34 protein-coding genes (1 of these 34 running past the window's edge) are annotated in these 50,152 nt (G+C 61.2%); 16 read left to right on the top strand and 18 right to left on the bottom strand.

The genetic code is table 11. The annotated features are described in order from the left end of the window. Window positions 1–308: 308 nt before the first annotated feature. The 3 genes from OQE62_RS10410 to OQE62_RS10400 all read left to right on the top strand — a co-directional run bounded on the left by OQE62_RS10410 (window position 309) and on the right by OQE62_RS10400 (window position 12,487). Window positions 309–1,766 (top strand): outer membrane protein assembly factor BamB family protein, encoded by a 1,458-nt coding sequence (locus tag OQE62_RS10410; RefSeq protein WP_265721968.1) that lies wholly within the window; start codon window positions 309–311, stop codon window positions 1,764–1,766. Between the two features lie 95 nt (window positions 1,767–1,861). Continuing rightward, window positions 1,862–11,977, top strand: coding sequence for an Ig-like domain-containing protein (locus OQE62_RS10405; protein ID WP_265721967.1), 10,116 nt, complete (start codon window positions 1,862–1,864; stop codon window positions 11,975–11,977). 15 nt (window positions 11,978–11,992) lie between these two features. Further along, a complete protein-coding gene (locus OQE62_RS10400; protein ID WP_265721966.1) occupies window positions 11,993–12,487 on the top strand; it encodes a hypothetical protein in 495 nt (164 codons plus the stop codon). Window positions 12,488–12,604: 117 nt separating this feature from the next. Here OQE62_RS10400 and OQE62_RS10395 read toward each other — a convergent pair whose 3' ends face one another. Beyond that, window positions 12,605–14,038 carry a transglutaminase-like domain-containing protein gene (locus OQE62_RS10395; RefSeq protein ID WP_265721965.1) on the bottom strand — a complete coding sequence of 478 codons (1,434 nt, stop codon included), beginning with the start codon at window positions 14,036–14,038 and terminating at the stop codon, window positions 12,605–12,607. A gap of 174 nt (window positions 14,039–14,212) precedes the next feature. On the opposite strand from OQE62_RS10395, the gene OQE62_RS10390 reads away from it, so the two are divergent. From OQE62_RS10390 to glcF, 8 genes are all read left to right on the top strand, one after another. Continuing rightward, a complete protein-coding gene (locus OQE62_RS10390; RefSeq protein WP_265721964.1) occupies window positions 14,213–15,772 on the top strand; it encodes a serine hydrolase in 1,560 nt (519 codons plus the stop codon). Further along, window positions 15,769–16,815, top strand: a complete 1,047-nt coding sequence (locus OQE62_RS10385) for a S66 peptidase family protein (RefSeq protein WP_265721963.1) — start codon at window positions 15,769–15,771, stop codon at window positions 16,813–16,815. Before OQE62_RS10390 ends, OQE62_RS10385 begins: the two co-directional genes overlap by 4 nt. 328 nt (window positions 16,816–17,143) lie before the next feature. After that, on the top strand, window positions 17,144–18,538 hold the full coding sequence (locus OQE62_RS10380; RefSeq protein ID WP_265721962.1) for a Na+/H+ antiporter NhaC family protein: 1,395 nt from the start codon (window positions 17,144–17,146) through the stop codon (window positions 18,536–18,538). A 9-nt stretch (window positions 18,539–18,547) separates the two neighbouring features. After that, the gene (locus tag OQE62_RS10375) at window positions 18,548–19,720 is read left to right on the top strand and encodes an exo-beta-N-acetylmuramidase NamZ family protein (protein WP_265721961.1); all 1,173 of its coding nucleotides are present in this window, start codon (window positions 18,548–18,550) and stop codon (window positions 19,718–19,720) included. A gap of 6 nt (window positions 19,721–19,726) precedes the next feature. Further along, window positions 19,727–20,917: an acyltransferase family protein gene (locus OQE62_RS10370; protein WP_265721960.1), complete on the top strand. Its 1,191-nt coding sequence runs from the start codon at window positions 19,727–19,729 to the stop codon at window positions 20,915–20,917. A 1-nt stretch (window position 20,918) separates the two neighbouring features. Next, window positions 20,919–22,349 carry an FAD-linked oxidase C-terminal domain-containing protein gene (locus OQE62_RS10365; RefSeq protein ID WP_265721959.1) on the top strand — a complete coding sequence of 477 codons (1,431 nt, stop codon included), beginning with the start codon at window positions 20,919–20,921 and terminating at the stop codon, window positions 22,347–22,349. After that, window positions 22,342–23,394: an FAD-binding protein gene (locus tag OQE62_RS10360; RefSeq protein WP_265721958.1), complete on the top strand. Its 1,053-nt coding sequence runs from the start codon at window positions 22,342–22,344 to the stop codon at window positions 23,392–23,394. The genes OQE62_RS10365 and OQE62_RS10360 overlap by 8 nt, the downstream gene beginning before the upstream one ends. A gap of 3 nt (window positions 23,395–23,397) precedes the next feature. Further along, window positions 23,398–24,663, top strand: a complete 1,266-nt coding sequence (glcF, locus tag OQE62_RS10355) for a glycolate oxidase subunit GlcF (protein WP_265721957.1) — start codon at window positions 23,398–23,400, stop codon at window positions 24,661–24,663. A gap of 24 nt (window positions 24,664–24,687) precedes the next feature. Here the strand turns inward: glcF and murQ are convergent, their stop codons facing one another. Genes murQ through OQE62_RS10340 form a run of 3 tightly spaced genes read right to left on the bottom strand, consistent with a single transcriptional unit; the run spans window position 24,688 to window position 28,091 of the window. Further along, window positions 24,688–25,632, bottom strand: a complete 945-nt coding sequence (gene murQ, locus OQE62_RS10350; RefSeq protein WP_265721956.1) for an N-acetylmuramic acid 6-phosphate etherase — start codon at window positions 25,630–25,632, stop codon at window positions 24,688–24,690. A 15-nt stretch (window positions 25,633–25,647) separates the two neighbouring features. After that, on the bottom strand, window positions 25,648–26,517 hold the full coding sequence (locus tag OQE62_RS10345) for a BadF/BadG/BcrA/BcrD ATPase family protein (protein WP_265721955.1): 870 nt from the start codon (window positions 26,515–26,517) through the stop codon (window positions 25,648–25,650). Beyond that, on the bottom strand, window positions 26,514–28,091 hold the full coding sequence (locus tag OQE62_RS10340; protein WP_265721954.1) for a sodium:solute symporter: 1,578 nt from the start codon (window positions 28,089–28,091) through the stop codon (window positions 26,514–26,516). The genes OQE62_RS10345 and OQE62_RS10340 overlap by 4 nt, the downstream gene beginning before the upstream one ends. Window positions 28,092–28,244: 153 nt before the next feature. Between OQE62_RS10340 and OQE62_RS10335 the strand changes: the two genes are divergently transcribed. After that, the gene (locus OQE62_RS10335; protein ID WP_265721953.1) at window positions 28,245–29,111 is read left to right on the top strand and encodes an SIS domain-containing protein; all 867 of its coding nucleotides are present in this window, start codon (window positions 28,245–28,247) and stop codon (window positions 29,109–29,111) included. 280 nt (window positions 29,112–29,391) lie between these two features. Here OQE62_RS10335 and panB read toward each other — a convergent pair whose 3' ends face one another. The 9 genes from panB to dksA all read right to left on the bottom strand — a co-directional run bounded on the left by panB (window position 29,392) and on the right by dksA (window position 40,113). Beyond that, window positions 29,392–30,207, bottom strand: coding sequence for a 3-methyl-2-oxobutanoate hydroxymethyltransferase (gene panB / locus OQE62_RS10330; protein WP_265721952.1), 816 nt, complete (start codon window positions 30,205–30,207; stop codon window positions 29,392–29,394). Window position 30,208: 1 nt separating this feature from the next. Continuing rightward, window positions 30,209–30,889, bottom strand: a complete 681-nt coding sequence (locus OQE62_RS10325; RefSeq protein ID WP_377535667.1) for a deoxynucleoside kinase — start codon at window positions 30,887–30,889, stop codon at window positions 30,209–30,211. Between the two features lie 264 nt (window positions 30,890–31,153). Further along, window positions 31,154–31,630, bottom strand: coding sequence for a 2-amino-4-hydroxy-6-hydroxymethyldihydropteridine diphosphokinase (gene folK / locus OQE62_RS10320; RefSeq protein ID WP_265721951.1), 477 nt, complete (start codon window positions 31,628–31,630; stop codon window positions 31,154–31,156). After that, window positions 31,630–32,988: a polynucleotide adenylyltransferase PcnB gene (gene pcnB / locus OQE62_RS10315; RefSeq protein WP_265721950.1), complete on the bottom strand. Its 1,359-nt coding sequence runs from the start codon at window positions 32,986–32,988 to the stop codon at window positions 31,630–31,632. The genes folK and pcnB overlap by 1 nt, the downstream gene beginning before the upstream one ends. Before the next feature lie 832 nt (window positions 32,989–33,820). Then, on the bottom strand, window positions 33,821–35,209 hold the full coding sequence (locus OQE62_RS10310; RefSeq protein ID WP_265721949.1) for a sigma-54-dependent transcriptional regulator: 1,389 nt from the start codon (window positions 35,207–35,209) through the stop codon (window positions 33,821–33,823). A gap of 125 nt (window positions 35,210–35,334) precedes the next feature. Next, window positions 35,335–38,301: an ATP-binding protein gene (locus OQE62_RS10305; protein ID WP_265721948.1), complete on the bottom strand. Its 2,967-nt coding sequence runs from the start codon at window positions 38,299–38,301 to the stop codon at window positions 35,335–35,337. Further along, window positions 38,291–38,467 (bottom strand): hypothetical protein, encoded by a 177-nt coding sequence (locus tag OQE62_RS10300; protein WP_265721947.1) that lies wholly within the window; start codon window positions 38,465–38,467, stop codon window positions 38,291–38,293. The genes OQE62_RS10305 and OQE62_RS10300 overlap by 11 nt, the downstream gene beginning before the upstream one ends. Window positions 38,468–38,600: 133 nt before the next feature. After that, window positions 38,601–39,485, bottom strand: a complete 885-nt coding sequence (gene gluQRS, locus OQE62_RS10295) for a tRNA glutamyl-Q(34) synthetase GluQRS (protein WP_265721946.1) — start codon at window positions 39,483–39,485, stop codon at window positions 38,601–38,603. A 190-nt stretch (window positions 39,486–39,675) separates the two neighbouring features. Next, window positions 39,676–40,113 carry an RNA polymerase-binding protein DksA gene (dksA, locus tag OQE62_RS10290; protein ID WP_265721945.1) on the bottom strand — a complete coding sequence of 146 codons (438 nt, stop codon included), beginning with the start codon at window positions 40,111–40,113 and terminating at the stop codon, window positions 39,676–39,678. Window positions 40,114–40,383: 270 nt separating this feature from the next. Between dksA and sfsA the strand changes: the two genes are divergently transcribed. Next, window positions 40,384–41,085 (top strand): DNA/RNA nuclease SfsA, encoded by a 702-nt coding sequence (sfsA, locus tag OQE62_RS10285; protein WP_265721944.1) that lies wholly within the window; start codon window positions 40,384–40,386, stop codon window positions 41,083–41,085. Between the two features lie 340 nt (window positions 41,086–41,425). On the opposite strand, the gene OQE62_RS10280 is transcribed toward sfsA, so the two are convergent. From OQE62_RS10280 to OQE62_RS10265, 4 genes are all read right to left on the bottom strand, one after another. Continuing rightward, window positions 41,426–41,770 (bottom strand): Rieske (2Fe-2S) protein, encoded by a 345-nt coding sequence (locus OQE62_RS10280; protein WP_265721943.1) that lies wholly within the window; start codon window positions 41,768–41,770, stop codon window positions 41,426–41,428. Window positions 41,771–41,855: 85 nt separating this feature from the next. Beyond that, window positions 41,856–42,908, bottom strand: coding sequence for a S1C family serine protease (locus OQE62_RS10275; RefSeq protein ID WP_265721942.1), 1,053 nt, complete (start codon window positions 42,906–42,908; stop codon window positions 41,856–41,858). A 162-nt stretch (window positions 42,909–43,070) separates the two neighbouring features. After that, the gene (gene htpX / locus OQE62_RS10270; RefSeq protein WP_265721941.1) at window positions 43,071–43,955 is read right to left on the bottom strand and encodes a protease HtpX; all 885 of its coding nucleotides are present in this window, start codon (window positions 43,953–43,955) and stop codon (window positions 43,071–43,073) included. A gap of 284 nt (window positions 43,956–44,239) precedes the next feature. Next, window positions 44,240–44,524 carry a TfoX/Sxy family protein gene (locus tag OQE62_RS10265; RefSeq protein ID WP_265721940.1) on the bottom strand — a complete coding sequence of 95 codons (285 nt, stop codon included), beginning with the start codon at window positions 44,522–44,524 and terminating at the stop codon, window positions 44,240–44,242. 310 nt (window positions 44,525–44,834) lie between these two features. On the opposite strand from OQE62_RS10265, the gene OQE62_RS10260 reads away from it, so the two are divergent. From OQE62_RS10260 to OQE62_RS10250, 3 genes are all read left to right on the top strand, one after another. Then, complete coding sequence (locus tag OQE62_RS10260; RefSeq protein WP_265721939.1) at window positions 44,835–45,548, top strand: M15 family metallopeptidase; 714 nt, start codon at window positions 44,835–44,837, stop codon at window positions 45,546–45,548. Between the two features lie 188 nt (window positions 45,549–45,736). Next, complete coding sequence (gene cysE, locus OQE62_RS10255) at window positions 45,737–46,507, top strand: serine O-acetyltransferase (protein ID WP_265721938.1); 771 nt, start codon at window positions 45,737–45,739, stop codon at window positions 46,505–46,507. Between the two features lie 195 nt (window positions 46,508–46,702). Further along, window positions 46,703–47,215, top strand: coding sequence for a hypothetical protein (locus tag OQE62_RS10250; RefSeq protein WP_265721937.1), 513 nt, complete (start codon window positions 46,703–46,705; stop codon window positions 47,213–47,215). Window positions 47,216–47,485: 270 nt separating this feature from the next. Here the strand turns inward: OQE62_RS10250 and OQE62_RS10245 are convergent, their stop codons facing one another. Continuing rightward, on the bottom strand, window positions 47,486–50,152 hold the 3' portion of the coding sequence (locus OQE62_RS10245) for a TonB-dependent receptor (protein ID WP_265721936.1). The gene runs 243 nt beyond the window's last position; 2,667 of the gene's 2,910 nt are visible here — the last part of the coding sequence; the start codon falls outside the window, past its right edge; it ends in the stop codon at window positions 47,486–47,488.

Genomic DNA, 50,152 nt, shown 5'->3' with positions numbered 1-50,152 from the left:
AAAAGCGGGCCCAGGCCGAGGGTGGGGAAGGCTGATCGCTTACGAAAGGGAGTGAGTAGATATGCTTGCTGACAGTAAAGATATTAAAAATAGTGCGTATAATAAAAATATTTCTAATAGCATAGTTAGTATCTAAAGTTTGTATTATCTATATTGATCCAAAATCATGTACATGACATTTTGACAGTTTAGTTTGAAGGTTGATCTTCTGATCACCTTTTAAGGTACTAAATAATACTGTGCTTGTTTAAGTTGTATTCAGGTTGGTTGTTTTTAGTGCTCTTTAATCAGGTTTGAGAATAAAAAAGATGGCAATATCGTTTGTTGCTCGCTTTGCCGGCGGCGCAAGGGCGGTAGCTATGAATCTATCGTTCATGCTGCCAGCGACTTCCTTGCTGCTACTTTGTCTTTCTTTCCCGGCATTTGCCCAGATCGAGACTGAGCTCTTTTTTGAGTCTCCCGCGGAGGGGGCTCTTGTCAGTCAGCGAGATCCGGCTGTGCGCTTGAGATTGCGCAATTTTTCAGGTTCGGGATCTGGATCGGAGAAGCTTACGATCAATGTCGATGGGCAAGATTCTTCCATTTGTAACTTGGGTGTAGAGAGCGGGGTTGCCCACTGTCCTCTTAAAGAAGAGCTATCCGATGGTTGGCGGACAATTAATGCGGAGCTTTTGAGTGGGGAGATAATTATTGCTCAAGCAGCAGTTGTCGTTGCTGTGGACAGCGATGAGGATGGGATACCCAATCATGAAGACTCATGTGCAAGTACGCCACTGCAGGAGTCTGTTGATGGGGCAGGGTGTGCGCTCTCGCAGCTTGATAGCGATGGTGATGGCATTAGTGATGCAGAGGAGGTCGCTGCGGGAAGCGATCCCGCAGATGCGAGCAGCTTTCCGCAGGTTGAAATTCAAGCGTTCTCTGCACTACCCGAGCAGGTTGTGAGAGTGGGTGACAGTGTAGGTCTTAGTTGGTCGATTCAGGGGGCGAGTTCGGTAACGCTGACCAATGACGCCAACGAAACCCGGCTTGTCGCCCTGTCGTCTGTAGGGGCGGCGCAAGTCTCGCCCAGAATAAATACTACCTACTCCCTGACGGCGGAGGGACCTGGGGGCAATGCAAGTGCGCAGGTCCAGGTGAAAGTCCACTCCAAGCAGCCGGAGAATCTTTGGGGAGTCTCACCTATCGATCAAGTTCCCGAACCCATTGGTGCATCCCTGACAGTTGCGGGTGATGGCGCGGTATATCTTGGGGCCTTCGATGGTAACTACTATCGGTTTTTCCCGGATGGCTCCCTGGACTGGACGTTGGGAAATGCCGGCATAGCCATGAATCAAGCAGCAGTGGCCGATAGCAGGATTTTTGTAGGTACAAATGATGCTGACGGGGGACGAGTGCTCGCCTTGAAGGCCGACAAATCTCTGTCTTGGAAGGTGCATACTGCCAGCGGGGTGATTGCGAGTCCGGTGCTGAATGCAGATGCCTCCCGTCTCTACGTGGCTGGCTACGATGGGACCGTTCTTGGTCTCAGTTTGGCAGACGGAAGCGTGCAATGGCGCCATGAGCTGCCGGAAGGTGAAACCGTCAGTGCTGCGCCCACCATTAGCGAGGATGGCACAGTCCTCTATGTTCACACCAATAATCACCAGGTATTTGCCCTAGAAATACCTCAGCTCCCACAGACAATGTCGACGACGGGGGCCGGCATAACAAAACCTAAGTCATCAACGGTAATCTGGCAAAAGGATATACGTCCAGCTTCCCAATAGAGGGGGAGTCGATAAATAAGTATCCGCCACGACGTGATCACTTATAAAGATCCAGAGTTTTTCCTTTTCAGCATTGTTCCGGCTTGGCGCTGCTTATGATGAAGGCGTATGGCCGGGAAGCTTCAAATCCAATAAAGAAGAACAGAATGAGTTTGATTTCTTCCTTTAAAACTACTGTGATCAGAAGTGTTTTTCTGATATTCATATTTGGAATGCCGGCAATCTGCAGTAGTGCCGATGGAAATGGTGTGATTGATGTTCCAAGTCGAAGCTCCACTGGGCGCTTTGATATCAAATTTTCTCACTATGGCCCTCCTGGAGCAAGTTACAAGGTAGAGGTTTACCGAAACGGAGAACATGTCGAAAGGATTTCTCACTCTACGTTATTGAATTATGTTCCTGTTAAAGAGCATCTGGCAGATGGTTATTACCCGTATACTGTAGGGCAGACTGGAAATTGGCGGTTCCAGTACTGCACCTATGATGCTCCACCCCCTGATCCGGACCCGGATCCAGGCCCTTGCTGGCCGGGTGACCCCATATGCCCGGACCCGCTTTTCATGGAAACTATGAGCTATGGCTGGCAATGTCAGAGTACTCATAGTGATTCTGTCGTGGTCTCAAAACCTATAGAAAAGCCGAAATTCGATACACCCATTCCGAGTGAAAAAGATGCGGCAGATGGTCGCTATTCCATCAGTTGGAATAGGCCATCAACGACCACCAAGTTTAAGCTTCAGGAGAAAGTAGATTCTACGGGAACCTTCAAGAATGTAACTTTGGCAAAGAAAGATGCTACATCCTATACCCCGCCCAAGAAATCCAGGGGGCATACGTATTTCTATCGGTTGAAAGCCTGCAATAACCTCCAGTGTAGCAACGGCTGGACTCATGCTGCCGTAAAGGTTCTTAAAAATGAGGAGCCAAGCATAGCCTGGATAGAGTCTCCTCACGGCGGAACATTTCGTCCTGATGAATTGCCGACTATGTATGTTAAGGCAACTGACCTCAATGGCATACGAAGTGTTTATTTTTATCGGGATAATGGTTCAGACAGTGGAAGGTACTCTCTCGGGAAGGCGACGCCGGATAACGGGAGGTGCAGCGGTTGTTTTCGGTCAAACTGGACATCTAGCCCTCAGGGAGAGGGAATTAAAATCTGGGCCGAAGCGAAAGATAATCTGGGGGCTGTAGCTCTTTCCTCTGAAGCAAAAGTCGATGTTCTAGCGAATGCGGCACCTTCTGGCTGGTTGACGTCTCCCCCGGACAGTGTCGATCAGTATGAGAGTGTCACGCTGACTGCGGAAGCTTCAGACAGCGACGGCAGCGTATCCTCTGTGGAATTTCTGCTGGATGATGCCACGCTGGGAGTGGACGACACTGCACCTTACCAAATACCGTGGACACCCGAAGACGCGGGATCTTTCCAGCTTAAAGTTAGGGTTACCGATAACGAGGGGCTTGACCATCCTTCAAGAGAATACCCCGTTACGGTCGTGGCGCTCGAGCGACCTGACCCGCCGGCTGGCTTAAACATTGATGGATCTTCACGGCCCGTTCCTGACAACACTACCGGCAACTACACTGTGGAATGGGAGACGGAGACCAACGCGGATACTTACGCGCTGGAGCAGTTGCGCGTCGGCATAGACGAGGATTTCCAGCCGGTTGAGCTGGCCGATGAAGAAGTTCCCGGTCAGTACTTTCCGAATCAGGCTGCGGGGAGCTACCGCTATCTGGCCTATGCTTGTAACAGAGCGGGTTGCAGCGATCCGAGTGATGAAATTGCCATAGACGTCGTCAAGGAGGCACCAAAATCCCCTGAGGATCTATCGGCTACAGCGGTGCCCCAGTCTGAGGCGCTCACCGGAGAATATAGGCTTGAGTGGAAATCGATCGAGGAAGGTCCATTACCGGATTACTATGAACTGTGGGAAAAGGTCGGAGGGCCTGAGTCGTCCAATAATTGGGAGAACCTTGAGCCCAATGATTCAAATACACGCTTCCTGATCCCGTCAAAGGAACCGGGAACCTACAGTTACTACGTGAAGGCGTGCAACGCGTTCGACTGCAGCGAGTCCAGTGAAGTCTTGACTATCACTGTACTGCCGCCTCGGTTACTTGCCGCAGCTTTAGCCTGTGATGGAACATGTATAAGCCTGTCAGGCCATGGATTCGACCCGAATACTTCGTTGACTCTGACGGCGGTACACGACCCCAGCGTGAAGCAGACTTTCTCAACGGGCGACTTCGATCTTCTTTCGTCTACTGAAATGCAGATCCCGATTCAGCTGGACGGCGAACTTTACGATGCCCTGTTTGAACTGGGTGTGCGGGCGACGGTAGTAAACCCCAACGGCGCTAGAGGTGGTATTACGGTCTACGGAAACCGCGCGACCGAGATTATCGGTGAAACCCAGTCCGCACCGGCGCTCGCTTCAGATGGCACTCTCTACGTTGGCGCCGGCGAAAAGTTATACGCACTCGATGCCAACGACGGCAGTGTCAAACCTGCCTGGCCGTTTACCGCTGGTGGCGTCATCAAGGCGAGCCCGCGTGTCGACGGGGTAGATGGCACAGTCTATGTCGGTTCTCTGGATCACAGCCTCTATGCGGTTACGCCGGATGCTATTCAAAAGTGGCGCCTGGAAACTGGCGGCGAGATCGTTTCATCTGCCGTACTGGATGAAGACCGCGTGCTCTATTTTGGCTCGATGGACGGTGTTCTCTATGCCGTTAATGCGCCGAACGGCAGTGTGAAATGGACCTTCCCCGCCAACGGCGGTATTGCGAAATCACCCGTACTGGCCGGAGACAACACACTCTACTTCACCACCGTGGAGGACAGTCAGGTATACGCTATTCCCCGAGGTGTTGAGGGGCCGGGCAAGCTGGTATGGGAGAGTGTCGACGATTCGCTGATCTGGAAAGAAATCGGCGAATGGCAGCCGGGCCCATCCCAGAAATCCGAATTTCTGTCGATTGCGCGGTTGTATCGCGGTTTGCTGCAGCCGCCTCTGCCGTTCAGCAAGAAAGTTCTGACTTTCTGGACCTATCAGCTGATCGGCGGGTCTAGCAAAGTCGATATTGCCGAGGCCTTCCTGGAATCGGATACCGGCCGCACCAACTTCTCTCCTAATCAGGGAAATGGTGCTTTCATCGATGCGCTTTATGAACGGATGCTTCCCGGTCAGGACCAGCTGCAGCTGACATGGGGAGGTGTAGCCTATAGTCGTGCTATGTTGCTGGACATGTTGCAGAGTGACTACTCCCGCGCACAGATAGCGGTACTCTTTACCCAGTCGTTGGAGTACACCGCTGCAACCAGCGCCTTGCTTGGCCACGGTTTCGATTATCTTTACGACCAGGACTACAGCTGGGCTGTAACCGAGCGTGACGAGGGCAAGGAGTATACAAGGGATTGCGATGCGGATGGCCTGCCCGATTGGTGGGAAATACTCTACTTCAGCCATACCGACTATGACGGTGAGGCGGACCCGGACGGGGATGACACTACCAATGAGGAGGCTTTTGAGGGCAAGACAAGTCCCTGCGCCGCAGGCTGCTACAACGGTATAGGAGATGAACCGCCAGCGCCCGCCGATGCTCCCTATCTGGATCCGCTTGAATTAAAAATGTCCTCGGAAACCGGTTCCCTACCGGGTGAATTCCGCGTGAACGAGGCCGGAGCCGCGACTTACTCGATCCCTCTGAGTTTGCCTGTTGGTACCGGCGGGGTAGCTCCCGATCTGGCGCTTGAATATTCCAGCCAGGGTGGCAACGGTATATTAGGTCAGGGGTGGAACCTGAAAGGCCTCTCTGCAATTTCCCGCTGTCGCAAGACCCTGGGACAGGACGGGGAAAGTGCGCCCATCACCTGGGGTGCGGATGATCGTTTCTGTCTCGACGGCCAGAGGCTATTGCTGGTGGGCGGTGGCAATTACGGTGATCCCGGCAGCCAGTATCGAACGGAAGTCGACAGTTATCTGCTGGTAACAGCCCGCGGTGGAACTGCGGGCAAACCCGGGTACTTCACCGTGGAACGCAAGGATGGCTCCATCAGCTACTACGGCCGCGGCAACAAGTCCCGCCAGACAGTTGCTGGCAGCGGTACTCTCAACTGGGCGGTCAGCCGCTACGAAGATAGTGCGGGTAACGGCATCGAGTTCGTATATGCGAAGAACGGCGGCCATCGCATCAGAGAGATCAGATACGCTTATGGCGATGGTAACACTCCGGGTGCGAAGGTGGCCTTTGACTATGAAGGCCGTACCGACAAGGTTCGCGGTTACCTTGCCGGTGCACTCCTGGCTACTGACAAACGCATGACGGAGATCGAGGTGCATGGCGACAATAATATGTTACTGCGTCGCTATGAATTCGACTATCTGGAAAGTGACCACGACTACCTCAGCCGTATAGAGCGGATCCGAGAGTGCGCCGGTGGGGAATGTCGGCCGGATACGATATTTGAGTGGCGGCTACCGGCTATCCATTTCACGCCGGACTACACAACGTCGGTGCAACTAAGCAGCCAGAGAGACCGGGCCGCCATCTCGCCCCGTCCGGTGGACATCAACGGAGATGGACGCCTGGACCTGATCTGGCAGGAACCGGATTGGTATGAAGATGGTTCCGGAAAGATTGCGTTCCAGATCTGGAAGTATGTTCTGGCCACAGATGATGGATTTGGCCCTGAAGAAGTGGCATTTCAGGATGGTGCCAATGTCCGCAACCCCTATCGTTGGGAGATGCTGGACCACAATGCCGACGGCCGAGCGGATTTGGCTGTCTACATAAAAGGGGAAGAACGATGGAAGATATTCCGCTCTAGTGTAGGTACGGATGATTGGTTCTTTACCTATCCTTTTGGCGGAGATGGAGACGATACGCCAATTACCGATGAGAATACGCGGTTCGTCGATATTAATAGCGACGGACTGGCAGACGCCGTCTATTCCGATGGCTATCGCCTGTTGAAGAGGGATATTGACCAGCCGGAAAATCAATCGGATATCTACCATTTTGGTGAGGAGCACACATGGCAGATCGAAGGACTGGAATCTTGGGGAGAGATTGACGAAACCTATGAATCGGTTTCTCAATACCTTAACCCGGATATTGCAGGCGATTTCGACGGTGATGGACGGATAGATCTGGTACTGATGGATACCAAGCAGGTTTGGGAGCAGGTAGGCCTGGGACTCGAACTCGGTGAACAGCACACCCGTGCCTATGTCGTCAAAGTGGAAGGAGATAGGCTCGTTGCAGGCGAGAAGTTGCTTGATTTTGTTCAAGCGGAGGGTTTCGACGGCAAGAACCGTGAGACGGATGCCAGCCCGTATGATCGTCACCGCGATCTTGAACAAAAGTTGTTGTCTTCGGACATCAATAGCGATGGCTTGGCAGATCTGCTGCTGGCAAATGACGATAGCTATCGCTATAAGCTGAGCACTGGTATGGGCTTTGCTCCTCATGTGCCGCTTGGAGACTTTCCGGAAGATGTACATTTCAATTGGTTCGACTACGAAGGCGATGGTGATGCCGATCTCGCCTGGCGCAGAGAAGATGAAAATGGTGTATATGATAGGGTGATGGTCCGGCGTTGGCAGAGTCACTCACAGGAATTTTCCTCCGAAGAAATTGCCCTGACACTGAAGAAAACCCGTAAAGGTGGTCAGGATATTTTCGTCGATATGAATGGAGATGGTTCGACCGACTATCTGGAGTTCCATAACGATACCCTCTACATCTACCATTCACCTGATCGCAGGGTGGCGCCTAACGTAATCGAGGGGATCACCAATGGCCTCGGTGCCGAGACCCGTATTGAATATGATTCCACGGTGTCCTCCGGTCATTACGCCCGCCTGGGAATTCAAGGAGTCGGTGGAGATGGCTGCTGGCAGACCGAGGATGCGAACACCTTCAGCACAGGAACAGAGAATTGGTGCCAGCAATATCAGATGGAGGATGGCCACGCTTTTTACACGGAACTCAACCGCAATTGGAGCGGCAGCCACAGCCTAGGGAAAACCGGGCCCGTACTAGAGCAGCTGGGCGCTCAATTCCTGGTAACTCGCGTAGAGAGCAGCGCTCCTGCCGCCAATGACGAGCCTGGCGATGTAGACTACGATGCCCGAAGTGCTATCAGCTACTTTTACGGTCGCGCTTTGCTGCAGGCCGGTGGTCGAGGCCTTCTGGGATTCCATGAAATTCGTACCGTCGATGAGCAGAGTGGTATAGAGACAACCACCAGCTATCGCCAGGATTACCCTTTCCAGGGTCGGCCGTTGCGCACTGAGGTCCGGTCTCAGGATGGCATGCTGCTCAGTGAAGCGGAGAATACCTGGCAGCTACAAGGATGGAAGTCCACCTGGCCCGATTCTGTGCAAGAGGGCACTGCCGCTTTGGGCCCGCTGAAACCTTATATCGCTGAGAGTGTCGAGAAAGCCTACGAGCTTGAGAGCAATGGACAACGCGAGGGGGACCTGCTCAAGACAGTGACGACGACGACTGAGCAGGATGCGCACGGCAACCCGACCAGCATCGTCGTTACCACAGAAGCAGCCAACGGCGATACCTTCGAGACGGAAACTGTCAACGAATACGTAGTTGGCGGTGGCGCTAGAAGTGTAACCTTCAACAATCCGGAACATGGCTTCAATGGCTACCCGGAACTGGGGCGAATCCTGTCAACGACAGTCACTCACAGGCGAACGGAGGGTGGCGAGAGCGATTCCGCAATCCGAAAAAGTGGCTTCTCCTATTATGATAACGGTAACGAGGCCGGCCTACTTAAAGAGGAGATCGTTGAACCTGGGGATGAGCGGCTGCGCCTTGCCACTCGCTATGAGTACGACCGTTTCGGGAACAAAGTATTGGCCGAACAATCGGCTGCCAATGAAGAAACGCGTCTGCAACGCTGGATCTACGATGTGACCGGACGCTTCATAGAGCGGGAAGAGAACAGCTATGGGCAAACCACGAGCCGTGTGTTGGAACGCGACAACTACGGCCAACCGACTCTAGTTGAGGATATTGCTGGCGTTCAGACCACTTTTTCCTATGACCCTTTTGGGCGCCAGGTGTTGGAATACAGTGCCACCGGCGCACACAAAATTGGCCTGTTTGGCTCTGCCGGCAGTCAGTGTCCATCGGGAGCCATCTATCAGCGAACGGAACGCAAAGGCGGTGGTAGTGAGGTTATAACCTGCTTCGACAGCCTGGCACGGGAGGTGCGCGTTGCCACTCTTGCGTTCGACGGTGGCTGGAACTACGTCGATACAGAATATGACAGCCGGGGGAAAATCAAGCACAAGTCTGAGCCCTATAAGGCTGGGGGGAGCAACTACTGGCAAACTCAATACTATGATCGAATGGGCCGCGTAATTGGCACTGACCTGCCCGGTGTTGACGGAACAAACGGGACCGATTTCGATATTGCTGTTCAGTACGACGGCTACGCGAGCATCACGACGAATCCCGCGGGACAGGTACATCGCGAAGTCAAGAATGCCGTGGACGAGAAGATCAGGGTTCGGGATAACCTGGGCAATATTCAGGAGTTCAAGCACGATGCTCAAGGTAATCTGCGCTTTGTGATTAACAAGGGTGATGGTAGTCGCAATCTTCGCACGGAGATGGATTACGATCTCCGTGGCCGGAAGATATACATGTCCGACCCGGACAAGGGCGAGTGGCATTACAAGTACAACGCCTATGGAGACCTTGTTGAACAGATCGACGCAAAAGAGCAGCGAGTAATCAATAACTACGACAGACTCGGGCGGTTGGAGGAACGCATAGATGTCGACGAGTCCGGCAATACCGTGGAGACGACGCTTTGGGGTTATAACAATGAAGCTGTGGCCGATGCCTACGGCACGCCGCCCGGTGCGCTTCGCGAAGTCATGGAACTCGAATCCGGCTTTATCAAGTTACATAGCTACGACAGCTATGGCCGTCCAACCGAAACGGTCACGAGTCTCAGCGACGGTGACGATCACTATGAGTTGACCAACTACGACGACTACAGTCGTCCATTCCAGGTATTCGATGCCGGAGGCGATGGCAGCTGGGAAAGCAGTGCTGTCCAGTATGAATACAAGTTCGGTTACCTGGAGCAGGTGATAGACGCCGAGCAAGTCAACCTTGCGAGTGGAGAGCAGTTCTATACCGTCCTGAATATGGATGCGCGAGGGAATGTCACTAAATACGTGAATGGCAATGGCGTCACTACTGAGAAGACCTACGACCCAGCCACGGGTCGCCTGCTCGGACAGAGTGCTCACGTATTGGGTGCCGCGGAGATCCAGTCTTTGGCTTACCACTGGGATGACTTGGGTAACCTGGAATACCGGGAAGATAACAGTGGTGATAAGAAGCTGCAGGAGGACTTCACCTACGATGACCTGAACCGTTTGGAAAGTGCCACAGTCAGTGGGCGCGAAACTCAGTCCGTTAAGTATGACGGTCTCGGCAACATCATCCATAAATCGGATGTCGGCGATTACTACTATGGCAGCGATTGCCGGGAGGCTGCAGGTCCTCACGCCGTCTGCGAGACCTCTGACGGCGTCAGTTACGAATATGACGCCAACGGAAACATGGTCAGCGATTCCAGCGGTAGGTCGCTAAAATACACGACTTTCGACAAGCCGTCAGAGATCAGCAAGGATGGCCACAAGACGGAATTCCAGTACGGCCCGGATCGCAAACGCTATCTCAGGATAGATACGGACGGTAATGGGCAAGTCACCGAGACCCGCTATATCGGCAGTGTCGAAAAAGTGACCAGGAATGGTGTGACTGAAATCAAGCGCTACCTGCCCGGCGGAGCATTGGTGACCGTCTCCGGAGGGGAGAGGGAAAGCCAATACCTGCACAAGGATCATCTGGGCTCGCTGGATGTCATAACAAATGGTGATGGCCAGATCGCCAGGGACGACAATAATCGGCAACTGGTATTCAGTTTTGACGCCTGGGGGCAGCGCCGTAATGCGCTGGACTGGAGTGAGCTGCTGAGTGGGGCGCTAGTTGGCTTCGACGCCAGTATCACCACCCGCGGCTTCACTGGCCACGAGATGCTGGATCAGGTCGGCTTGATCCATATGAACGGGCGGATCTACGATCCGCGACTGGCCAAGTTCCTGCAGGCGGACCCGTTCGTACAGGAGCCCGGCTATAGCCAGTCCCACAACCGCTACGCCTATGTGTGGAACAATCCACTGAATGCAACGGATCCGAGCGGATACTTTGTTGGATTCACGCTGATTGCGACCATCGCATTGGCTGCGGCAGAAACGACGGTGGTATGGTACGTAGCCGGGGGGATAATGGCTGCTGCAGGGTTTATGGACGCCCTAGCTCAAGGTGCGACCGCTAGCCAGGCGCTTCAGGGAGGGCTTATAGCCGGTGTTTCCGCGGCTGCTTTTGCTGGTATCGGAGAGTATTTAAGTGGCGGTTTTGAGGGAAGTTTTGCCGCGGGGCTGAGCGGAGAGGGTTTTGCACTCAAGCTGGGCTTGCATGGCCTTGCCGGTGGTGTCATGTCCGAACTGCAGGGCGGCAAGTTTGGTCATGGCTTTGCAGCGGCGGGATTAACGGCCTTGGGAACCAGTTTCAACAACTCGAATCATATTGGTGGAGAAGGATTCAGTATGGGGCGTGTTGCGATTGGTTCGGTGATTGGCGGTACGGCTTCGAAAGTATCGGGTGGTAAGTTTGCAAATGGGGCGGCGACTGGAGCATTTAGCCAAGCTCTAAATAATGAAATGAGTGAGCAGAGAAATTACGAGGCCTCTCAGAAAAAGCACGAGCTTACTCCTCAAGAACGTGCCGAAGCAGTGGAAGCTCTAAGAGAACATGCAGTTGATATTGCAAAAAGGATTAGAAATAAGGATCAATCTGTATGGGACGAGCTGCTGGTTGATTCCAATAGCAATCTGGAGAAAATAAAAGCTGGAGTTTCACTTCAAGGAGTTGGTACAAAAGCTCTGTCTGCTGAAGTATCTGCAGATATGCAAGATTTAGCAGTTGTTCCTTTAGAAATAGGGAAAAAACTGGTAGCCAGTAAAGGAAACTGGGCAAAGGCTCTTGGAGCTGTAGCTGTGGAGCGTGTTTATAATAGCAGCAAGTTTTCCGTTAGTACTTTTATTGCATGTCCGGAAGGAGCATGTGAGGGTACATTGTATTTCAAGATGACTCTGTAGTTAGAGTAAATGGTTATGAGTGATTATTTTTATTTTTCGATAATTCTTTGGATCTTTTCTCAAGTCGGATGCGTTTATGCTGAGGATAGTATTTCCGAAGAGTATTCAAAGCGCCAGAAGGCTCTAGTTAGCGATTTGGCTCGTGATTGGAATGATAAAGCCAAGTTTGGTGATTTTGGCGATTGGGAGCGATTCTGCCAATTGTTGGATGATGGATGGGAGCCAAAGTCTAGTCTAGAAAAAGCATATACTACTTATATGCTTGAAAACTCTGTGTTTGTTAATGATTTTCCTTGTCTAGGTGGTTTTTCAAGAGTCGCCAAGATATATAATGTGACAGATAAGTTTTTTATATATACTGTGGCACTTCATGCAGATTCTGAAACAGTTGAAAGTATATATGGAAAAATGTGTTTAGGTTTTGTCAAACATAGGTATCCAAGTATCTATAAAGCTGCTGAACGTAATTCTAAAGAAAGGTTCTTGGCGCTAGTGGATTGTGATTCGTGAAATCGGAAATATGAATCCTGAGCACTTCCACGCTTAGCCAAAATCCTAATCGCTGGTCTCCTGATCGCGGATCAGTGATTTCCGGCGCGGTTGCCAATTTCCCTTCTCTGCCGCGCCTCAGTTCTCTTCCACCAGTTGCCAGTCGAGCTGGTAGTCCCACTGGTCGAAATACAGGTTGCCGCCGCGCCACTCGACTTCCCCGCGCTGGGAGTCCACTGTCTCCGAACGAAAATGCCGCTTGGCGGGCACGAAAGGCCGACCGTAATCGGTATTGAATACCAGCCTGTAGGCGTCTAGGCCGCCGAGATAGAACCAGGTTTCCCGCTCTGTATTGCCGGCCAGCTTGCCGTGGGTGACATCCATCGGCAGCCACCCGTAGGGAGCGAGATAAAGTTCCCCCCAGTCGTGCATGGTGTCGAAGCTTCCGGGCGAGAATTCCCAGCCGGACTGCCAGCGGGCCGGTATGCCGTTCAGGCGCATCAGTGTCATCAGCAGCAGTGTTTTCTGGCCGCAGTCGGCGTGGCCGGCGTCGGCGGCATACTGACTGATATTGCGAATAGTGGAGTATTCGCGCGCGCCGGCCCAGGGAATACGGCCCACATACGCAAACAGTTTTTGCGCAATGCGGTAGGGATTGCCCTCGTTGCCGACGATGCGCTTCGACAGGGTGCGCAGCTCCGGTGTGAAGCGAATATGCGGCGGGCGCTCCCCGAGAAACGGGGCCTGCCCTGAGTCGGCCGGCAGTGGCTCCACCTTGTGTGGATCGATGGGTGTAAACCGGGCGATGCTGTCGAAACTGTAACTGACCCTGAACTCGGTGGCGCTGTCCGCGCGAGCCTCTTTCTGGAAATGGATGGTCCGCTGCGGTGTTCCCCGCGGGGCCAGTTCGAAGTCAGCCGGAGAGCTGGCCAGCAGTTTGATATTCTCCTGCAGTCCGGGCAGTTCCTGTGGAAAGGGCAGCCAGGCGCGGACGGTTTCACCGGGCGGGATCGCGTCTTTCTTCACGGACAGGGTGTAATCGACCCGAATCCGCCTTTTTACCGGCGCCGCGGACCGGATGATTTCGCGGTGATGGGAATGAATGCCGTAGAGCGGGGCACCTTCGGAAAAATGCCGGAAAACCTCACTGCGTCGGGCCGCCGCATCGGAAATGTGCAGCAGGTTGTAAGCTGCCTTGTCAAAATAGCGGCGCTCGCCATCGATCACCTTGTATTCGAGCAGTCCCTCACTGTGCCAGCGGCTAATTTCGTCGGCAGTCGCGGCGGGTATATAGTGGCGAATGGCGGTATTCAAATCGTCTTCGCTGAGCGTGAACTCTTTTTCGATACGCCGCATTCGCTCCGATTCGAATAGCAGTCGGTGGCGGGTTTCCTCCGGTTGCGATTTGTCGAGCAATTGCCGGATTTTGGCGCGCGCCTGCCGGTAGTGCCCCTGATCCACCAGATCCTGCACGCCATACAGGCCGCTCTGGCGGTCTGCAGCGGCCGATGAAAGGGCAAACAGGGTGGAGAAAAGCAGGGCGAGTTTTCGCGGCAGTCGATGATGGTGCACGGCGGTCTCCGGAAGCGCTTGCTGGCGTCTGGAATAATTTATATTTACATGCCTTTTTGTGGTTGATAAGTTATTCTGAATGGCCGGTGCCGTCAAGTGGGGCTGTCGCGGGTTTGCCGGCGGTAGATTTTTCGGGATGAACAGGCCGGCATAGGCTTTATGGGGGACAGTAGAGTGCAAACGCAAATTCTCGCCGTATTGGTGGCCCTGTTGCTGGCCGCCTGTTCCGGGCCCGCTGACGCCGCGGGGGAGGATGCGGAATCCCTGGTCGCGCGGGTGCTGGAGGAGGAGCGGGTGCCCGGCGCCGCCGTGGGAATCTGGCACCGCGGGGAACCGGTGCTGCTGCGCGGTTTCGGCGTCACCAATGTGGACAGGCCGCGGCCGGTGGATGCGCAGACCCAGTTCAAGCTCGCCTCCACCACCAAGGCGTTTACCACCGCGGCGCTGGCGCTGTTGGTAGAAGAGGGCAAGCTGCAGTGGGACGGTCGGGTGGTGGACTACCTGCCGGCGTTCCAGATGGGCGATCCCTGGATCACGCGGGAATTCCGCGTGGAGGACCTGCTCACCCACCGCTCCGGCCTCGGCGCCGGCGCCGGCGACCTGATGCTGTGGCCGCAGCCGAATCAATTCACCCGCGAGGATGTCCTCGCCGGTCTCAAGTACCTGCCCATTACCAAAAAATTCCGCGCCGACTACGCCTACGACAACCTGCTCTACATCATCGCCGGCGAACTGATCGAAGCGGTTTCCGGACAGACCTACGAAGACTTCGTGCAGCAGCGGTTGCTGGCAAAGCTGGAGCTGGAGCACTGTTCTGCCGGGCCAGTGCCCGAGGCGGCGCGGGACAATCTGGCCGATCCCCACCGGCTCGAAGACGGGCAGCTGGTAGTGGATACCCCCAATCTCGCCGGCGATGAACCGATCGTGCTGGCGGCGGCCGGTGGCATGCATTGCAGCGCCGGCGATATGTTGCGCTGGCTGCGGACCCTGCTGGCCGGCGGTGTGACGCCCGAGGGCGAGAGAATTTTCAGCGAGCAGACCCGCGACCGCCTGTGGAAGCCGGTTACGCTGATGCCCCTGTCCGACGCTCGGGCCGAGCGGGATGCGGGCCACTTCTATGCCTACGCGCTGGGCTGGCGGGTACAGGATATGCACGGCAAGCGGGTGATCCACCACACCGGCTCCCTGTCCGGCATGTACGCCTGGACGGCACTGGTGCCGGAGGAGGAACTGGCGCTGGTGGTGCTGATGAACCGCAGTGCCGGTGTGGCCCGGCAGTCCCTGATATACGGTCTGTTGAAACCTTACCTGGGCGCGGAGCCGAGGGACTGGCTGGCGTATTTCCAGGACCTCTACGGCGGTGCCTCCGAGCCGTCGGCGCCGGAGCGTTACCCGCACCCGCAAGTCGAGTCGCCGGTGGGCGACAGCGCCTTGCCCGGGCGCTACCGGGATCCCTGGTTCGGTCCCATCGAGATCGATGGCGGCGGGGACACGCTGCGCTGGCGATCGCTGAAATCCTCCAGGCTCGCGGGCAGCCTGGCGCGGGCGGCGCCGGGTGTCTGGAGCCTGCGCTGGGACGATCGCAGCCTGGAGGCGGACGCCTGGCTGATGGCCGAGCGGGATGCGGAGGACAAGCTGGTGCTGACCCTGCAGCCGCAATCGCGGGGTGTCGACTTCAGTTACGATTTTCAGGACCTGCGCTTCGAGCGGGTTAGAGGTGAGGAACAGCAATGAACAGACGCACCCTGATCAAAGGCCTGGTATCGGTGCCGTTGCTGGGCGGCCTGGCAGCGGCCCCGACGGCCGGCGCCGCGCCGTCCACCGGTGAGCTGCGGCTTCCGCGGCGCCTGGAGCGGGGCATGACCGTGGGGCTGGTCACCCCGGCCAGCAATGTCTGGGAAAACGAGGATATCCGCTTCGCCATCGACGTGGTGAAATCCCTGGGCTTCCGCGTGAAGGAGGGGGAGCATCTCTACCGGCGCAACCAGTACCTGGCCGGCCCGGACGCTGCGCGGGCGCAGGATATCAACGCCATGTTCGCAGACGATAGTGTCGATGCGGTCTTCTGCCTGCGCGGCGGCTACGGTACGCCCCGGATCCTGCCGATGCTCGATTACGACACCATCCGCGAGAACCCCAAGGTGCTGATGGGCTACAGCGATATCACCGCGCTGCTGAATGCCATTGTGCAGCGCAGCGGTGTGGTCACTTTCCACGGGCCCATCGCCGCGCAGAATTTTACCGACTACACCCTGGCGGAATTCCAGAAGGTACTGGTTGAGGGGCAATCGCCGGTGCCCCTGGGCGCGCCGCCGCCGTTCGAGACGCGCCCTGGACAGGTGGAGCGCGACAACCGCATTACCCGTTTTCGCGGCGGCAGCGCGCGCGGCCGCCTGATCGGCGGCAACCTGACGCTGATGTGCAGCCTGCTGGGCACGCCCTTCGAGCCGGATTTTCGCGACAAGCTGCTGTTCCTGGAAGATGTGGGGGAGGCGCCCTACCGGGTCGACCGGATGCTGACGCAGCTGTGGCTGGCGGGTAAGCTGGACGAAGTGTCGGGGATCGCCTTCGGCAAATTCACCGAGGCGGATGTCGATGGCAACAGCTTCAGTATCGAACACGTATTGCGGGAGCGCTGCGCCGGACTGGAAGTACCGGTGGTACGCGGCCTGATGATCGGCCATGTGGAAGACCAGACGGTGATACCCGTGGGGGGCATGGCGGAACTCGACGGCGACGCCGGCAGCCTGAAATTGCTCGAGCCGGTGGTCAGCTGAGCGGGCCGCTGCCAGCTAACGCATTGGAGGATAGACCGGGGAGCCGGTGCGGGGTGCGCCATCAACAGACGCCTTGAAAATTGGCATTTGGGGAAACAATGCAATTGTTCTCTCTTGGAGGTCGGAAAAGAATGCCGGGGTACGAAGAGAAGGCCCTGCTACCGGGAGAAGTGTGCGGGACCGTATGAGACAGGGATGTCGATTACGAGCGTACAGGGATGTATTCACAGCGTGTCCCGCACACTTCTCCCGGTAGCAGGGCCGTCACCGGCGCTTCTTACGGGCGAGGCGGGCCAAGCACAAAGCCAATAATAACGACAGAAGCTGTATGAATGATTTAACCTGGATCACCCTGTTACCGCCCTTTATCGCCATCGGCCTGGCGCTGCTTACCCGGCAGGTCTACCTGGCCCTGTTTGCCGGTATCTGGCTGGGATTTTTCCTGCTCAACCATTCCGGTTTTTTTCCTTCGCTGGCCGAAGCGCTGGACGGCGTACTGGCGGTGCTGGCCAATCCCGGCGATGCGCGGGTGGTGGTGTTCACCCTGGTGATCGGTGCCTTTATCGTCACCCTGGAGCGCTGCGGTGCGGTGAGCGGTTTTGTTAGCTTCCTGGAACGCAGCCGGTGGGTGACCAATGGCCGGCGCGCCCAGTGGATGGCCTGGCTGGTGGGGATCGTCATCTTTATCGAATCCAATATCACCGTGCTGGTGGCGGGCACGGTTTCGCGGCCGCTGTTCGATCGCTTCAGGATTTCCCGGGAAAAACTCGCCTATATCATCGACTCCACCTCCGCGCCCATCTGTATGCTGATTCCGCTCAACGCCTGGGGCGCGTTCAACCTGGGCCTGCTCGACGGCCTGGGGGTGGGCAATCCTCTGGCGGTGCTGTTGGCCAGTATTCCGCTGAACCTCTACGCGATCTGTGCCGTGGCCATGACCGCCTTTACCATCAACCGGAACTACAACCCCGGACCCATGGCGGCGGCGGAGGCCCGCACCGCCGCCGGTGATGTGGACGGTGTCGATATTTCCGGGAGCGGCGACGAGCACGGCAAGGCGAAACCGCGCCTGCTCAATATGCTGTTGCCGGTGCTGGTCCTGATACTGGCCATGCCCACGGGGCTGTGGATCACCGGCAACGGCGAGATATTCGCCGGTTCCGGTTCTACCTCGGTACTCTGGGCCTCGCTGGCGGCACTCGCAGCGGTGTCGGTACTGGTGTTGTTCCAGCGCGTCATGACGCTGGACGAACTCAGCCACACCTGGATGGAAGGGGCGGGGCGCATGTTGCCCCTGGCGGTGATCCTGGTGCTGGCACTGGCGCTCGGCGGGATATCCCAGGCGCTGGGTACCGGTGAGTATGTGGCGGGCATGGTGGGCGACAGTATTCCGCTGTTCCTGTTGCCGCTGAGCATCTTCCTGGTTTCCGCCGTAATTGCTTTTTCCGTCGGCTCCAGTTGGGGCACCTTCTCGATCATGCTGCCGATTGCCATTCCGGTGGCGACGGCACTGGGGGCCGAGCCGGCGCTGTTCGTCGCCGCGGTGCTGTCCGGTGGTATTTTCGGCGATCACTCGTCGCCCATTTCCGATACCACCATTGTCTCCTCGCTGGCTTCGGGCACCGAGCATATCGACCATGTCAGGACCCAGTTGCCCTATGCCCTGCGCGCCGGTGCCATCAGCGCAGTGGGATTTGTCGCGCTGGGCGTGATGATGTTGTAGGAAATGAAGATGTATTTATCCGCAATGTCCCGCTATCTACTGGTACTGACACTGTTGCTTTCCGTCGGGGCCTGTGCCGACAGCGCCCTGCGAACCGGCGCTGAACAGCCCGGGCGCTATCTGCCGCTGCTCGAGGGTGGCAAGGTGGGCCTGGTGGTCAACCAGACCTCCCGGGTCGGCGAGCGGCACCTGATCGATTTCCTGCGCGAGCGGGACCTGGATATCGAGCGTATATTTGCCCTGGAGCACGGTATCCGCGGCGATGTCGAGAACGGTGGCAGGGTGGACGACGGCGTGGACGGTCCCAGCGGCCTGCCGATCGTTTCCCTGTACGGCGGCAATCACAAGCCGTCCCGCGAAGAGGTGCGGGATCTCGACTGGCTGCTGTTCGATATCCAGGATGTGGGGGTGCGTTTCTATACCTATATCAGTTCGCTGCACTACCTGATGCAGGCCTGTGCCGACTATCAAGTGCCGCTGCTGGTGCTCGACCGGCCCAATCCCAATGGCGACTATGTGGACGGACCGGTGCTGGAAAAGGAATACCGCAGTTTTATCGGCATGCACCCGATACCGCTGGTGCACGGCCTTACCGTGGGCGAGCTGGCGCGGATGATCAACGGAGAGGGCTGGCTCGAGGGCGACGCCCGCTGCGACCTGACGGTGATTCCCGTTGCCGGCTACCGCAAGCAGATGCGCTATTCACTGCCGGTGGAGCCGTCGCCGAACCTGCCCAACGATCGCGCCATCCGCCTCTACCCGTCGCTGGGGCTGTTCGAGGGCACTGTGGTCAGTATCGGGCGCGGCACCGAGTATCCCTTCCAGGTGATCGGCCACCCGGACGATCGCCGCGGCCGCTATTCCTTCGAGCCGGTTTCCATGCCCGGTGCCAGTGAAAACCCCAAATACAGAGGGCACCGGCTGCGCGGCGACGACCTGCGCGGCGGCGATCCGGACGAGCGCTTTACGCTTCGCTACCTGATCGACTGGCGAGGTCGTACGGGGGAATCCGGCGAAGCCTTTTTCTCCCGCGCGGAGTTTTTCGACAAGCTGGCGGGCACCGATGCGTTGAGGCTGGCAGTGCTGGCGGGCAAAAGCGAGGCCGAAATCCGCCGCGGATGGCAGCCGGCGTTGCAGCGCTACCTGCAGCGGCGCCGCCCCTATTTGCTCTACCCGGAGTAGCCCACCATGTATTCCCGCCACGCACAGGAAATTCTCGCCGGGGTGCCCGAGGGGCGGCTGGTGGCGGTGGACCTGCTGCGCGGCTTTGCCATCGCCGCCATGGTGCTGGTCAACAACCCGGGTAGCTGGTCATACGTCTACGCACCGCTGGCGCACGCCGAGTGGCACGGCTGGACGCCCACCGATGTGATCTTTCCGCTGTTCCTGTTTGTCGTCGGCCTGTCGCTGGTGCTGGCCAACGGCGGCGGGAAAGAATTCCCGGCGGTGGGTTGGCGGTATTGGTCGCGCGCGCTGAAACTGTTTGCGCTGGGGCTTTTGCTGGCAATCTTTTTCTACAACTTCCACGACGCCTCCTACAGCTGGCCGCAGGATCGCCTCGAGAATATCCGATGGCTGGGGATACTGCAGCGCATTGCCCTGGTATACATCATCTGCTGCTACCTGCTGCGCTGGTGTTCACCGCGGGGATTATTGCTCGTTGCGTTGGCATTGGTGGCGGTCCCCTGGCTGCTGATGCTGTCGGTGCCCTATGCCAGTGATTCCGGGGAAGTGTTTCGCGGTGAACTGTCTTTCGGCAATCACTTTTCCGCCTGGCTGGATCAGGCGGTGCTGGGCAGCGCGCACCTCTACTACCGGAACGCGCAGCCCTTCGCCTTCGATCCGGAGGGGCTGTTGACCACGTTGCCCGCTGTTGCCACCTGCCTGCTCGGTGTGCTGGCGGGGCTCGGCTGGAAAGCCGCGGAGCCGTCGCCCGCGGGGAAAACACGCATCGCCATGCGCTGGCTGGTGTGCGGGCTACTGTTGCTGGGGCTGGGCCAGTTGCTGCACCCCTGGGTGCCGATCAACAAGGCGCTCTGGTCGCCGAGTTTTGTCGCAGTTACCGGCGGCGTTTCGCTGATCCTGCTGGCCGCCTGCTTCTATTTCGCCGATATCCGCCGGCATCACCGCGCGCTGGCGCCGCTGCTGGTACTCGGCGTCAACGCCATCGCCCTGTTTATGCTCGCGGGCATTGTCGGGCGCCTGTTGATCATGGTTCCGGTGGGAGACTTGTCGCTGAAGCAGTGGCTGTTCGATGGATTCTATCGGCCGTTGTTCGGCGGCTATGGCGGCTCACTGCTGTTTGCCCTGAGCTGCCTGGCGGTCTTCTATGCTGTGATGTGGCAGCTTTACCGGCGCCGGATTATCTGGAAGGTGTGAAATGCGTTTCGACCGCGATCCCATTATTGAGGCCCTGCGCAAGATTGTTCCGGCCGATCGTGTACTGAGTGGCCGCGAGCGCGTGGCGCCGTTCGAATGCGACGCGCTGCCGGTCTATCGCGCAAGCCCCCGCGCCGTGGTACTGGTGCGCTCGGAGGCCGAAGTGGTGGCGGTGGCGAAACTCTGTCGCCGGCAGCGGGTGCCGCTGGTTACCCGCGGCGCCGGCACCGGGCTGTCCGCCGGCGCCCGGCCCCTGGAGCGCGGTGTGCTGCTGGTGACCAGCGGTATGGACCGCATCCTGTCGGTGAATCCGGATTCGATGACCGCGCGCCTGGAGCCCGGGGTCGTGAACCTGCAGATATCGCGCGCCGCCGCCGCACACGGTCTCTATTACGCCCCGGATCCGTCCTCGCAGATCGCCTGCTCCATCGGCGGCAATGTGGCGGAGAATGCCGGCGGTGTGCACTGCCTCAAGTACGGCGTCACGGTGCAGAATGTCACCGGGCTGCGCCTGGTCACTGCCGACGGCGAAATCCTGACTCTGGGGAGCGACTGCCTGGCGCAGCCGGGCTACGACCTGCTGGCGCTGGTACACGGCTCCGAGGGCGGCCTCGGCATCGTCACCGAGGTGACCGTGGGGCTGACGCAGAAACCGGCGCAGACGCGCACGCTGATGGCCGATTTTTCCACGGTGCGCGCGGCGGCCGATGCCGTATCGACCATCGTGCGCGCGGGGGTGGTGCCGGCGGCGCTGGAAATGATGGACGCACTGGCCATCGAGGCGACCGAGCAATTCTGCCACGCCGGCTACGCCCTGGATGCCGCCGCCATACTGCTGATCGACCTGGACGGCCAGCCCGAAGAGGTGGCCGCCGAGCTGGCACTGGTGGAATCGGTGCTGGCGAACTCCGGCGCCAGCCGGGTGCAGTGTGCCGCCAGCGATGCGCAGCGCGAACTCTGGTGGAAGGGCAGGAAGAGTGCCTTTCCCGCCGTCGGTCGCCTGAGCCCGGACTACTACTGTATCGACGGCACCGTTCCCCGCCGCCGCATCGGCGATGTGCTGGAGGCCATCGACCGCTTCGCGCGCCACTATCGGTTGCGGGTGGCCAATGTGTTCCACGCCGGCGACGGCAACCTGCACCCGATCATCATGTTCGATGGTCGCGAGCGGGATGCACTGGACAGGGTGGAACACCTCGCCGCCGATATCCTGGAGTACTGTATCGAGGTGGGCGGCACCATCACCGGCGAACACGGCGTGGGCCTGGAAAAGATCGACCAGATGGCGGTGCAGTTCGGCGATGCGGAAATCGCGCAGTTTCTCGCCGTCAAGGACGCGCTCGATCCGGACAGGCTGCTCAACCCGGACAAACTGATTCCCACCCTGGCCCACTGCCAGGAATACCGAATGCTGAGGAAATCCGATGGCTGAGCGGGATTGCAGCCTGCAGTTGCAGGAGCAGGTACAGCGGCAACTGCAGAGCGGGGCGGGCGAGGGCCTGGACATTGCCGGCGGCGCCAGCCGCACCGGCTTCAACCTTGCCGTCGGCGAAAATCCCCTGAGCCTCGCCGAGCACGCCGGCGTCATCGACTACCAGCCGGACGAACTGATGCTGAAGGTGCGCAGCGGCACGTCGCTGGCGTCGCTGGAAAAGCTGCTCGCCGCCGAGGGACAGGGATTTGCCGCGGACATTCCGCGGCCCGGCGCCGGCAGTACCATCGGCGGCGCCGTGGCCACTGGCTGGGACGGTCCCGCGCGCGTTTTCGGCCTGTCGCTGCGGGATGTGGTGATCGGCTGCCGGATGTTGAACGGTCGGGGAGAGATCGTGAATTTCGGTGGCCAGGTGATGAAGAATGTGGCCGGTTACGATCTGTCGCGGCTGCAGGTGGGCGCCCTGGGCACCCTGGGGGTGCTGCTGGACGTGACCCTGCGGCTGTGGCCGCAGCCGGAATACAGCCTGACCCGCAGCTTTGTCGCCAGTGTCGATGACCTGCCGCAGTGGTGGCAGAAGACGCGCTTGTTGCGCCCGCTGATCAGTGGGGCCTGTCACTGCGGCGATCGGTTGTACCTGCGCCTGAGTGGCCGCCGGGCGGCGGTCGTGCCGCTGCTGGATTCGCTCGGTGGCGAGGACAGCGATTTCGACTGGTGCGCCGTGCGCGATCTTCGCCACCGGTTTTTTTCGGCGGAACAGCTCGCCTGTGTCTATCTGCCCAGGGCCATGCCGTTCGAGCCGCGCAGCGGCACCGCCATGGTGGATTGGGAAGGGGCCCGGGTCTGGGTCGCGGACGGCGATCACGGGGCGCTGCAGCGGCAGGCCGCTGAGCTGGGCGGTTTCGTCAGGATACTTCGCGGCCGGGTTCTGGCTGCGGCTGGCGGCGGTGAAGACTGGCACCGCAGGATCAAGCGGGCATTCGATCCGGAGGGACTGTTCAACCGCGATCTTTATCGGACCCATTTCGGCGGCGCGGAGGTATAAGCCATGCAGGTGAACCTGGTCGAAAACCTGATTTCCGAAGACGAGGCGCAGCGCGCGGAAAAAATCCTCAATGCCTGTGTCCACTGCGGCTTCTGCACGGCCACCTGTCCCACCTATCTGCAGAACGGCAACGAGCTGGACAGCCCTCGCGGGCGCATCTACCTGATCAAGGAAATGCTGGAAACCGGTGAGGCCGGCCCCGCCACGCGCACGCACCTGGATCGCTGCGTGACCTGCCAGAGCTGCGAGACCACCTGCCCGTCCGGTGTCGAGTACCACCACCTGGTGTCCATCGGCCGCGAAACCGTCGAGCGCCTGGCGCCGCGCAGTTTTCTGCAGCGGAGTATCCGCGGCCTGCTGCGGCAACTGTTGCTGTCGCCGCGCCTGCTGAAGGGAATGCTCGGGCTCGGCCGCCTGGTGTCTCCCCTGTTGCCGCGCAGCCTGCGCCGGGTCTATTTCCCGACCGGAGGAAGCCGGCAGCAAGCCGCCGCGGGCACTGGCGAGGAGAGTCGGGCGGAGGCGGTGCTGCTGGTGGGCGGCTGCGTGCAGCCGTTGCTGCGCCCGGAAATCGACTCGGCGCTGGCGCGGATACTCGATTACTGCTCGGTGCCCGTTTTGCGCACCCGGTCTGCGGGCTGTTGCGGCGCCGCCAGCTACCACACCAGCGCCGAGGAACAGGCCCGCGAGCTGGCGCGGGAGAATATCGATCACTGGTGCGCGCAGCTGGATGAGCGCCCGGTGCGGGCCATTGTCTCCAGTGCTTCCGGCTGTGCGGTCCACCTGAAGGACTACCCGGCGCTGCTGGCCGACGATCCCGGTTACCGGGAAAAGGCGGAAAGGGTGGCGGCGCTGTTGCGCGACCCGGTGGAGCTGGCGGAGGAAGTTCTGCGCGAGGCGCCGCTGGATGCGGAGCTGCTGGGCGGGCTCAGAAACACCGTCTTCCACTGCCCCTGCACACTGCAGCACGGCCAGCGGCTGGGCGGCAGGGTGGAGGCGCTACTGTCGCGCCTGGGCATGCAGTTGCCGGAAGTGGAGGATGCACACCTGTGCTGTGGCTCGGCCGGAACCTATTCAATGCTGCAACCGGCCATGGCCCGCGCGCTGCGGGAGGAAAAGTTGCGGAAATTGCAGGCCACCGATCCCGACACCATCCTGACCGCCAATATCGGCTGCCTGTTGCACCTGCAGGGGGGCACGGAAAAGCCGGTGCGGCACTGGCTGGAAGTTGTCGCCGATGCGCTGGACAGCGCGCGGGAGGGCATCCGGTGATGGGCACGCTGCGCTTTGCCCATCCTACAGGGCGGCTTTCTTTTGCCCGTTATCCTGCACCTGCTGCAGTGCGCGACGCAGGAAGCCGTCGGCCCTGTTCAGGGCCTCTTCCGCGGCGGCATTGTCGAGCCCGCTCAGAATCATCATGATGGCGAGCTTGGCATTGTGGTCGCACTGGCCGAGGACGCGGTCGGCCTCCTCCAGCGAGACGCCGGTGGCCTCCATGACGATGCGGCGGGTGCGGCCGCGCAGTTTGGCGTTGGTGGCCTTTACGTCCACCATCAGGTTGTAGAAGCTCTTGCCGAGCCGGATCATGCTGGCGGTAGTCAGCATGTTGAGCACCAGTTTCTGTGCCGTGCCCGCTTTCATGCGGGTGGAGCCGGTGAGGATTTCCGGGCCCACTTCCGGCAGTATCCTGATATCGGCCTCTTCGGCAATGGCCGCCGTGCCGTTACAGGACAGGGCGACGGCGGTGCAACCGAGTTTGCGCGCATAGCGCAGGCCGCCGATCACATAGGGGGTGCGCCCGCTGGCGGCGATGCCGACCACCACATCTTTGTCTGTCAGTTGGATGCGCTCCAGGTCGGACTGGCCCAGGGCCGGGTTGTCTTCGGCTCCCTCCTGGGCGCGGTACACGGCGTCTTCGCCGCCGGCGATCAGCGCGATCACCATGTCTTCCTCCACACCGTAGGTGGGCGGGCACTCGACGGCGTCCAGTATGCCCAGGCGCCCGCTGGTGCCGGCTCCCATGTAGACGAGCCTGCCGCCGGTCCGGAATGCCTCGACAATGTGGTCCACTGCCTCTGCGATCTGCGGTATCACGCGCTGCACCGCCTCCGGCACTTCGCGGTCGGCGATGTTGATTTTCTCCAGCACCGAGGCGGTCGGCAGCAGGTCGATATCCTGCGTGTCCGGGTTGCGCGCCTCGCTGTCGAGAAGGCTTAATTCCTGTATGAGGTCTTCGTACATGGTCTGGTCCAAAAGCTAGACGGTTTCGGTTTCCCGCTGCGCCAGTATGCAGGCGCCATCCAGGGCGGTGCCGAGTGCGGGGATCAGTCTCGATCTCAGGTCTTCTGAAAGGAACGGGCTCATTTTCTCGGCCAGGCCTCCCAGCAGGGTCAGCGGCAGTTCCCCGTCGTCGCTGGCGGTGCGAATCAGTCGCTCGACGTCGATGGCGGTTTTCCTGACGATATCTTCCGCCAGCCGGCAGTGGGGCAGGTGCTCGAATACGGCCGGTGCCAGGGCTGCATATTCCCGCGAGCCGGCCTCTTGCAGCCAGGGTAGTATCGAGGAGCGCCGGTAGCCCACATGCGCCATTATATCCCGGCAGAGGTCGCTCACGGCGCGGCCGTGATTGTCCAGTTCCCACAGCAGGCCGCGCACCGCACTTTTGCCGACGGCAGCGCCGCTGCCCTCGTCGCCCACGGCCAGGCCCCAGCCGCCGAACTGGCGAATGCTGCCGTCCCTGCCCAGCCGCATGGCCACGGAGCCGGTGCCGATTGCCACCATCACCATCGGCAGGCCGGCGCCGGCACCGATCAGGGAAGTCTTCGCATCCGAGGTGACGGTGACCCTGGCAAACCCCTCGGATTCCAGCCGCGCGGCGAGTTTACCGGCGGCAGCCGGGTTGCCGGCGCCCGCCACGCCGCAGGCGACGGATACCTGTTTCGGGCCTATTTGGCGTTTCGTCAGAAGCTGCCTGCTCAGCCCGACAATAGTGGCGACGGCATCGGCCGGGTTCTGGCTCAGGGAGCTGGCGCCGGTGCGTATTTCCAGCGGCGCCATATCGCCGCCGCCAAGCCTCCCCAGGGTTTTCGTGGCGCCGCCGTCGATGCCGATGAAGTAGTCGCTCATGCACTGGATCCCTCCAATGACTTGTGGTTGACGGAAACCGGTTCGGGCCTGCCGAGGCAGCAGACCGCGAAGGCGATCGCGGTACCCAGGCAGAGCTGCCAGGTGAAGGCGATATCGATGGGGGTATCGGTGCCGGTGATGGCGCTGATCATCCACGGCTGCTGGGCCAGGGTGACGAGGAAGCCCGTGACCAGCGCCAGGCCGGCGCTGGTGCTGTTGCCGCGGCCGGTGAACAGCACTGTAAAGAATACCCCCAGCAGACCCGAATAGGCGAACACCATCACCGACAGGGCAAAGGTGATCAGGGGCAGGTCGCTGTATTGCTGCCAGTAGTAGCAGACGATGGCCATGCTGCCGAGCGCCGCCGCGATCAGGATCATGGAGACGCGCCCCGCGAGGACGAAGTGGCCGGCCGGTTTGTCGATATTGCGTTTCTTCAGCCAGCTCCGGTATATGTCCTCGGTCAGTACACTGGCCATGGAGTTGACGCTGGAGTTGAGGGTGGACAGGGCCGCGGCCATGACGCCGATGGTCACGAGACCGCGCAGTCCCTGCGGCATTTCGTTGAGCACGTAGTGCATGAACACCGTGACGTCGCCACCGGTGGGGGAGGAGCCCACTGTGCCGCCCATCAATTCCGGGTGTTGGTAGACGATGTACAGCAGCATGCCGATGGCCATGAATACCAGCATCACCGGCACCACCATCAGCACCGACAGCGTCATGGCCCTGGCGCCTTCGCGCGGGCTTTTGCAGGTGAGCAGGCGCTGGCTGACGTCCTGGTCCAGCCCCAGCGAGGCGATGAACAGCAACACGAAGCCGGTGAGCGTCGACCAGACGTTGAAGGGGTCGCCGAGGTCCCAGCTCGCGTCTATCAGCGCGAGTTTCGAGGGCTGGCCGTCGCCGGGGGCGTGAAGGGTTGCGAGAATTTCCGGCAGTGTGGCGGGAATCTGCCACAGCAGTACCGAAATCATGGCAATGGCCGCGCCGATATAGATCGCGGACTGCAGTACGTCACTTTGGATGACCGAGCGCACACCGCCGATAAAGGTCTGCAGCAGTCCCGCCAGGGTCAGGATCGCCACCGCCAGAATCACATGGCCGGCCGCGATATCGTTGAACAGGATCATGGAGACGGCGATTGCGGCCATATAGAGCCTGGCGCCGCTGGCGAAAACGCGCCCCACCAGGTACATGACGCCGGCCTGGTGCTTGGCGGTATGGCCGAAACGGGATTGCAGCAGTTCGTAGACAGTGGTTACCCGCTGGGCGTAGAACTTCGGAATCAGCAGCCGGGACACGATCAGCGCTGCGATCAGGGCCCCCAGGTTGGTGAACAGGTAGGTGAAGTCGCCGCCGTAGCCGAGATCGGGGCCGCCGAGAAAGGTGGCGGCGGACTGGACGGTGGCGAGGGTGGAGATGGCCACCATCCACATGGGCATGCTGTTGCGCGCGAGGAAGTAGTCGCGGCTGTCGGCGGTCTTCTTGCGACTGAATAACCAGCCACCGGTGGCCAGTATCACGCCGTACAGCGCAAAGATGGCCCAGTCCAGTAGGGTGAACTGCAAGTCCATGGGGGATCTGCCCTTCCTGCTCTCGTGGTACTGAATTATTCCTTAATTTAAGTGTTATTGGTATCATTTATTCCTTTTGGGATCAAAGTATTTATTCCCGCCCGGCCGCGGCGGATCAGCGGATGTATCTATTTCCTTCTGGAGCTTCTGGTTATGGGATCAATTACCAAAATCCGCGCGATGCGGGAGTCCATGTCGAATCACGAGCGGCGCATTGCGGATTACCTGCTCGACAATGTCGAAGTGGTGCGGGGGTTGTCTTCCAAGTCCCTGGCGGACAGTGTCGGTGTGTCCCAGTCGAGTGTGGTCAAGTTCAGCCAGAAGCTCGGTTACCGGGGCTATACCGACCTGAAGCTGTCCCTGACCGAATCGCTGGCGCGAACGTCTGTGTTGCCAAAAGCGATTCACGGCGATATTTCCACGGACGACGATCTGTCCACCGTGGCGCAGAAGCTGATCGCGCGCAAAACGGGGTCCCTCAACGAGACGCTGACGGTCAATCGCGAAGACGAGTTGCTGAGGGCGGTCGGTTTACTCTCCGGCGCCGACAGGGTGCTCCTGGCGGGGGTCGGTGCGTCATCGCTGGTGGCGAGGGATTTCGCCTTCAAGCTGATGAAGCTCGGCAAGGCGGTACTAGCGGAAAGCGATACCCATGTACAGGTCGCCAACGCGGCCACCCTGGGCGGTGGAGATCTGATATTTGCAATCTCCGAGTCGGGCCTGACCCAGGATGTCGTCCGGGTAGCGGAAACCGGTGTGAATCACGGTGCGGGTGTCATTTCCCTGACCGGCTTTTCCCGCAATCCCCTGGTGGAGCTCGCCGGCACCAATCTGTTTTGCCTGTCGGACGAGGTAGGGGCGCGGAGTTCAGCCATTCTCTCGCGCACGGCGCAGCATATGGTGACCGACTTGCTGTTCATTCTCATGTCGCAGAGAGATGGTCGGGCAAAAGACCTGTTCGAGCGCAGCCGCCGGGCCGTTGATGTGTTCAGGAACCATAAACGGCCGCCGATCAATTGAGCGCTGGAGACACAGGGCAAGTCGGGGGTTGATTCAGTGGGAAATGAATAATATATTCCTTGTGTCTGAAGGTGTCGCAATAATTTGGTCGTAGTCTCGAGCCGGGGTATTGCGAGCCCGGGCGCCGGGTCCGCCGGGGGTTTTGGTTAGATCCCAGCGGGTTCGATTGTCACCTTGTATTTTCCAATTCCGGAATCCCCTTCCGATATCGAATTGGCTTGAAGGGGGCTTTTGCCCCCTTGTTTTTCCCCAGCGCCTTCGCTCGATGGGCAGTCGTCCGTCAGCTAAACGTATGTGCCTCGTCGGGGAAAGCGCCGCTTTTCACATCCTCGGCGTACTTGCTCAGCGCGCCGGGAATGTTGCCGGTTTCCTGCAGGAAGTTCTTGGAGAATTTGGGCGGCTGCTCGGTGAGGCCGAGAATATCGTTGATCACCAGTACCTGGGCGTCGGTCCCATCGCCGGCGCCGATGCCGATGGTGGGCATGGAGACGGCCTGGGTGATGCGTCTGGCCAGGCCGGCGGGCACGCATTCCAGTACCAGGAGGCCGGCGCCGGCCTCGTCCAGCTGAGCGGCGTCGTCGAGGATCTCCCCGGCGCGCGCCTCATCGCGGCCCTGGACGCGGAAGCCGCCGAACTTGTGTACCGATTGCGGGGTCAGGCCCAAGTGGGCGCAGACCGGGATACCGCGATCGGTGAGCATTTTCACCGTCTCCACCAGCCAGGCGCCGCCCTCGATTTTCACCATGTGGGCGCCGGCCTGCATGATGCGGGTGGCGTTGGTGAGCGCCTGCTCCGGCGTCGCGTAGGTCATGAAGGGTAGGTCGCCCATGATCAGCGACTTTTTGTTGCCGCGGGCCACCGCTTCCACGTGGTAGATCATCTGTTCCATGGTGACCGGGATGGTGCTGTCGTAGCCGAGTACTGTCATGCCCAGGGAGTCGCCCACCAGCACCGCCTCGACACCGGTCTTCTGCGCCATGGCCGCCATGGGGGCGTCGTAGAGTGCGACGGTGATGAACTTCTCGCCGTCCATCTTCATTTTGTGCAGCCTGTTGATGGTGACGGGTTTTTCCAGTGCAGCGGGAGCGTAGGGCATATCAGACTCCGGGATTGTAGTAGTGGCGGCCACTGGTGACGGTGAGCATGTACTCCACCAGCTGGCAGTAGTCTTCGGGGCGGTCGACGATATCGATCTCCTCGCTGTTGATGATCAACAGCGGCGCCTCGTCGTAGTAGTGGAAGAAGTTGGTGTAGGCCTCGTTGAGGGTGGCCAGGTATTCGTTGCCAATGGCGCGCTCGGCGGCGATGCCGCGGGTGCGGATGCGCTCCTGCAGTACGTTGAGTGGCGCCTGCAGGTAGACTACCAGGTCCGGCTTGGGGGCCTGCAGGGTCAGGTGCCGGTAGACCTGCTGGTAGAGGGACAGTTCGTCGGCGTCCAGGGTGACCTCGGCGAACAGCTGGTCCTTCTCGATCAGGAAGTCGGCCACGCGCACCGGCTTGAACAGGTCGTCCTGGCGCAGCGCCTGGATCTGCTGGGAGCGCTCCAGCAGGAAGTGCAGTTGCGTGGGCAGGGCGGCGCTCTTCGGGTCGCGGTAGAAACGCTCGAGAAACGGGTTGGTTTCCGGCTGCTCGAGCAGGGTGTCGTAGTTGAAGGTGGCGGCGAGTTTCTTCGCCAGGGTGGTCTTGCCCACACCGATATTGCCCTCGACGGCGATAAAGCGGGGCAGGGTAATGCCGGAGGTATCCGGCTCGCGGGGTTCGTCGGTATCGATTGCCACGGAATTTACTCCTTTATTTTTCCGCCCCGGTCCGCTGTCGCATGCGCAGGACATGCCATTGAACCTACGACCTGTAGGGTGCGCCGTTGCTCGGGCCTGCAGAGGCTGCCGAAGTTTGGTTCGTAAGCAGGTGTCGGGGCGGCCCTGCTGCCGGTGGCTGTTTGCTCAATAGCCTCATCGGCAATCGTTTCCCAAACAGCCCCCGGCAGCAGGGCCTTCACATCCGGCTTGGATATTCTTTTCCGGATGCTAGGGTGCACCCTATCAAATCTTTTCCAGCCGGTTCTCCGGGCACTCTTGCAGCAGTGCCGCGATCGACTCCCCCGACGGCAGTGTCAGCCCGGGTTCCAGTTCCGCCAGCGGCTGCAATACAAAATTGCGTTCGGCCATGCGCGGGTGGGGGACCTGCAGGCGCGGTTCGCTGATCCGCTGGCGGCCGAACAACAGTATATCCAAATCCAGGGTACGGGCACCCCAGCGCACACTGCGCTCGCGGCCCTGGGCATTTTCGATCGATTGCAGCCGATCCAGAAACTCCAGGGGCGGCAGCGCCGTTTCCAGTTCCGCCGCGGCATTGACATAGTCGGGCTGCTCGCCGGGCCCCACCGGTGCACTGCGGTAAAAGCTGGAACGGCGCAGCAGTCCCGTGCCCGGGATTTCGGCCATCGCCGCCAGGGCGGAACGCAGTTGTCGTTGCGGTTCGGACAGGTTGCTGCCGAGCCCCACGAATACCCGGGTCATCACTGCGACTTGTGTTCGGCCCTGGGGCGGCGACGGCGGCGCCCGCCGCGCGCGCCGCGGCGCTTGCCGCCGCCGTTGCGCTGCAGTTTGCGCACCATCTGCTGGCGCTCTTCCCCGTCGGCCTGCTGGAATTCGGTCCACCACTGGCCCAGCCCCGGCTGGATCTCGCCGCACTCTTCGCGCAGCAGCAGGAAGTCGTAGGCGGCGCGGAAGCGGGTGTGTTCGCTCAGGCGCTGGGCGCGGTTGCCGCCGCGCTGCGGCAGGCGCAGCTGCAGGTCCCAGATCTCGCGCATGGGGATGGAGAAGCGCTTGGGGATCGCGGTGTGGGCCAGTTGCGAGCCGGTCACTTTCTGCGCGGCCTGTGCCAGTGCCGGTATCGGCGGTGTGCCGGCGCCGGCGACACGCTCCTGTTCGGCGCGCACAGCCGGCCAGAGCAGGGCCGCGTACAGGAAGGCGGGGGTCACGCGCTTGTCGTTGCGGATGCGCTGGTCGGTATTGCGCAGGGCCAGGCGGGTCAGCTCGCGCGCCTCCGGCTGCTCCAGCAGTGCGGCGTTGTCCGGGAACAGGTGATGCCACAGGTGGTAGCGTTCCATCAGCTCGAAGGTGCGCTCGCCGTGACCGCTCATCAGCAGTTTGAGCACTTCGTCGAACAGCCGCGCCGGAGCGATATTGCGCAGCAGCGGCGCCAGCTCCCCGAGAGGGGCGGCGGTTTTTTCCTCGATATCGAAGTCGAGTTTGGCGGCGAAGCGCACCGCCCGCAGCATGCGTACCGGATCCTCTTTGTAGCGGGTGGCCGGGTCGCCGATCATGCGGATCTGGCGCTGTTCGATATCGCGCATGCCGCCGGTGTAGTCGTGGATCTCGAAACCGTCGGTGGTGTAGTAGAGGGCGTTGACGGTGAAGTCGCGTCGCACGGCGTCGCTCTCCAGGTCGCCGTAAACATTGTCGCGCAGCAACATGCCGTGTTCCGACTGCCGCGCCTCGTGCTCTTCTCCCTCGCTGTGGTGGCCGCGGAAGGTGGTGACTTCGATGATCTCGCGGCCAATACGCGCGTGCAATATGCGGAAACGGCGACCGACGATACGGGAGCCGCGGAACAGCTTCTTGGCCTCTTCCGGTGTGGCGTCGGTGGCCACATCGAAATCCTTGGGGTGGCCGCCCAGCAGCAGGTCGCGCACGCCGCCGCCGACGATATAGGCCTGGAAGCCGCCGTCCTGCAGCCGTTTCATCACGGTGAGGGCGGCGCGGCTGATATTGCGCCGGGACAGGCTGTGGTCGCTGCGCGCGACGATACGGGGGAGTTTCGATTGCTGTGGCTTGCGCCAGCGTTTGATACTGCTGATCAGGGAATTGAGCATACGGCTGTCTGTCTTGACTGCTGCCAACGGGGTTTGGCTTCTTGAGGGTCCCGTCCTCGCTGTGCAGGCAGGTCCCGATTGGGGGCGCATTCTATCACAGGGTGAGGGCCGCAGGCGGGCGGGCTGCAATCAGGTAACAGTAGAAACCGCCGGGAATGGAGGCAAAAGGGGGAGAATAAAGGGAAAGTGGGAATTATTCTTATTAAGATGAAGGCAGCGGCTTCCTTGCGCTATCAATTTGCTGTCTAGCAAACACCCTCTCCCAGGTACAATCAGTCAGTCTGTAACGCGCTTGTCGTTATTTTTGTTGTCTTCTGCTTTATTTTTATTGTTTATTGTTATTCTTTGTGGTTTTTATTGTTCTTCGCGGTTTTGGTCCCTGTTTTCTCTTATTCTCGACCGCCCCGTTTATTCTTATTGTGTTGCGCCCGCTTATTGTCAGTTGTTATTAGGGCTTGAACAGTCATTTATTTTTATTCTTGGCTGTTTTTCTTGTTTGTACTAAGAAGAAAGCATTTAGTGTGCCAACTTTATAAATTCCTTAAAATTCAATAACTTAGAAGTTTAAGGTGGTGTGAGGTGACAGCCGGGAAGGGGTTTTGCGTTACAGATGGCGCGGTAGTTGTTACTCGCGGAGAGATGGGGGTAACACTTTCCATTGTTGCCAAAGTGGGAAGGTTTTTGATGGTAGCGATATCACATTTCCGATGATCCACAATACCGGCAATCGGATATAAAAGAATTGAAGGTCTGGCAGGGGGGGGGTGGTCGGGTTGGCGGCCAATCGCCCGGTATTGACCGCTTCCGCTTGCGGGTTTGTTACCCGGTTTGATCAGGCTTCCGCCGCCATGCGCCGTGTCTTCTTGCGCGGGATACCCAGCTTCTGGCGGCGTTCCCACAGGCATTTGCGGCTGACGCCCAGTTTCTTGGCCAGTTCCGTCTCGCTCATGGTGTCCTGGTGTTCGAGCACGAAGCGGGCGAAGTAGTCCTCCAGCGACAGGTCCTCGCGCGGGTCCGTGTGCAGGCTGCGCGGGCGGCGTTCCGGATCCGCCTCTTCCACCGGTACCAGGTCCAGGTCGATGTCCAGGGTGTGGTGGTCGATTTCGGTGCTGTTGTCGTCGGTCAGGATCACCGAGCGCTGGATGGCGTTCTCCAGCTCGCGCACATTGCCCGGCCAGGTGTAGGTGGTCACGGCCTGGATAGCCTCCGGGGAGAGCTTCAGGACCGGGCGCTCCACACGGGCGCAGAACTTCTGCAGCAGGTGTTCGGCGATCGCCAGCATGTCCTTGCCGCGTTCCCGCAGCGGCGCCAGTGTCATCTGCACCACATTGATGCGGTAGTAGAGGTCTTCTCGGAATTTGCGCTCGCTGGCGAGCTGGCGCAGGTTGCGGTGGGTCGCCGCCACCAGGCGCACATTCACCTTGCGCGATTCCACCGCACCGATGGGGCGCACTTCGCCCTCCTGCAGCACACGAAGCAGCCGCGCCTGGGCTTCCAGCGGCAGTTCGCCGATTTCGTCCAGGAACAGGGTGCCGCCGTCGGCGGCGGCCACCAGGCCCTCGCGGGCGGTCTGGGCACCGGTAAAGGCGCCTTTTTCGTGACCGAAGAGTTCCGCCTCGATCAGGGTTTCCGGAATGGCGGCGCAGTTGACCGAGATCAGCGGCTTGCCGGCGCGGCGGCTCTCTTCGTGGATGGCGCGCGCCACCAGTTCCTTGCCGGTGCCGGTCTCGCCATGCACCAGCACGGTGGCGTCGGTGGGGGCCACCTTGTGAATGCGGCTGTAGAGCTCGCGCATCACCGGGCTGTCGCCGATCATGCCGGTGATGGTACGGCCCGGCTCCTTGCCCGCCGGCACGCGGGCGCGGCTCTGCTCGGCCTTGCCGATCACCCGGCGCACGGTGGCGATCATCTCGTCGTGATCGAAGGGCTTGGCGATATAGTCCGCCGCGCCCATCCGCATCGAATCCACCGCCGAGCGCAGGCTGGCGTAGCTGGTCATGATCAGCACCGGCGTGTCGCCGGCCAGCTTCAGCAGATCGGTGCCCGGGGCACCGGGCAGGCGCAGGTCGGAGATGATCAGGTCGACCCGGTCGAGGCGGTTTTTACTGGTCGCCTCGCGCACTGAACCGGCTTCGCTGACCTGGTACCGGTGCCGCTCCAGCAGTTTGCGCAGCGCCGTTCGAATAATCGCTTCATCTTCGACGATCAGGATGTGGCTCATGTGTTACGCCTGGTTACAAAACGTTCAGGAAGCGTCTAGTTTTACCTGCTGAGCGTTTCGATGCAACCCATTTTGAATGATGAAGGCGGAACAATGAATGATGAACGGCGGCCGCACAGCATTCATCATTCATCATTCATCATTCCGATCGGCAGCTGCACCACAAACTTCGCCCCCCGGCCCGTCTCCGGATGCGCCGGGCTGATCAGCTCCAGCTGCCCGTCGTGTTCCTCGACGATGCTGTAGACCATCGCCAGCCCCAGGCCGGTGCCCTTGCCCGGCTCCTTGGTGGTGAAGAAGGGTTCGAGGATGCGCTCGCGGTGTTTGGCGGAGATGCCCGGGCCGTCGTCGGCGACGGCGACGCAGGCGCAGCCCCGGGCCACATAGCCGTCGATCTGGATATGGCCGCCGTCCGGGCTGGCGTCGCGGGCGTTGCTGAGCAGGTTGATGAAGACCTGGATCAGGCGCTGGTTGTCGCCGGGGGCGAAGAGGTCTTCGGGAACGGCGTTTTCGAAGGTGACCCGGGTCTTGTCCCGCTGCAGCGACAACAGCTGTACCGCTTCCTGCACGCAGGCGTAGAGATCCACCGGCGCGCGCTCGGTCTCCTGGCTGCCGCTGTGGGAGAAGTTCACCAGCGAATGGACGATGCGGCTGATACGCTGGGTCTGGCTGACGATCTGGTCGGCGGTATCGCGCACGTCGTCGCTGTCGGATTCGTATTGCAGGTTCTGCGCCAGGCAGGCGATGCCGGTGACCGGGTTGCCCACCTCGTGGGCGACGCCCGCTGCCAGCCGGCCCACGGAGGCCAGGCGCTCGCTGTGCATCAGTTCCCGTTCCAGCACCTGGGTTTCGGTGATGTCTTCCAGCAACAGCATCTGTGCGTCGCCGCGCTCGGCTCTCTCCCGGTCGGCGCGCCCGCTCTGCAGGCGCGTCTTGTGCAGGTTGAGCCAGTGGCTGTCGCCGTCCAGGTCCACCTGCTGCTTGAAGCGGCTGGCGTCGGCGGAAGCCGCGAACTCGATCAGCAGCGCGCGCCAGGGGGCCGCCAGGTAGTCCAGCTTGGAGCCCAGCACCTCGCTCGCGGCGATACCGGTGAGATCCTGCATGGCGTAGTTCCAGAGCAGGATTTCGCCGTCGCGGCCCAGGGAGCAGGCCGCCAGCGGCAGTTCCTCGAGCATCTGCCGGTGGTAGAGGCGCAGGTTGTTGAGTTCCGCCGCGAGGCCGGTGAGCTGGTTCTTGTAGCGGGACAGGCGCGTCTCGATGCGGTGGATATCCTTGTTGGCCGGCTGGTCGCTGTCCTTGAAGGGGAAGTGGCGGTCGATGATCTGCCCCGCCAGCACGCGGCCCAGCAGGCCGGACAGGTTGGCCTCCAGTTTGTCGCGCAACTGGCGCAGGGCGTAGGGACGGCGCTCGTCATCCGGCAGCCTGAGCTGGCGCAGGGCGCGGTTGACCTCCTGGTTGGCGGTGGCGTCGCCGAGGCTGTCGGACAGGCGCAGCCGGAACTCCGCCGCCGACTGCACGTCCAGTTCCAGGCGCAGCGCCTGGCTCAGGGTCTCGTCGCTACACAGGTCGGCGGCGTATTGCTCCAGGCTGCTGGAGCGGGTCAGCAGCGACAGGCCCACGAACAACAGGACGTTCACGGCCAGCGACAGGGTGGTGACCCGGGTCCAGATGGACATGCCCAGCGGGATCTGGATATCGGTGCCGGGCAGGGCGATACCGGAGAGGCCGAGTACCGATGGAATCAGCAGCCCCAGGGCCCAGACCGACATGCCCGCCAGCAGGCCGCCGATAAAGCCGCGGCGGTTACCCGACGGCCAGTGGATCACCGCGAAGATGCCGGGCAGGAACTGCAGCGAGGCGATAAACGCCAGTAGTGCCAGCTCGGACAGGGACAGGCGGTTGTCGAGCAGCAGGTAGAACCCGAAGCCGGCCAGGAACAGCGCCACCACCAGGGCCCGGCGCAACCATACCAGCTGGCGGTACATATTGTCTTCCGAGTGCCAGCGGGTGCCCGGCAGCAGCCAGTGGTTCATCACCATGGTGGAGAGCGCCAGGGTCATCATTACCAGCGCGCCGGTGGCGGCGGACAGGCCGCCGATAAACGCCAGGGTCGTCAGCAGTGGCGAACCGCTGGCCCGGGGGACCGCCAGGGCGAAGTACTGCACCGGCTCGGCCACGTCCAGCGCGAAGCCGGCCCACATGATCGGGAAGATCGGCAGCGCCATCAGCAGCAGGAACAGCGGGAAGCCCCAACTGGCGTGGCGCAGGGTCCTGGTGGCCGAGCGCTCGGCCACGCTCAGGTAGAAGATGTGCGGCATCGCCACTGCCGTGGCGATAAACACCAGCAGCAGCGTGTGGGACGAGCCCTGTTTGATCGGTGTGTACAGCAACTGTTGCATATCGGGGTTCTGCCCCAGCCACTGGTCCAGGCCGCCAAAGCCGCCGAAAACGCCGTAGATGGCATAGCCGCCCACCGCCAGCAGCGCGACCAGCTTTACCAGCGACTCCAGCGCCATGGCGCTGGACAGGCCGGCGCGGCGCTCGCTGGTGGCGCCGTACATGCTGGTGAACACCGCCAGCAGCACGCAGTAGAAGAAGGCGATCAGGTTTTTGCTGGAGACGCTGTTTTCCGTCAGCGCCGCCATGCTGTCCCGCGACAGCAGCGCCAGGGTCTCCGCCACCGCCTGTATCTGCAGGGCGATCAGCGGCAGCAGCGCCAGCAGCATGAACAGCGTGGCCAGGGTGCCGGCCCCGCGGCTGTGGTAGCGGAACACCAGCAGGTCCGCCGGCGAGGTCAGCTGGTAGCGCTGCGCCAGTCGCGCCAGTGGTTCCAGCGCCACCGGCGCGAACAGGAACATGGCGCCGGTACCCAGGTAGTAGGCCAGCACCCCGTAGCCGTACTGCCAGGCGAGGTCGACGATGCCGTAGAAGGTCCAGGCGGACATGGATACGCCCAGCGACAGCACGTACACCAGCGGGTGGCGCACCCAGCGCGCCGGCAGCCAGCCCTTGGAGGTGGCGAAGGCGACGAAAAACAGCGTGGCGATATAGGCGACGCCGATCAGGGCGATATGGGCTATTTCAAAGCTCATCCGACTTGCGCCTCATCTGTACGAACACCGCCAGCAGGATCAGCACGAACCAGAGGATAAACGGCCGGTACCAGGCGCCGGACGGGTTGATCATCCAGGTGAAGATGGTGGGTGAGAAGACATAGCCCACCAGGACCAGGAGGATGAGGAGGGTGCGGTTGGTCATGGGGTTCGGGACCCGGGGCCCGGGCACCGGGAGGTGTAGCGGACGACAAATGCGATAGTTGCCATGGGGGTGCAGCCTTTGCGATTCGTTCAGGGCGAAAGATGTTAATGGGCGCCAAACCCGGGAGCAAATATCAGGAGGGCTTTTCAGTCAACTGCCGATTGCGCAAATCCAGCTGCCGTCGCTGCCAGCGGGCTACGGCCCAACTGAGGATCTGCGCCGGCGCCTCGAGCGCCAGTTCCGCCGGCACCCGGAAGCCGAGGAAATCCAGGGCGGTACAGAGGTTCTCCGGTGCGCGGCGGTCGTCGATGGCGGGGGCGCCGTTCTGCTTGCTGAGTTTCTGGTGGTTGTCCGGGCCCATGACCAGGGGCAGGTGGCCAAACTGTGGCGGCTCTGATCCCAGCAGCCGGAACAGGAACTGCTGGGCGCCGGTGGTCTCGAGCAGGTCGGCGCCGCGCACCACGTGGCTCACGCCCCGGTCGATATCGTCGGTCACCACCGCCAGTTGGTAGGCGTAGAGGCCGTCCTTGCGCCTGAGGATGGTGTCGTCGCGGATCGGCTGTGTCTGCGGGCCCTGCCAGATATCCTCGAAGGATTCCTCCCCGCCGGCGCTCTTGAGGCGCAGGGCGGCGGGGCCGTCGGCGGGGGCGGTGCCGCGGCAGCCGCTGTTGTCGTGGCCGCCGGCGCGGCGGATCTGCGCGCGGGTGCAGCGGCAGGGGTACAGCAGGTCGCGCTCGGCCAGTGTCGCGAGTATCTCTTCGTAGCGGTCGTGGCGGCGGCTCTGCCAGTCGAGCGGGCCCTGCCAGTGCAGGCCGTGGGCCCGCAGGGAGTCGAGGATGCGCCCGGCGGCACCGGGCTCTTCCCGCGGTGGGTCCAGGTCCTCCATGCGCACCAGCCAGGTGCCGCCGTGGGCCACGGCGTCCAGGTAGCTGCCCAGGGCACAGACCAGGGAGCCGAGATGCAGCGGTCCGGTGGGGGAGGGGGCGAAGCGGCCTGTGTAGGAGTGGGAGATATCCAAGGCAGTCTTGCTGGAAATGCTTCGAAATCGGGGGTGGGCCCGGTGCCGCTAAGCTGACTTCCGGGCGGTCCCACTGTCGGCGGCCGTCCGCTCAACAGCCTCATCGGCAATCGTTTCACGGACGGCCGCCGACAGCGGGACCTTCGCATTTACCTTCGGTATTCTTTTCGGGTCCCTGGGGCCCAAAAAATCAGCCGGAAATCTGCTTTTCCTTGATCTCCGCCAGGGTCTTGCAGTCGACACACAGGGTCGCGGTGGGGCGCGCCTCCAGGCGACGGATGCCGATTTCCACGCCACAGGCCTCGCAGAAGCCGTAGTCCTCCTGGTCGATCAGCTCCAGGGTGGCGTCGATCTTCTTGATCAGCTTGCGCTCGCGGTCGCGGGTGCGCAGTTCCAGGCTGAATTCCTCTTCCTGGCTGGCGCGGTCGGCCGGGTCCGGGAAGTTGGCGGCTTCGTCCTTCATGTGGGAAACGGTGCGGTCCACCTCCGCCATCAGCTCGGACTTCCAGGCCAGCAGCAAGTTGCGGAAATGCTCCTGCTGCTTCTCGTTCATGTACTCTTCGCCCTTCTTTTCCTTGTAGGGCTCAAAGCCGTGCAGAGACTCGGCGCTCGCAGCAGTTTTGGGCATAGTCGTTGCCTCTCTTTCTTTACGGACCCCCGTTTATGGGGGCGATACCACCAAATTCAATCTAGCCTAGTCCGGAATTGTCCGTGGTGATGCATTTTTAACCCGTTTGGATGGAATGCGAACAGGCTATTCCCTCCCCGGCGCCGTAACCGCCAAAAATCGGGGGCCCCTGGCGACCGAGGGCGAAGAAGCTACCAAATCTCTCCTGTTCGCGCCACAAAATGTTGTCTGCTATTTTGTGGCGCTTGAATTGTCAGTTCAGGTTGTCACGTGAAACTCGATCCCCCTCTGGCGCAGGCGGTTCTGCTGCGCCGCTACAAGCGTTTCCTCGCCGATATCGAGGCGCCGTCCGGTGAAGCCTTCACCATCCACTGCCCGAACACCGGTTCGATGAAAAACTGCTGGGTGGAGCATAGCCCCTGCTGGTATTCCGATTCCGGCAATCCCAAACGCAAGTACCGCCATACCCTGGAGGTGACCACGACGCCGGAGGGTGCCCTGGCCGGGGTCAATACCGGCCGCGCCAACGCGCTGGTGGAGGAGGCGATCGGCAGCGGCGTGGTGGCCGAATTGCAGGGCTACGCCGGCCTGCGCCGGGAGGTGCGCTACGGCGCCGAGAACAGCCGTATTGACCTGCTGTTGTCGGGAGAGCCCGGGGACTGCTATGTCGAGGTGAAGAATGTGACCCTGGCGGAGGGGGCGCGCGGCCTGTTTCCGGACGCGGTCAGCAGCCGCGGCGCCAAGCACCTGCGCGAGCTGCAGAAACTGGCCGAGGGCGGCGTGCGCGCGGTGCTCTTCTATTGTGTACAGCACACGGGAATCGAGACGGTGGAGGCGGCGCGGGAGATTGATCCGGGCTACGCGGCGGCGCTGGACGAGGCCGTGGCGGCGGGGGTGGAGGTGCTGGCCTACCGCGCGAAGATCGGCGCCAGTGAGATCGCCCTGGCCGAAAATATCCCGTTTATCCAGTAGGGGCGAACCTTGTGTTCGCCCTGTTAATTTGTGGCACTTCAAGCTGTCGCCGTTAGGGAGCTCATTAGCGTAGGAGTTTTTATTTGGTTATAGGAAAGCGGTAAATAAGAACACTGAAGCTGATGCGAAGGCCCTGATGCCGGGAGCACCTTGCGGGACTGTCAGCGAGAGGGACCTCGCTGCCAAGCCTCCAGGGATGGATTCACGGCGTGTCCCACAAGGTGCTCCCGGTAGCAGGGCCGCCACCAGAACAGCTTAGTGGCACTAGCCGGGGGCTGGGTTGCCACGAACATGGAAGGCGAACACAAGGTTCGTCCCTATGGCAGAGATCCGTAACCATTCAGTCAGCCATCAGCACGTAGAGCCCCTCGGGAGAGTACTCCACCGGCAGCGGCGTCAGCGCCTCGCCGGTGCAGGGGCCGGCGATGCATTCGCCGGTTTCGATTTCGAACAGGGCGCCGTGGGAGGCGCACTGGATCAGGGCGCCGTCCGGGTCGAGGAACTGATTTTCCTGCCAGTCGAGGCCGATGCCCTGGTGCGGGCATACGTTTTTATAGGCATAGATATCGCCGCCTTTCATCACGGCGAAGACATTGTCGATTCCCTCCGGCACATCGCCCAGGGAAAAGCCTTTCGACTGGCCCTCCGCCAGTTCGTCGTAACGGCAAAGAAAATATTTCTGCATACTGCTATCCGGCACTCGCCACTGATTGCCCACTCAGGTTTCGGGGGGCCCGGAGCCCCCAGATTTGCCCCAAAAACGGGGCCGTTTATTCGGGAGCGGCGAGTGTAATGGATGTGCGCCTTTTTTGCCCGTCGCGCAGGTAGCTGAGACTGATCTCGTCGCCGGCGCGGTGGTTCTCCAGCACATTGAGCAGGTCGTCGTAATCGCGCACCGGCTGCCGGTCCACGGCGACGATGATGTCGCCCAGTTGCCAGCCGCTGCGGCCGCGGTAGACGCCGCGCAGTCCGGCCCGCTCGGCGGGCATGCCCGGTGCGGTGCGCAGCACCGCCACGCCGTCGAAGCCGTAGTGGCGAGCCCACTGGTCCGGCGCCGATTCGATGCCGATCACCGGGCGCACCAGGCGGCCGTGGGCGATCAGTTCCGGCACTATCTTCTTCACCGTATCCACCGGGATGGCGAAGCCGATACCGACACTGGTGCCGCTGGGGCTGTAGATGGCGGTGTTGACGCCGATCAGCCGGCCGCGGCTGTCCAGCAAGGGGCCGCCGGAATTGCCCGGGTTGATGGCCGCGTCGGTCTGGATCACGTTGCGGATGGTGCGGTTGTTGGCCGCCTTTATCTCGCGACCCAGGGCGCTGACCACGCCGGTGGTCAGGGTGGTGTCGAGGCCGAAGGGGTTGCCGATGGCGAGCACCTTGCGGCCCACGGCGAGGTTGTCGGAAGTGCCTGCCTCCAGCGATTTCAGCCGCTCGCGGGGGGCGTCGATCTGCAGCACGGCCAGGTCTTTCTCGGGCGCCGAGCCCACCAGTTCCGCGGGCCATTCGCTGCGGTCCTGCAGGGTGATGGTGACCTCGCTGGCGCCCTCGATCACGTGGTAGTTGGTGACCACGTGGCCGCGATCGTCCCAGATAAAGCCACTGCCGGCGCCCTTGGGCACCGTGTGCAGGCGCAGGCTCCAGCGGTCGCGTACCACGGTTTCGTTGGTCACGTAGACGACCGACGGGCTGGCGAAGTTGAACACCTGCATGGTGTTCTGCTCGTCGTCGGTGGAGAACTCGGGCAGTGGGGATTCGGCGGTGGCCAGCGCGGCCAGCAACAGCAGCGGCGCGGCCAGCAGCAGTGTCTTCAGTCTCTTCATGGTTGCGGTCGGATTATGAATTGGCGTTGAAATTGGCCAAATATTAACCCGATATGGAGGTGGGGTTAATACCCAAGTTTCGGGGGGTGAGGCGGCACAAGCCGGGGCGCACCCCGCCCCGGCTCCCGGAACTGAAGCCCGAAACACGAGTGAGCAGCGGTTTCAGCGCTGCCGCCCCTGCAGCGCCAGAATCCGGTCCTCCAGCGGCGGGTGGCTGGCCAGCAGCGCGCCCATGTTGCCGTAGATACCGAAGGCCTTCATGTTGCTCGGCAGCGGCTGCTCGCGGCCGGCCTCGGATTCGGCCTTGATGCGCTGCAGGGCACCGATCATCGACTCGCGGCTGGCGAGCGTGGCGCCGGCGTGGTCGGCCCGGTACTCGCGCCGGCGGCTGAACCAGGCCACCACCATCATGGCGAAGACACCGAAAACCATGTCCATGATGATGGAGGTCACGAAGTAGCCGATGCCCAGGCCCTGTTCGTTGCGCAGCACGACGCGGTCGACGAAGAAGCCCACCAGCCGTGCAAAGAACATCACGAAGGTGTTCACCACCCCCTGGATCAGTGCCAGGGTCACCATATCGCCGTTGGCCACGTGGCCGATCTCGTGGCCGATCACCGCGCGCGCCTCGTCGCGGTTGAAGCGTTCCAGCAGGCCGGCGCTCACGGCCACCAGGGCGCTGTTGCGGTTCCAGCCGGTGGCGAAGGCGTTGGCCTGGGGCATGGGGAAAATGCCCACATCGGGCATGCCGATACCGGCCTTCTGCGACAGGTCCCGCACCGTGTCCAGCAGCCACTGTTCGTCCGCGGTCTGCGGCTTCTCGATGAGCTGGGTGCGGGTGCTCATGCGGGCGATGGTCTTTGACAGCAGCAGTGAGATCAGCGCGCCACCGAAACCGAAAATGGCGCACAGCAGCAAGAGGCCGGAGAGATTCAGGTCGACGCCGTTGGCGGCCAGAATGCCCTGAATACCCAGCAGGTTGAAGATGACACCGGCCAGGACCATCACGGCCAGGTTGGTCATCAGAAACAGACCAATACGCAACATCGGTGCTCTCCATCCAATGCAATTATGGAAAGTGTAGATAGTGGCGCCGGCTCTGCTTTCAAGAGTGCCGGGGCACTAGTGTGCCGTGCGGGAAGTTCGCGAACAAAGGAGCACAGCCAAAGCGCTCAGATCAAGGCGAGAAAGCGCTGGAATAGCAGCGTTATTTCAAGCTTTCTCAACGCAGAGCTGGGCGCTTTGGCGCAGCGAACTGTTTGCGAACTTCCCGTACGGCTCACTAGGGGGAGGGATTGTGCGGAAGTGAAGAACGCCTTTGCGGTGACCCGCTATTCTGCATTCTGGGATGCCAGCAGGCGGTCGGCCTCGCTGGCGAGGCGGCGCTTGAGGTCCGGGTCCAGTTCGTTCCAGTGCACGTCCAGCAGGGCGCCCTGGAGGGCGTAGAGCAGCACCCGGGAGGCGTTGATACCGCGGCCGCGGATATTGATAAAGGCTTCCACCGGGCCCACGCGGCGCAGGTCATCGCAGGAGCGGATACCGATGGAGTGAAGGATGTTGACGGAGGCGAGGCCCAGGTTTTTCAGCTTTAACAGCTCTGATTGACTCGGGTGCATGGATTGTCCCTAACTGGTTGTACTTCCGTGTGCCGGTGGCCAGATCCCGCGGCCGATCCATTGAACATAGCATAAAATGATAATGGGCCAAACGCTCATTAACATTGGTGCTAAAAAGTGGGAGGGGCGCCGCTTTTTCGCCAGATCTGTCAGTAAGATCGGCATCTGGTAGAGTTGTTATCCACTTTAGTTCCATCTGCCCGGTTTGTCCGTTGGCTTTATTGAAACTCGGGTTTCGGTGGACAGTTTCTTGAGCTGGCAGATGCCTCTAACTCCGAAACCGGAGACAGAGATTGAAAGAGGTCCCACGATGTTGAGTGCGCCGCTGAAACGTATGTTGCTGGGGCTCGGCGATGAGCATGTCATCCTCGAGCCGCGCTCCGAACAGTTGCTGCACCCGGAAGCACTGGTGGCTTTCCAGCGACTGGCCGCCGATGCCCGCGAGGCGGGGTTCGATCCGCTGGTGGTTTCCGGCTTCCGCAGTTTCGAGCGCCAGCGCACCATCTGGAATCGCAAGGCCGGCGGTCGGCGGCCGGTGCTCGACAGCGACGGCGCAGAGCTCGACCTGGCGCAACTGTCGCCGCAGCAGATCGCATTCGCCATACTGCGCTGGTCGGCGCTGCCGGGCGGATCGCGCCACCACTGGGGCACCGATTTCGATCTGGTCGACGCCGCCGCCGTGCTGGCGGACTACCGGCCGCAGTTGACGCCGCAGGAAGTCGCCGATGACGGCATCTTCGGGCCTTTCCACTGCTGGCTGGACGAGCGCATTGCCGCCGGCGAAAGCCACGGCCTGTTCCGCCCCTACGCCGAGGACCGCGGCGGTGTGGCCCCGGAGCGTTGGCACCTGAGCTATGCGCCGCGTTCCTTCGAGCTGCAGCAGTTGCTCACACCGGAGTTACTCCGTGAACAGCTGCAGAGCTGTGAACTGGAATTGTGCGACACTGTGTGCGAACAGATCGACACCATTTATACGCGTTTTGTCGCGGTCCCGGAGCACTGTTACCCGGGCTTTGACAAATAGCTCCCCTCTCCCGCCGGGACAAATTTGAGGGGATCAAATTTGGACGCCGCAGGCGCCCGCAGGGTGGGCGCCATGGACGGCGCACATCAATGGGGCCGGGGGAGAGGGGAGCTTCCGTTCCCCCGGAGTGCGAACAAGAGGACCCTGCTATCAACGGCAATATCGAACAACGAAATATCTGGAGCGCAATGCGCGCCGAGGCCACCGAAGCCGCCGCCGGCGAGCCGGTGCTGGCGAGTTATTTTCACAACACGGTGCTGCGCCACAAATCCCTCGACGACGCGCTCGCCTACCAACTGGCGTCGGTACTGGATCACACCGCGCTGACGGGCACGGCGCTGCAGGAGGTGGTCGCCAGCGCGCTGCGGGACGATGCCGAAATCGGTCGCTGTATGCGCGCCGATATCTGCGCCTGGTACGATCGCGATCCCGCCTGTGACCAGTACCTGATCCCTTTCCTCTATTTCAAGGGCTTCCACGCGCTGCAGTCCCACCGTATCGCCCACTGGCTGTGGCAGCGCGGGCGGCACACGCTGGCGCTGTATTTCCAGAGCCGGGTGTCGGAGCAGTTCGCCGTGGATATTCACCCAGCGGCCCGCTTTGGTTGCGGTATCATGATCGACCACGCCACTGGTCTGGTGGTGGGGGAGACCAGCGTGGTGGAGGACGATGTCTCCATGCTGCACTCGGTGACGCTCGGCGGCAGCGGCAGTGGCGGCGGCGACCGCCACCCGAAGATCGGCCGCGGCGTGATGATCGGCGCGGGGGCAAAAATCCTCGGCCCGGTGAAAGTCGGCGCGGGCGTCAAGGTGGCGGCCGGCAGCCTGGTGCTGCGGGATGTGCCCGAGCACGCCACGGTGGCCGGTGTGCCGGCGCGCCTCGTCGGCGGTCGCAGCGCGGCGGTGCCCGCCTACACCATGGACCAGTCGCTGGATGCGGACGAACAAGCGGACAAATAAGTACTCAAGTTTCGGAGTTGGAAATGCTTTTCGATGCCACAAACCGGGGCGGGGAGCGCCTTTCTGGGACACGCCGTCTATACGTCCCTGTAGGCTTGTCCGCGAGGTCCCTCTCGCAGACAGTCCCAGAAAGGCGCTCCCCGCCCCGGCTGCCAAAACTAAACCCCGAAACTTGAGATAAGAAGAGGCAATGCCATGTCGCAACCCACTTACAGTGTGATTTTCCGCGGGGACCTGGTTCCCGGATTTACCGCCGCCGACGTCAAGGCCAACCTGGCGCGGCTGTTCAAGGCCGGCCCGGAGACGGTGGAAAAGCTGTTCAGCGGCCGGCCGCTGGCGATCAAGAAGGGCCTGCCCGAAGCCAGGGCAGAGCAGTTGCAGGCCACGCTGGCCAAACTCGGTGCCCAGGCGGCACTGAAAGCGGAGGGCGAGGCGGCGGCACCTCCGTCCCCGGCCGCCGCAGAGCCGGAACCCGCAGCGGCGGAAGCGCCCGCGGCGCAACCCGCTTCGCCCAGTGGCGGCGACTGGGGCCTGGCGCCGATGGAGGGCAACCTGGTCCGGGAGCACGAGCGGGAGAAAAAAGACGCGGTGCAGGTGTCCGTCGACCACCTGAGCCTGAGGCCGGCCCAGGGCAACCTGGTCGAGGACGGCGAGCATCGGCGCAAGCAGCCGGTGGCGGTGGATATCCCGGACTGGCAGATCAATTAAACCGGTTGTAGCTGTGCAGTGCCGGTTCCCGAAGCCGGGGGACCACTTACGCCCCCTCTCTAACCCTCTCCCGGCGGGAGAGGGGACTGGCATGGGCTCGAGAGGGCTCGGCGGGCTGATTTACCCCGAGAGGTTCCGCCATAGCTCCCCTCTCCCATCGGGAGAGGGGCCGGGGGAGAGGGCTGCGAAGAGGCCCGGTGGATTCTTCAGCCCCGACGTTGGGCTTCCCTACGCTCCCCCTAACCCACACCCACCATCCCGGCGCGGGCATCAATACTCCAACCGCAACCCCAGCCGGAACCGCCGCCCGTTTTCGTAAAACCCCTGCGGAATCCCGCTGGCGCTGCGGATATGAATGACTTCATCGGTCAGGTTGACCGCCTCCGCCGTCAGGCGCGTGTAGTCGTTGAGTGCCCACTGCAGGCTGGTATCCCACTGGCGGTAGGCGGCGGTCTCGCTCTGGGAACCGGCGACGATCTCACCGTAGGAGCGCGAACGGTAGTTGTAGGACAGGCGGCCGCTGAAATGGTGGTTCTCGAAATAGACGCTGGCGTTGAACTGGCTGCGGGAGTTGCCCGGCAGCTCCATTGAACGGGTGCCGTCAGGGGAGGGCACGGCGGCGTCGGTATAGGTGTAGTTGCTCAGCAGGCCGAAGCCGTTGGCGAAATCCTGCTGCCACTGTAGTTCCAGCCCGCGAATAGTCGCACCGGGGCCGTTCCGTGGCCGGGTGATATACAGCGCTTGCCCGTCCACCTGTTCTTTCGCCACGTGGGGGTAGACGAAGGTGGAGATGTCCTTGAAGAAAACCGTGGCGGCGAGTATTGAGGCGTCGGCGAAATACCACTCCAGGCTCAGGTCCAGTTGGTCCGCCCGGTAGGGATCCAGGCCGGGATTGCCGGCGGCGCCCGAGCCGCTGGTGGGATCGATGATGATGCCCGGGCTCAGGTCCTGGTAGTTGGGCCGCGCCATTACCTGCGCCAGGGCAGCGCGCAGGGAAAGATCCGGCGCGGCGCGGTAGTGAATATTCACACTGGGCAGGGTGTCGCGGTAGCGGTTGCGCACCGTCTGCAGGCGGTCGTCGCGGTAGGCGCTGGTCCGCTGGCGGGTTGTCACCGAGCGCAGGCCCAGGTTGCCGGACCAGGGGCCGCGCTCGAAATCGAGCCGCAGGTATTCCGCCAGGCTGCGCTCGCGAATACGGAAATGCGCGTTGCGATCCTCCCGGTAGCGCATGACGCCGCTGTCGTACAGTGGCTGTATCACCGATTGCAGCAGTGCCGGGTCGGTGATGGCGTAGCGGGTCAGCGTCGCCTCGTTGGCGGCCCGCTGGCTGAGTTCGGGGCCCGGGCCGCTGCTGACCCGGTCCAGGCCGATTTGCCGCAGGCTCTCCCAGTCCGGATGCGTGGTATCGATACTGCCCACGGTCAGGTTGTTTTCCACCCGGTGGTCGCGGTACTTGAGGCCGAACTTCACCGCACTCAGCCAGCCGCCTTCCAGGTCCCAGCCGAAATCGAACTGGCCGTAGTCTTCCCGGTTTTCCATCGCGCGGATCCAGTCGCGGGATACCGGTGCAAAGCGGTCCAGGTCGGCGGCGTCGAGCGGATCCAGGTCCAGGTACTCTGTCTCCAGCGCATCGCGATCCAGCCGGAAACGGACCCGGCTGTCGCCGGTAAAGCGGTAGAGGCGATCGCGGTCGGTACCGCCGCGGGCCCCGGTGGTGCCCAGTTGCAGGTGGCCGTTCCAGCCGTCGCCGCGGTAGCGGATATCCAGGTCGCCGACCGAAGTATCGATATAGGCCTTGCGCTGGATGCTGTCGAGCAGTGCGCCGGTGGAGTCGGCGTTGGTGAGGGTGCCGCCCGCCAGCACCGGCCTGCCGTCGTCGGCGACGATATAGCGCGGTTGCTCCACCGCCGCCGGCGGATCCTCGCGCAGTTTGTAGCCGCCGGGGGAAAAGAGGAAATTGTGGTTGCTGTTGTCGATATCCAGTTCCGAGCGCACCAGGTTCAGGGTGCTGTCCCAGCGGTCGTCCGGCGCCCACTGCAGTGTCAGGTTGGCGGTGGTGTGGGCACGTTCCTGTTGCAGCAAGGCGCTGCCACCGCCCCAGATGGCGTAGACACTGTCGCGGCGGTTGCCGCGGGTATCGGTGACCCGGTAGAGGGTATTGTCGGCAAAGGTTTCCAGGCCGTCGCGGCGGCTGCGCCGTTCCTGCCAGTTGACCGACGCCAGCAGGCCGAAACTCTCCCCGGCATTTTTCCAGCTGCCCAGCAGCGATGCCTGCGGGTCGAGGGCCTGTGCCAGCTCGCTGTACTGCTGCTCGATGGAAATGTGGGTTTCCAGGGGGGCCATATTCAGCGGTCGGCGGGTGCGCACTATCACGGTGCCGCCGATACTGCCCTCGTCCAGGTCCGCGCTGGGCGTCTTGTGCACTTCCAGCGACTGCACCAGTTGCGAGGCCAGGGTCGAGTAGTTGAAGCCGCGACTGAGGTTGTCGTTGGCCCACCAGTAGGCCGAGGCCACATGCTGGCCGTTCAGCAGGGTGCGGTTGATATCCTTGTCGGTACCGCGGATATTCACGTCGCGGCCCTCGCCCCAGAGGCGGTCCACGGACACGCCGGCGATGCGCTGCAGCGAGTCGGCGACATTCCTGTCCGGGAACTTGCCGATATCCTCCGACGTGATAACGTCGACCAGGTTGCTTGCGCGCCGCTTGATCGCCAGGTTTTGCTCCAGTGTGCCGCGCACGCCGGTCACATAGGTTTCCTCCAGTGGGCGTTGGGGTCGGGACGCGGGCTGCCGCGATTCCCCGGCGGTGTCGCCGGGCCTGTCGCGTATGACCAGGGTCCTGCCGGCGCCGAAACGGAAGTCGAGGCGGCCGGCGCCGAGCAGCCGCCGCAGGGCCTCGGCCGGCGCCAGCCTGCCGCGCACCGGGGTACTATCGCC

Source organism: Microbulbifer halophilus, assembly GCF_026183675.1.
GTDB classification, from domain to species: domain Bacteria; phylum Pseudomonadota; class Gammaproteobacteria; order Pseudomonadales; family Cellvibrionaceae; genus Microbulbifer; species Microbulbifer halophilus.
Note: the sequence above shows the minus strand (reverse complement) of the source record. Positions and strands in the feature narration are given on the sequence as shown.

Coding starts and splice junctions, on each gene's coding strand:
- OQE62_RS10305 (WP_265721948.1), bottom strand. CDS start 38,301: ATGAGCTTTGAAATAGCCCATATCGCCCTGATCGGCGTCGCCTATATC.
- OQE62_RS10280 (WP_265721943.1), bottom strand. CDS start 41,770: ATGCAGAAATATTTTCTTTGCCGTTACGACGAACTGGCGGAGGGCCAG.
- glcF (WP_265721957.1), top strand. CDS start 23,398: ATGCAGGTGAACCTGGTCGAAAACCTGATTTCCGAAGACGAGGCGCAG.
- OQE62_RS10345 (WP_265721955.1), bottom strand. CDS start 26,517: ATGAGCGACTACTTCATCGGCATCGACGGCGGCGCCACGAAAACCCTG.
- OQE62_RS10250 (WP_265721937.1), top strand. CDS start 46,703: ATGTCGCAACCCACTTACAGTGTGATTTTCCGCGGGGACCTGGTTCCC.
- murQ (WP_265721956.1), bottom strand. CDS start 25,632: ATGTACGAAGACCTCATACAGGAATTAAGCCTTCTCGACAGCGAGGCG.
- OQE62_RS10365 (WP_265721959.1), top strand. CDS start 20,919: ATGCGTTTCGACCGCGATCCCATTATTGAGGCCCTGCGCAAGATTGTT.
- OQE62_RS10370 (WP_265721960.1), top strand. CDS start 19,727: ATGTATTCCCGCCACGCACAGGAAATTCTCGCCGGGGTGCCCGAGGGG.
- OQE62_RS10400 (WP_265721966.1), top strand. CDS start 11,993: ATGAGTGATTATTTTTATTTTTCGATAATTCTTTGGATCTTTTCTCAA.
- OQE62_RS10265 (WP_265721940.1), bottom strand. CDS start 44,524: ATGCACCCGAGTCAATCAGAGCTGTTAAAGCTGAAAAACCTGGGCCTC.
- OQE62_RS10410 (WP_265721968.1), top strand. CDS start 309: ATGGCAATATCGTTTGTTGCTCGCTTTGCCGGCGGCGCAAGGGCGGTA.
- cysE (WP_265721938.1), top strand. CDS start 45,737: ATGCGCGCCGAGGCCACCGAAGCCGCCGCCGGCGAGCCGGTGCTGGCG.
- htpX (WP_265721941.1), bottom strand. CDS start 43,955: ATGTTGCGTATTGGTCTGTTTCTGATGACCAACCTGGCCGTGATGGTC.
- OQE62_RS10360 (WP_265721958.1), top strand. CDS start 22,342: ATGGCTGAGCGGGATTGCAGCCTGCAGTTGCAGGAGCAGGTACAGCGG.
- OQE62_RS10340 (WP_265721954.1), bottom strand. CDS start 28,091: ATGGACTTGCAGTTCACCCTACTGGACTGGGCCATCTTTGCGCTGTAC.
- OQE62_RS10300 (WP_265721947.1), bottom strand. CDS start 38,467: ATGACCAACCGCACCCTCCTCATCCTCCTGGTCCTGGTGGGCTATGTC.
- panB (WP_265721952.1), bottom strand. CDS start 30,207: ATGCCCTACGCTCCCGCTGCACTGGAAAAACCCGTCACCATCAACAGG.
- OQE62_RS10310 (WP_265721949.1), bottom strand. CDS start 35,209: ATGAGCCACATCCTGATCGTCGAAGATGAAGCGATTATTCGAACGGCG.
- OQE62_RS10335 (WP_265721953.1), top strand. CDS start 28,245: ATGGGATCAATTACCAAAATCCGCGCGATGCGGGAGTCCATGTCGAAT.
- OQE62_RS10260 (WP_265721939.1), top strand. CDS start 44,835: ATGTTGAGTGCGCCGCTGAAACGTATGTTGCTGGGGCTCGGCGATGAG.
- OQE62_RS10405 (WP_265721967.1), top strand. CDS start 1,862: ATGATGAAGGCGTATGGCCGGGAAGCTTCAAATCCAATAAAGAAGAAC.
- OQE62_RS10375 (WP_265721961.1), top strand. CDS start 18,548: ATGTATTTATCCGCAATGTCCCGCTATCTACTGGTACTGACACTGTTG.
- OQE62_RS10385 (WP_265721963.1), top strand. CDS start 15,769: ATGAACAGACGCACCCTGATCAAAGGCCTGGTATCGGTGCCGTTGCTG.
- OQE62_RS10275 (WP_265721942.1), bottom strand. CDS start 42,908: ATGAAGAGACTGAAGACACTGCTGCTGGCCGCGCCGCTGCTGTTGCTG.
- OQE62_RS10380 (WP_265721962.1), top strand. CDS start 17,144: ATGAATGATTTAACCTGGATCACCCTGTTACCGCCCTTTATCGCCATC.
- folK (WP_265721951.1), bottom strand. CDS start 31,630: ATGACCCGGGTATTCGTGGGGCTCGGCAGCAACCTGTCCGAACCGCAA.
- dksA (WP_265721945.1), bottom strand. CDS start 40,113: ATGCCCAAAACTGCTGCGAGCGCCGAGTCTCTGCACGGCTTTGAGCCC.
- pcnB (WP_265721950.1), bottom strand. CDS start 32,988: ATGCTCAATTCCCTGATCAGCAGTATCAAACGCTGGCGCAAGCCACAG.